49 protein-coding genes, 3 tRNA genes, 1 other RNA gene and 2 pseudogenes (1 of these 55 running past the window's edge) are annotated in these 57,671 nt (G+C 58.7%); 15 read left to right on the top strand and 40 right to left on the bottom strand.

The genetic code is table 11. The features are described 5' to 3' along the window. Nucleotides 1-59 precede the first annotated feature (59 nt). The 18 genes and pseudogenes from MA884_RS17270 to rlmE form a co-directional block, all read right to left on the bottom strand. Nucleotides 60-323, bottom strand: a pseudogene (locus MA884_RS17270) (hypothetical protein); the annotation flags it as partial. Continuing rightward, nucleotides 320-907 (bottom strand): DUF433 domain-containing protein, encoded by a 588-nt coding sequence (locus MA884_RS17275; RefSeq protein ID WP_256231728.1) that lies wholly within the window; start codon nucleotides 905-907, stop codon nucleotides 320-322. The pseudogene MA884_RS17270 and the gene MA884_RS17275, both read right to left, overlap by 4 nt. A gap of 433 nt (nucleotides 908-1,340) precedes the next feature. Then, nucleotides 1,341-1,416: transfer RNA gene (locus MA884_RS17280), tRNA-Thr, on the bottom strand. Between the two features lie 125 nt (nucleotides 1,417-1,541). Beyond that, nucleotides 1,542-3,647, bottom strand: coding sequence for a polyribonucleotide nucleotidyltransferase (gene pnp, locus MA884_RS17285; RefSeq protein ID WP_256231642.1), 2,106 nt, complete (start codon nucleotides 3,645-3,647; stop codon nucleotides 1,542-1,544). Between the two features lie 194 nt (nucleotides 3,648-3,841). Then, entirely contained in the window at nucleotides 3,842-4,111 is a 270-nt protein-coding gene (gene rpsO / locus MA884_RS17290) for a 30S ribosomal protein S15 (protein ID WP_003197723.1), read from the bottom strand. A gap of 143 nt (nucleotides 4,112-4,254) precedes the next feature. Further along, nucleotides 4,255-5,172 carry a tRNA pseudouridine(55) synthase TruB gene (gene truB, locus MA884_RS17295; RefSeq protein ID WP_256231643.1) on the bottom strand — a complete coding sequence of 306 codons (918 nt, stop codon included), beginning with the start codon at nucleotides 5,170-5,172 and terminating at the stop codon, nucleotides 4,255-4,257. Between the two features lie 3 nt (nucleotides 5,173-5,175). After that, complete coding sequence (gene rbfA, locus MA884_RS17300) at nucleotides 5,176-5,577, bottom strand: 30S ribosome-binding factor RbfA (protein WP_003177871.1); 402 nt, start codon at nucleotides 5,575-5,577, stop codon at nucleotides 5,176-5,178. A gap of 159 nt (nucleotides 5,578-5,736) precedes the next feature. Next, on the bottom strand, nucleotides 5,737-8,259 hold the full coding sequence (gene infB, locus MA884_RS17305; protein WP_256231644.1) for a translation initiation factor IF-2: 2,523 nt from the start codon (nucleotides 8,257-8,259) through the stop codon (nucleotides 5,737-5,739). 27 nt (nucleotides 8,260-8,286) lie between these two features. Further along, the gene (nusA, locus tag MA884_RS17310) at nucleotides 8,287-9,768 is read right to left on the bottom strand and encodes a transcription termination factor NusA (protein ID WP_047229054.1); all 1,482 of its coding nucleotides are present in this window, start codon (nucleotides 9,766-9,768) and stop codon (nucleotides 8,287-8,289) included. Nucleotides 9,769-9,827: 59 nt separating this feature from the next. After that, a complete protein-coding gene (gene rimP / locus MA884_RS17315; protein WP_025211790.1) occupies nucleotides 9,828-10,286 on the bottom strand; it encodes a ribosome maturation factor RimP in 459 nt (152 codons plus the stop codon). A gap of 140 nt (nucleotides 10,287-10,426) precedes the next feature. Continuing rightward, nucleotides 10,427-10,503: transfer RNA gene (locus MA884_RS17320), tRNA-Met, on the bottom strand. A 97-nt stretch (nucleotides 10,504-10,600) separates the two neighbouring features. After that, nucleotides 10,601-10,686, bottom strand: a tRNA-Leu gene (locus MA884_RS17325). 21 nt (nucleotides 10,687-10,707) lie between these two features. Further along, nucleotides 10,708-11,091: a preprotein translocase subunit SecG gene (secG, locus tag MA884_RS17330; protein WP_256231729.1), complete on the bottom strand. Its 384-nt coding sequence runs from the start codon at nucleotides 11,089-11,091 to the stop codon at nucleotides 10,708-10,710. 4 nt (nucleotides 11,092-11,095) lie between these two features. Further along, the gene (tpiA, locus tag MA884_RS17335) at nucleotides 11,096-11,851 is read right to left on the bottom strand and encodes a triose-phosphate isomerase (RefSeq protein WP_256231645.1); all 756 of its coding nucleotides are present in this window, start codon (nucleotides 11,849-11,851) and stop codon (nucleotides 11,096-11,098) included. 66 nt (nucleotides 11,852-11,917) lie between these two features. Beyond that, entirely contained in the window at nucleotides 11,918-13,255 is a 1,338-nt protein-coding gene (glmM, locus tag MA884_RS17340; protein ID WP_256231646.1) for a phosphoglucosamine mutase, read from the bottom strand. A 16-nt stretch (nucleotides 13,256-13,271) separates the two neighbouring features. Continuing rightward, on the bottom strand, nucleotides 13,272-14,123 hold the full coding sequence (folP, locus tag MA884_RS17345) for a dihydropteroate synthase (protein ID WP_256231647.1): 852 nt from the start codon (nucleotides 14,121-14,123) through the stop codon (nucleotides 13,272-13,274). 8 nt (nucleotides 14,124-14,131) lie between these two features. Continuing rightward, nucleotides 14,132-16,045 carry an ATP-dependent zinc metalloprotease FtsH gene (gene ftsH, locus MA884_RS17350; RefSeq protein ID WP_256231648.1) on the bottom strand — a complete coding sequence of 638 codons (1,914 nt, stop codon included), beginning with the start codon at nucleotides 16,043-16,045 and terminating at the stop codon, nucleotides 14,132-14,134. A 192-nt stretch (nucleotides 16,046-16,237) separates the two neighbouring features. Continuing rightward, a complete protein-coding gene (gene rlmE / locus MA884_RS17355) occupies nucleotides 16,238-16,888 on the bottom strand; it encodes a 23S rRNA (uridine(2552)-2'-O)-methyltransferase RlmE (protein ID WP_047229060.1) in 651 nt (216 codons plus the stop codon). Nucleotides 16,889-16,995: 107 nt separating this feature from the next. On the opposite strand from rlmE, the gene MA884_RS17360 reads away from it, so the two are divergent. Next, nucleotides 16,996-17,304, top strand: coding sequence for a YhbY family RNA-binding protein (locus MA884_RS17360; protein WP_003177852.1), 309 nt, complete (start codon nucleotides 16,996-16,998; stop codon nucleotides 17,302-17,304). Between the two features lie 10 nt (nucleotides 17,305-17,314). Here the strand turns inward: MA884_RS17360 and MA884_RS17365 are convergent, their stop codons facing one another. The 8 genes from MA884_RS17365 to grpE form a co-directional block, all read right to left on the bottom strand. Next, entirely contained in the window at nucleotides 17,315-17,719 is a 405-nt protein-coding gene (locus MA884_RS17365; protein WP_256231650.1) for an MFS transporter, read from the bottom strand. A 28-nt stretch (nucleotides 17,720-17,747) separates the two neighbouring features. Further along, nucleotides 17,748-18,224, bottom strand: a complete 477-nt coding sequence (gene greA, locus MA884_RS17370; protein ID WP_256231730.1) for a transcription elongation factor GreA — start codon at nucleotides 18,222-18,224, stop codon at nucleotides 17,748-17,750. Between the two features lie 2 nt (nucleotides 18,225-18,226). Continuing rightward, nucleotides 18,227-21,448, bottom strand: coding sequence for a carbamoyl-phosphate synthase large subunit (carB, locus tag MA884_RS17375; RefSeq protein ID WP_256231651.1), 3,222 nt, complete (start codon nucleotides 21,446-21,448; stop codon nucleotides 18,227-18,229). Nucleotides 21,449-21,553: 105 nt separating this feature from the next. Then, nucleotides 21,554-22,690: a glutamine-hydrolyzing carbamoyl-phosphate synthase small subunit gene (carA, locus tag MA884_RS17380; protein ID WP_256231652.1), complete on the bottom strand. Its 1,137-nt coding sequence runs from the start codon at nucleotides 22,688-22,690 to the stop codon at nucleotides 21,554-21,556. A gap of 294 nt (nucleotides 22,691-22,984) precedes the next feature. Further along, nucleotides 22,985-23,791, bottom strand: coding sequence for a 4-hydroxy-tetrahydrodipicolinate reductase (gene dapB / locus MA884_RS17385; RefSeq protein ID WP_256231653.1), 807 nt, complete (start codon nucleotides 23,789-23,791; stop codon nucleotides 22,985-22,987). A 9-nt stretch (nucleotides 23,792-23,800) separates the two neighbouring features. Further along, on the bottom strand, nucleotides 23,801-24,925 hold the full coding sequence (gene dnaJ, locus MA884_RS17390; RefSeq protein ID WP_047229065.1) for a molecular chaperone DnaJ: 1,125 nt from the start codon (nucleotides 24,923-24,925) through the stop codon (nucleotides 23,801-23,803). Nucleotides 24,926-25,285: 360 nt separating this feature from the next. After that, nucleotides 25,286-27,202: a molecular chaperone DnaK gene (gene dnaK, locus MA884_RS17395; RefSeq protein ID WP_256231654.1), complete on the bottom strand. Its 1,917-nt coding sequence runs from the start codon at nucleotides 27,200-27,202 to the stop codon at nucleotides 25,286-25,288. Nucleotides 27,203-27,303: 101 nt separating this feature from the next. Further along, nucleotides 27,304-27,870 carry a nucleotide exchange factor GrpE gene (gene grpE / locus MA884_RS17400; protein WP_092394299.1) on the bottom strand — a complete coding sequence of 189 codons (567 nt, stop codon included), beginning with the start codon at nucleotides 27,868-27,870 and terminating at the stop codon, nucleotides 27,304-27,306. Nucleotides 27,871-28,111: 241 nt separating this feature from the next. On the opposite strand from grpE, the gene recN reads away from it, so the two are divergent. Continuing rightward, nucleotides 28,112-29,785, top strand: a complete 1,674-nt coding sequence (gene recN / locus MA884_RS17405) for a DNA repair protein RecN (RefSeq protein ID WP_256231655.1) — start codon at nucleotides 28,112-28,114, stop codon at nucleotides 29,783-29,785. 55 nt (nucleotides 29,786-29,840) lie between these two features. On the opposite strand, the gene fur is transcribed toward recN, so the two are convergent. Continuing rightward, complete coding sequence (gene fur / locus MA884_RS17410; protein ID WP_256231656.1) at nucleotides 29,841-30,251, bottom strand: ferric iron uptake transcriptional regulator; 411 nt, start codon at nucleotides 30,249-30,251, stop codon at nucleotides 29,841-29,843. Nucleotides 30,252-30,348: 97 nt separating this feature from the next. Between fur and MA884_RS17415 the strand changes: the two genes are divergently transcribed. Beyond that, the gene (locus MA884_RS17415; protein WP_256231657.1) at nucleotides 30,349-30,876 is read left to right on the top strand and encodes an outer membrane protein assembly factor BamE; all 528 of its coding nucleotides are present in this window, start codon (nucleotides 30,349-30,351) and stop codon (nucleotides 30,874-30,876) included. A gap of 58 nt (nucleotides 30,877-30,934) precedes the next feature. Here the strand turns inward: MA884_RS17415 and MA884_RS17420 are convergent, their stop codons facing one another. Genes MA884_RS17420 through MA884_RS17430 form a run of 3 tightly spaced genes read right to left on the bottom strand, consistent with a single transcriptional unit; the run spans nucleotide 30,935 to nucleotide 33,088 of the window. Continuing rightward, entirely contained in the window at nucleotides 30,935-31,237 is a 303-nt protein-coding gene (locus MA884_RS17420; protein WP_256231658.1) for an RnfH family protein, read from the bottom strand. Further along, nucleotides 31,234-31,677, bottom strand: coding sequence for a type II toxin-antitoxin system RatA family toxin (locus tag MA884_RS17425; RefSeq protein WP_256231659.1), 444 nt, complete (start codon nucleotides 31,675-31,677; stop codon nucleotides 31,234-31,236). Before MA884_RS17425 ends, MA884_RS17420 begins: the two co-directional genes overlap by 4 nt. 7 nt (nucleotides 31,678-31,684) lie before the next feature. After that, a complete protein-coding gene (locus tag MA884_RS17430) occupies nucleotides 31,685-33,088 on the bottom strand; it encodes a sodium-dependent transporter (RefSeq protein WP_256231731.1) in 1,404 nt (467 codons plus the stop codon). A gap of 118 nt (nucleotides 33,089-33,206) precedes the next feature. Here MA884_RS17430 and smpB point away from each other — a divergent pair, with 118 nt between their 5' ends. Further along, nucleotides 33,207-33,689 carry an SsrA-binding protein SmpB gene (gene smpB, locus MA884_RS17435; RefSeq protein WP_256231660.1) on the top strand — a complete coding sequence of 161 codons (483 nt, stop codon included), beginning with the start codon at nucleotides 33,207-33,209 and terminating at the stop codon, nucleotides 33,687-33,689. 177 nt (nucleotides 33,690-33,866) lie between these two features. Here smpB and MA884_RS17440 read toward each other — a convergent pair whose 3' ends face one another. Next, nucleotides 33,867-34,634, bottom strand: coding sequence for an FCD domain-containing protein (locus tag MA884_RS17440; protein ID WP_214963813.1), 768 nt, complete (start codon nucleotides 34,632-34,634; stop codon nucleotides 33,867-33,869). A gap of 263 nt (nucleotides 34,635-34,897) precedes the next feature. Between MA884_RS17440 and MA884_RS17445 the strand changes: the two genes are divergently transcribed. From MA884_RS17445 to MA884_RS17480, 8 genes and pseudogenes are all read left to right on the top strand, one after another. After that, entirely contained in the window at nucleotides 34,898-36,592 is a 1,695-nt protein-coding gene (locus MA884_RS17445; RefSeq protein ID WP_256231662.1) for a lactate permease LctP family transporter, read from the top strand. 151 nt (nucleotides 36,593-36,743) lie between these two features. After that, nucleotides 36,744-37,568 carry a (Fe-S)-binding protein gene (locus tag MA884_RS17450; protein WP_256231663.1) on the top strand — a complete coding sequence of 275 codons (825 nt, stop codon included), beginning with the start codon at nucleotides 36,744-36,746 and terminating at the stop codon, nucleotides 37,566-37,568. Continuing rightward, nucleotides 37,565-39,022 (top strand): LutB/LldF family L-lactate oxidation iron-sulfur protein, encoded by a 1,458-nt coding sequence (locus MA884_RS17455; RefSeq protein WP_256231664.1) that lies wholly within the window; start codon nucleotides 37,565-37,567, stop codon nucleotides 39,020-39,022. Before MA884_RS17450 ends, MA884_RS17455 begins: the two co-directional genes overlap by 4 nt. Then, a complete protein-coding gene (locus tag MA884_RS17460; protein ID WP_256231665.1) occupies nucleotides 39,019-39,690 on the top strand; it encodes a lactate utilization protein in 672 nt (223 codons plus the stop codon). Before MA884_RS17455 ends, MA884_RS17460 begins: the two co-directional genes overlap by 4 nt. Further along, complete coding sequence (locus tag MA884_RS17465) at nucleotides 39,687-42,554, top strand: FAD-binding and (Fe-S)-binding domain-containing protein (protein ID WP_256231666.1); 2,868 nt, start codon at nucleotides 39,687-39,689, stop codon at nucleotides 42,552-42,554. The genes MA884_RS17460 and MA884_RS17465 overlap by 4 nt, the downstream gene beginning before the upstream one ends. A 97-nt stretch (nucleotides 42,555-42,651) precedes the next feature. Beyond that, complete coding sequence (locus MA884_RS17470; RefSeq protein WP_256231732.1) at nucleotides 42,652-42,939, top strand: hypothetical protein; 288 nt, start codon at nucleotides 42,652-42,654, stop codon at nucleotides 42,937-42,939. Nucleotides 42,940-43,035: 96 nt separating this feature from the next. Then, nucleotides 43,036-43,429: a transfer-messenger RNA gene (ssrA, locus tag MA884_RS17475) on the top strand. Between the two features lie 183 nt (nucleotides 43,430-43,612). After that, a pseudogene (locus MA884_RS17480) lies at nucleotides 43,613-44,092 on the top strand (integrase arm-type DNA-binding domain-containing protein); the annotation flags it as partial. Nucleotides 44,093-44,160: 68 nt separating this feature from the next. On the opposite strand, the gene MA884_RS17485 reads toward MA884_RS17480, so the two are convergent. The 9 genes from MA884_RS17485 to MA884_RS17525 form a co-directional block, all read right to left on the bottom strand. Continuing rightward, nucleotides 44,161-45,096: a dihydrodipicolinate synthase family protein gene (locus tag MA884_RS17485; protein ID WP_256231667.1), complete on the bottom strand. Its 936-nt coding sequence runs from the start codon at nucleotides 45,094-45,096 to the stop codon at nucleotides 44,161-44,163. A gap of 30 nt (nucleotides 45,097-45,126) precedes the next feature. Beyond that, on the bottom strand, nucleotides 45,127-45,831 hold the full coding sequence (locus MA884_RS17490; protein WP_256231668.1) for a ribonuclease activity regulator RraA: 705 nt from the start codon (nucleotides 45,829-45,831) through the stop codon (nucleotides 45,127-45,129). 13 nt (nucleotides 45,832-45,844) lie between these two features. Next, nucleotides 45,845-46,630, bottom strand: a complete 786-nt coding sequence (locus MA884_RS17495) for an SDR family oxidoreductase (RefSeq protein WP_256231669.1) — start codon at nucleotides 46,628-46,630, stop codon at nucleotides 45,845-45,847. Nucleotides 46,631-46,923: 293 nt separating this feature from the next. Next, the gene (locus MA884_RS17500) at nucleotides 46,924-48,468 is read right to left on the bottom strand and encodes a UxaA family hydrolase (protein ID WP_371134786.1); all 1,545 of its coding nucleotides are present in this window, start codon (nucleotides 48,466-48,468) and stop codon (nucleotides 46,924-46,926) included. A 55-nt stretch (nucleotides 48,469-48,523) separates the two neighbouring features. Beyond that, nucleotides 48,524-49,459: a 2-hydroxyacid dehydrogenase gene (locus MA884_RS17505; RefSeq protein ID WP_256231671.1), complete on the bottom strand. Its 936-nt coding sequence runs from the start codon at nucleotides 49,457-49,459 to the stop codon at nucleotides 48,524-48,526. A 70-nt stretch (nucleotides 49,460-49,529) separates the two neighbouring features. Then, nucleotides 49,530-50,282 carry a GntR family transcriptional regulator gene (locus tag MA884_RS17510; protein WP_256231672.1) on the bottom strand — a complete coding sequence of 251 codons (753 nt, stop codon included), beginning with the start codon at nucleotides 50,280-50,282 and terminating at the stop codon, nucleotides 49,530-49,532. Nucleotides 50,283-50,295: 13 nt separating this feature from the next. After that, nucleotides 50,296-51,792 (bottom strand): tripartite tricarboxylate transporter permease, encoded by a 1,497-nt coding sequence (locus tag MA884_RS17515; RefSeq protein ID WP_256231673.1) that lies wholly within the window; start codon nucleotides 51,790-51,792, stop codon nucleotides 50,296-50,298. Nucleotides 51,793-51,811: 19 nt separating this feature from the next. Continuing rightward, nucleotides 51,812-52,276 carry a tripartite tricarboxylate transporter TctB family protein gene (locus tag MA884_RS17520; RefSeq protein ID WP_256231674.1) on the bottom strand — a complete coding sequence of 155 codons (465 nt, stop codon included), beginning with the start codon at nucleotides 52,274-52,276 and terminating at the stop codon, nucleotides 51,812-51,814. Nucleotides 52,277-52,367: 91 nt separating this feature from the next. Continuing rightward, a complete protein-coding gene (locus tag MA884_RS17525; protein WP_256231675.1) occupies nucleotides 52,368-53,357 on the bottom strand; it encodes a tripartite tricarboxylate transporter substrate binding protein in 990 nt (329 codons plus the stop codon). 299 nt (nucleotides 53,358-53,656) lie between these two features. Here MA884_RS17525 and MA884_RS17530 point away from each other — a divergent pair, with 299 nt between their 5' ends. The 3 genes from MA884_RS17530 to MA884_RS17540 all read left to right on the top strand — a co-directional run. Then, nucleotides 53,657-55,396 carry an IlvD/Edd family dehydratase gene (locus MA884_RS17530; protein WP_256231676.1) on the top strand — a complete coding sequence of 580 codons (1,740 nt, stop codon included), beginning with the start codon at nucleotides 53,657-53,659 and terminating at the stop codon, nucleotides 55,394-55,396. A 123-nt stretch (nucleotides 55,397-55,519) separates the two neighbouring features. Continuing rightward, nucleotides 55,520-56,674, top strand: a complete 1,155-nt coding sequence (locus MA884_RS17535) for a mandelate racemase/muconate lactonizing enzyme family protein (protein WP_256231677.1) — start codon at nucleotides 55,520-55,522, stop codon at nucleotides 56,672-56,674. A gap of 133 nt (nucleotides 56,675-56,807) precedes the next feature. Further along, nucleotides 56,808-57,671, top strand: the 5' portion of a protein-coding gene (locus MA884_RS17540; protein ID WP_256231678.1) for a dihydrodipicolinate synthase family protein. It continues 54 nt past the right edge of the window; 864 of the gene's 918 nt are visible here — the first part of the coding sequence; the start codon lies at nucleotides 56,808-56,810; its stop codon lies off the right edge, out of view.

The following is a 57,671-nucleotide window of genomic DNA, read 5'->3' on the forward strand; positions in this document are numbered from 1 at the left end:
AAGGGCCGAGGTCAGGAAGAATGGACACCCGAAGAAGGTTAAGTAAGTGCCATTCGTGCTTGACCCCATTGTTTTGCAAGACAGAAAACTGGTAACCCGCAATCCCTGAAGGCTTGTCTTTCAGCATTACCTTTTGAAAACTTGTCTTGAGAAACAACTGCCCAGCCGCCCTCAGAACCTAATTCAGTGATCCAATGAATGTCACTGGTATTTGGCGGAAACTTGTCTCGCAATGGAATTACTGCATGCCCCTCCCCTTTGCACAACTCGTGCAAGGCTCTGGCGATAGCCGGAGGGAGGTTGTTGTCAATCAAAAAATTCAAGCAGCCATCCTATGCTCAAATTTTACCGCCGCATCCACTGCCGCAACAGGTATTTCAAAGATCACTGAAACGCGTTTTGCGTCCTGACCCTCAGCCAGAAACGCGTGGTAAATCGACGCAGTATCCACACCAGTAGAAGAAAGAACGGGTTTGCCAAAATTACGGTTAGGGTCGAGCACAATCCTCTTACTTCTTTTGACCGGATACCAGCGCTGCGCCTCCCCTTCTCCAGCGTAATCAATTCCTTCATAAAGAGAGGGGGCGATTACCTGCCGAAAGGCATATTGCCGCTTCGCCAGATCGAGAATAGCTTCATCGCCGGTCTCATCAAAAACGGTTGCGAATATGCTCCGGCCATCAGTTTGAAATCGCTTGCAAGTGAATGGATACTGCTGATCAAAAAGCTCTCTGGCCTGCCTGGACGCAGAACGAATAGCCTGAAGGCTGACGCCATGTTTTCGAAAGGCATGCACGAACCTGATTTCTAACAAGTCATGAAAACCAAGCAGTTTTTCATCGAAAAAATCTAGTTCTGGCCTCCAAAGACCGGGATGCTCGACACCTTCCGATCGATAGCCGAACATCCATCTACGAATGTCTTTTGCTGGGATGCCCGTATACAAGGCCGCTTCAGCAGGCGTGTAAATCCCCACACCAATGAGGCGACTTGTTACTTCTGCTCTTTTCATGTGCCTCCATGTCCATGGGCCGAAAAATCCATTTTGGGGGGGAACGGGTTTTCGTTCAACACGTCCTAGACCGGGTGTTACAAAAAGGTCACCGCTGTGGCCGGCCAATCTCCCCGCACCCCACGCGTGCACCTCTGTAACCAGAGAACGGCATCGGTGAGGACACTAGCGCATCACCTAGTCACTCGAATTGAGATGTACTGGATGATGTACTATTTCTTCTGAGCAGCAATGGGTAAGAGTGAGAAAGCTTGAGAATGAAAAAGCCCGGTTCTACGAGGGTAGTCCAGGCTTTTGAGAAGAGTTGAAAATCGCTGATAACTTGATCTGGTGCCCGAGACAGGAATCGAACCTGCGACCTTCGCGTTACGAGTGCGCTGCTCTACCGGCTGAGCTACACGGGCGGTGGGCTAAACCTAGCACTGAGCTTATGGCCAGGCAACCTGCGACACAGTGATTTCCCGCGCATAGCAAAACGCCCCGAACCAGTCGGGGCGTTTGCTTGTTCAGCGGCTAAGCGAGGGGGTGATTAAACGCCCGATGCCTTGGCTGCTGCTACGTCCTTGATGGACAGCTTGATACGGCCGCGGTTGTCCACGTCCAGTACCAGCACTTCAACTTCCTGGCCTTCTTTCAGGATGTCGGTCACTTTCTCGACGCGAGCATCGCTCAGCATGGAGATGTGAACCAGACCGTCCTTGCCTGGCAGGATGTTGACGAAGGCGCCGAAGTCGACGATGCGCTCAACCTTGCCCACATAGATCTTGCCGATCTCGGCTTCTGCGGTGATGCCCAGGACGCGCTGACGTGCTGCTTCTGCCGCTTCCTTGGTTTCGCCGAAGATCTTGATCGAACCGTCGTCTTCGATGTCGATCGAAGCCTTGGTTTCTTCACAGATCGCACGGATGGTCGCGCCGCCTTTACCGATGACATCACGGATTTTGTCGGTGTCGATTTTCATCGCGATCATGGTCGGAGCGTTTTCCGACAACTCGGTACGCGACTGACCAATGATCTGGTTCATCTGGCCAAGGATGTTCAGGCGCGCTTCCAGGGCTTGGCCCAGGGCGATCTCCATGATTTCTTCGGTGATGCCCTTGATCTTGATGTCCATCTGCAGTGCGGTAACGCCCTTGGCGGTACCGGCCACTTTGAAGTCCATGTCGCCCAGGTGGTCTTCGTCACCCAGGATGTCGGTCAGGACGGCGAACTTCTCGCCTTCTTTCACCAGACCCATGGCGATACCGGCAACCGGAGCCTTCATCGGCACACCGGCGTCCATCAAGGCCAGGGAAGCGCCGCAGACCGAAGCCATGGAGCTCGAACCGTTGGACTCGGTGATTTCCGATACCACACGAATGGTGTACGGGAACACGTCAGCGGCTGGCAGCATGGCCTGGACCGAACGACGGGCCAGACGACCGTGACCGATTTCGCGACGACCGGCGCCACCCATGCGACCACACTCGCCCACCGAGAACGGAGGGAAGTTGTAGTGCAGCATGAACGGGTCTTTTTTCTCGCCTTCCAGGGTGTCCAGCAGTTGCGCGTCACGGGCGGTGCCCAGTGTGGCAACGACCAGGGCCTGGGTTTCGCCACGGGTGAACAGCGCCGAACCGTGGGTCTTTGGCAGAACGCCGACTTCAATGTTCAGAGGACGCACGGTGCGAGTGTCGCGACCGTCGATACGCGGCTTGCCGTTGACGATGTTTTCGCGAACGGTGCGGTATTCGATTTCACCGAAAGCGGCTTTGACGTCGCTGGCAGTCGGCTGGCCTTCTTCACCGGACAGCTTGGCAACCACCTGGTCTTTCAACTCGCCCAGGCGCGCATAACGATCGGCCTTGACGGTGATGGTGTAAGCCTGGGAGATCGCTTCGCCGAACTCGGCACGGATCGCGCCCAGCAGTTCGGTGGCTTCGGCTTGCGGAGCCCAGGTCCAGGTTGGCTTGGCGGCTTCGGCGGCCAGTTCCTTGACGGCGTTGATCACCACCTGGAACTCGTCGTGGGCGAACAGTACAGCGCCCAGCATCTGGTCTTCGGTCAGCTCTTTGGCTTCGGATTCAACCATCAGCACGGCTTCGGACGTACCGGCCACGACCATGTCCAGGCTCGAAGCTTTCAGTTGCTCGTAGGTCGGGTTCAGCAGGTAGCCGGTGCTTTCGTGGAACGCGACGCGGGCAGCGCCGATCGGACCATCGAAAGGAATGCCGGAGATCGCCAGCGCAGCCGAGGTACCGATCATTGCAGCGATGTCCGGATCGGTCTTCTTGCTGGTGGAAACGACGGTGCAGACAACCTGCACTTCGTTCATGAAACCTTCAGGGAAAAGCGGACGGATCGGACGGTCGATCAGTCGGGAAGTCAGGGTTTCTTTCTCGGAAGGACGGCCTTCGCGCTTGAAGAAACCGCCAGGGATCTTACCGGCAGCGTAAGTCTTTTCCTGGTAGTGAACAGACAGAGGGAAGAAGCCCTTGCCTGGATCGGCTTGCTTGGCGCCGACAACGGTCACCAATACGCTGACGTCGTCGTCAACGGTGACCAGCACTGCGCCGGAGGCCTGACGGGCGATACGGCCAGTCTCGAGGGTAACGGTCGACTGACCGAACTGGAATTTTTTGATTACCGGGTTCACGGTGTCCTACCTTCTTTGTGGCTCTTGGGGAACTTGTCTTCTTGCGAAATTCTTGGGCAATGGCGGGAATCGGCCCGACGTCTGTCCAGGGTAAAACGTGTATCCAGATAAAACTTGAGGCTGGGAGCCTGCCATGCGCCAGTGGAAAACCCACTGACGTACGACAGACAACCAACCTCTAGCGCAATCGCTGATTAGCGACGCAGACCCAGGCGAGCGATCAGAGCGCTGTAACGGCTCACGTCCTTGCCTTTCAGGTAGTCCAGCAGCTTACGACGCTGGTTTACCATGCGGATCAGACCACGACGGGAGTGGTGATCCTTTCCGTTGGCCTTGAAGTGACCTTGCAGTTTGTTGATGTTGTGGGTCAGCAGTGCAACTTGCACTTCTGGCGAACCGGTGTCACCAACAGCTTGCTGGTAGTCAGCTACGATTTGAGCTTTTTCTTGAACGTCGAGAGCCATGAGGCAATCCTTTTAGTCAGGAAACTGTTTCAAAGAAACAGCTTCAACAGGCCAGGGACAAATCCCTGTATCTATAAATGAGTAGTGACCGTGCCTGTTAACAGCCACACTCGCCAGCCTGCTGTTACACAGGCTGGTTCCGGTCATTCCGACCGAATCAGTCGACGCGGCGCAATGCGCCCGTCTTCGCTCACTTCACCGATACCGATAAAGCGGCCATTGTGATCCTGCACCCGAACCATGCCGAACTTCGGCGCATCCGGGGCACGTACTGGTTGGCCGTTGAGCCAGTAGAACGCACTGTGTTCCGAGAACTGCAACAGCGGCCAATCGAGCAACCCGCTGTCCGATGGCATCAGGAAACGGTCGACCGCTTCGTTGCCGCCCTCGGCGTGTACCGCTTCGAGCTCTTCCAGCGTGACCGTCTGGGCCAACGTGAAAGGCCCGGCCTGGGTCCGTCGCAATTCTGCCACGTACGCGCCACAGCCGAGCTGTTCACCAATATCCTCCACCAGGGTCCGGATATAGGTGCCTTTGCTGCAATCGACGGCAAGCCGCGCAGTATTACCGCCAAAGGCTAACAATTCCAAGCGCGCAATAGTAACAGAACGCGGTTCACGCTCCACTACCTCGCCTGCACGGGCCAGCTTGTACAACGGCTGGCCATCACGCTTGAGAGCAGAGTACATCGGCGGTATCTGGCTGATTTGCCCACGAAAAGCCGGCAGCACAGCCTCGATATCAGCCTGACCAACGGTCACCGGCCGCTCCAGCAAAACCTCACCTTCGGCGTCCGCCGTGGTGGTGGTCTTGCCCAGTTGCGCCAGGGTTTCGTAACCCTTGTCGGAATCGAGCAAATACTGAGAGAACTTGGTCGCCTCGCCGAAGCACAGCGGCAATACGCCAGTGGCCAGCGGATCGAGACTGCCGGTGTGCCCGGCTTTCTCGGCATTGAGCAGCCAGCGCACCTTCTGCAACGCCGCATTGGAGGTGAACCCGAGCGGTTTGTCGAGCAGGATGATGCCGCTGACGTTACGGCGGATACGTTTGACCTGAGCCACCGATTACTCCTTGGTGTCTTCGGGTTCAGCCGCAACCGGGTGCTGGCTGTCTTCAGCCACGGCGCGTTCGATCAGTGCCGACAGATGCGCACCCCGCACGACGCTTTCGTCGTAATGGAAGTGCAACTGTGGAACGCTGCGCAACTTCATCTCCCGGGCCAGCTGCATACGCAGGAAACCGGCAGCCGAGTTGAGCACCTTGATGCTTTGGGCGATTTCTTCGGCGCTGTCCTGGCCCATCACGGTGATGAAAATCTTCGCATGACCGACGTCACGGCTGACTTCCACTGCGGTAATGGTGACCAGGCCGACGCGCGGGTCTTTGACTTCGCGACGAATCAGTTGGGCCAGCTCGCGCTGCATCTGATCGCCGATTCGTTGGGTACGGCTATATTCTTTTGCCATGTCTTGTTACCTGTTACTGCCCCACGGTCAAACCCGTGAGGTCTGAAAGCGGCAAACGCCCGGCCTGACAAAAGCCAGACCGGGCGTTGCGTTTAGAGTCCGCCTGAGAGGCAGCGCATGTTCATGCGACTGCCCGGTGCGGCTCTTGAAGTACGCGAGTCAGAGGCTGCGAGCAACCTGGACCTTCTCGAAGACTTCGATCTTGTCGCCGACCTTGACGTCGTTGTAGCTCTTGACGCCAATACCGCATTCCATGCCGGCACGGACTTCCGAAGCGTCATCCTTGAAGCGGCGCAGGGATTCCAGCTCGCCTTCGAAGATAACGATGTCTTCGCGCAGTACACGGATTGGACGGTTACGGTGAACAACACCCTCGATCACCATGCAACCGGCGATCGCGCCAAACTTCGGCGAACGGAACACGTCACGCACTTCAGCGGTACCCAGGATGTTCTCGCGAACATCGCTGCCCAACATACCAGTGAGGGCTTTCTTGACGTCTTCGATGATGTCGTAGATCACGTTGTAGTAACGCATATCCAGGCCTTCCTGCTCGACGATCTTGCGAGCGCCGGCATCGGCACGCACGTTGAAGCCAAACAGTACAGCGTTGGAGGCCAGGGCCAGGTTGGCATCGGATTCGGTGATACCACCGACACCGCCACCGACCACACGCACTTGCACTTCGTCGTTACCCAGGCCATTCAAGGCGCCGTTCAACGCTTCGAGCGAGCCACGGACGTCGGATTTGAGGACGATGTTGAGCGTCTTCTTCTCTTCCTGGCCCATGTTCTCGAAGATGTTTTCCAGCTTGCCAGCGTGAGCGCGAGCCAGTTTGACTTCGCGGAACTTGCCCTGACGGAACAGAGCCACTTCACGGGCCTTCTTCTCGTCAGCCACAACGCTCATCTCGTCGCCAGCATCCGGGGTGCCGTCCAGGCCGAGGATCTCGACCGGGATAGCAGGACCGGCTTCCTTGATGGGCTTGCCGTTCTCGTCGAGCATGGCGCGCACGCGGCCATAGTTCGAACCGACCAGCACCATGTCGCCCTGGCGCAGGGTACCGTCTTGAACCAGAACGGTCGCAACCGGGCCACGGCCCTTGTCGAGGCGGGACTCAACAACCACACCACGGCCAGGAGCCGAAGGCGTCGCGGTCAGTTCCAGAACCTCGGCTTGCAACAGAACCGCTTCGAGCAGTTCGTCAACGCCGGTACCCATTTTCGCGGAGACCGGTACGAATGGAGTGTCGCCACCCCACTCTTCGGAAGTCACGCCGTGAACCGACAGTTCGCTACGGATGCGATCGAGATCAGCGCCCGGCTTGTCGATTTTGTTCACCGCAACCACCAGAGGTACGCCAGCTGCCTTGGCATGCTGAACGGCTTCGATGGTTTGAGGCATCACGCCGTCGTCCGCCGCGACCACCAGGATCACGATGTCAGTCGCTTTGGCACCACGGGCACGCATTGCGGTAAACGCAGCGTGACCCGGGGTGTCGAGGAACGTCACCATGCCGCGGTCGGTTTCAACGTGGTAGGCGCCGATGTGCTGGGTGATACCACCCGCCTCGCCTGCCGCAACCTTCGCACGACGGATATAGTCGAGCAGCGAGGTTTTACCGTGGTCAACGTGGCCCATTACGGTCACGACCGGTGCACGGGAAACCGCCTCACCTTCAAACTTCAGGGACTCGGCCAGGGAATCTTCCAGGGCCGTGTCGCTGACCAGGGTCACTTTGTGGCCCAGCTCTTCGGCAACCAGTTGGGCAGTTTCCTGATCCAGTACCTGGTTGATGGTGGCCGGCGTACCCAGCTTGAACATGAACTTGATGATTTCAGCAGCCTTGACCGACATCTGTTGGGCCAGATCGCCCACAGTGATGGTCTCGCCGATCTTCACTTCACGCACGACAGGGCCGGTAGGGCTCTGGAAACCGTGGGCGTTGCGTTTCTTCAGCTTGGCCTTGCCGCGACCGCCACGACGGAAGCCATCGCTTTCTTCGTCGGTGGTACGTGGCGCAACACGTGGTGCTGGCGCCTTTTCCTTGACCGAAGCACGATGAGGAGCGTTTTTGCGCTCGCCATCGCCGCTGCCCCGACGGTTATCGTCGGCACGTGGTTTGTCCGGACGGCGCTGTTCGTCGCGCTTGCGAGTATCGGCCGCAGGAGCTGGAGCAGGCGCCTGGACCGGCGCGCTTTCACGCACTGATTCGGCTGCCGGGGCTGGAGCCGCAACGGCTTCGGCCGGAGCGGATTGCGCAGCAGCAGGCTGGCGACGCGCTTCTTCTTCGGCGCGACGCTTGGCTTCTTCTTCAGCCTTCTGACGTGCAGCATTTTCTACTGCGCGACGTTCTTCCAGTTCGCGTTTGCGCTCGGCTTCGATTTCTTCCGGGCTGCGCTGTACGAAGACTTTCTTCTTGCGTACTTCAACGCTGATGCTTTTGCTACCGGCAACACGCAGGGTGCTGGTGGTTTTACGCTGCAGAGTGATCTTGCGCGGTTCTTCCACTTTCGCCTTGTGACTGCTCTTCAAGTGAGTCAGCAGGGACTGCTTCTCACTGTCGGTCACATGTTCCTCGGCGGCGGTGTGCGGCAGACCTGCCTCACGCATCTGCTGCAACAGGCGCTCTACCGGTGTTTTGACCTCATCGGCCAGTTGTTTCACCGTGACTTGCGTCATGCACTTCTCTCCTCAGGCCGCGCCTAATTACTCGAACCAGTGGGCTCGGGCGGCCATGATCAACTTGCCGGCACGATCATCGTCAATGCCGTCGATGTCGAGCAGATCGTCAATAGACTGCTCGGCCAGGTCTTCGCGGGTAATTACGCCGCGCACCGCCAGTTCCATCGCCAAATCCTTGTCCATGCCCTCAAGCGAGAGCAGGTCTTCGGCCGGATGGGCGTCTGCCAGCTTTTCCTCAGTAGCGATGGCCTTGGTCAACAAACGATCCTTGGCCCGAGCACGGAGCTCGTTGACGATGTCCTCGTCAAAGCCGTCGATGTTGAGCATTTCCTCCACCGGTACGTAGGCAATCTCTTCCAGGCTGGTAAAGCCTTCATCCACCAGCACCTGCGCCAGCTCCTCATCGACTTCAAGCTCTTCGATGAAGTTGCGCAGGATATCGCCGGTTTCAGCTTGCTGCTTAGCCTGGATGTCCGATTCGGTCATCACGTTCAGTGTCCAGCCAGTCAATTGGCTAGCCAGACGCACGTTCTGACCACCGCGACCGATGGCCTGAGCGAGATTGTCTGCGCCAACGGCGATGTCCATGGCATGGGCATCCTCGTCGACGATAATTGCCGCCACTTCAGCTGGCGACATGGCGTTGATCACGAACTGAGCCGGGTTGTCGTCCCACAGGACGATGTCCACACGCTCACCGCCCAACTCGCCGGATACGGCCTGGACACGCGAACCACGCATGCCAATGCAGGCACCTTGCGGGTCGATACGCTTGTCCTTGGAGCGGACCGCGATCTTGGCACGCGAACCCGGATCACGGGAGGCGGCCATTACTTCGATCAGGCCTTCAGCAATTTCCGGCACTTCGATGCGGAACAACTCGATCAGCATTTCCGGCGCGGTACGCGACAGGATCAGCTGCGGGCCCCGGTTCTCGGTGCGGATTTCCTTGAGCAGCGCACGCAGTCGCACGCCAACCCGGAAAGTTTCGCGAGAAATGATGTCTTCACGAGCCAGCAACGCTTCGGCGTTGTTGCCCAAGTCGACGATCACGTTGTCGCGGGTGACTTTTTTCACGGTGCCGGAGATGATTTCCCCCAGGCGCTCGCGATAAGCATCGACGACTTGCGCACGCTCGGCTTCGCGAACTTTCTGCACGATGACCTGCTTGGCAGTTTGTGCAGCAATGCGACCGAACTCGATGGACTCGATCTTTTCCTCGACGACATCACCTACCTTGGCGCCAGGATGCGTTTCTGCAACCTTGCTTGGCCAGGTTTCAATAGCCGGGTCGTCCAGGTCGGCTTCTTCGACGACCGTCCAACGACGGAAAGTCTCATAGGCCCCGGTGTGGCGATTGATTTCCACACGCAAATCAACTTCGTCTTCAAACCGCTTCTTGGTAGCAGTGGCCAGAGCCAGCTCCAGCGCTTCAAAAATAACGTTAGCCGGTACGCCCTTTTCATTGGATACCGACTCAACAACCAGCAGTACTTCTTTGCTCATCGTACGCCTCGCCTTTCGCAAGCCATTGGATCCGCGGGATCCGCAGTATCTGGCACGTATCAGTCAAAACTGGGAATAATGTTGGCCTTGTCGATCATATCGATCGGCAACAGGAACTCATGGTCTTCTACCTGCACCACGACGTCCTGCTCTTCTACACCGCGCAGAAGGCCTTGAAAGTTGCGTCGACCTTCGAAAGGCGAGCGCAGCTTGATCTTCACTTGTTCACCGGCAAACGAAGCGAACTGTTCAAGGGTGAACAGAGGGCGTTCCATGCCAGGCGAGGAAACTTCAAGGGTGTATTCGGAGGTGATTGGATCTTCGACATCCAATACACCGCTGATCTGACGGCTGACGATGGCGCAGTCATCCACCAATACGCCGCCTTCCTTATCAATATAAACGCGCAACAGTGAGTGGCGACCTTGAGCCGAAAACTCAATACCCCAGCATTCATAGCCAAGGGCCACGACCACCGGGGCCAACAAGGCCTGCAACTGTTCTAGCTTGCTCGACACCTGAACCCCCTCGTGCATGTTTGTGCATGCTGTGCAAATAAAAAAAAATGGGCGAATAGCCCATCCCTGAAACGCCGTTGAACAGCGGCGTTATAAAGTGTCCAGCTAACAAAAAGCCCCTTGGAAGGGGCCCCTGAAACTGGTTGCGGGAGCCGGATTTGAACCGACGACCTTCGGGTTATGAGCCCGACGAGCTACCAGACTGCTCCATCCCGCGACAAAGCTGGGGCGGAAGTATACGACCGATCCCTTACAGGGTCAATGTAACCCTTCCACCTACAAGAAAGCCCGCAATCGCGGGCTCTCCTGATAATTGGTACCGAGAAGGGGACTCGAACCCCTACACCCTATGGGCACAACCACCTCAAGGTTGCGTGTCTACCAATTCCACCACCTCGGCAATACAGCGTTTGAAACCTTCTTACTTCTGCTCTTGAGCTGGAGGCACGTCAGTCGCCGGATTGGCCGACTGTTGCTCTTGAAGCACCGGGACATCATCAGAAGCCGGTTGTTGCTTTGGCACTTCCAACACTGCCGGGTTTGGCAAACCTACTTGAGTCAGCTCTTGAGCCTTCTCTTTAGCAAAGTAACCTAACCCCAAGCTGGTTATGAAGAAACCGGCGGCGAGTATAGCAGTAAGTTTACTAAGAAAGGTAGAGGAACCTTGGCTTCCGAACACAGTATTTGAAGCACCTGCACCGAAAGACGCACCAGCATCCGCACCTTTACCCTGCTGCAGCAATACCAGGGCAACTACACCCAATGCACCCAGCAGATGAAAAACGACTACGACTGTTTCCAGCATTTTTTCAGTTTCCCGCGGCGCGACAGATCGCACCGAACTCATCTGCATTCAGGGACGCTCCACCAATGAGCCCCCCATCGATATCCGGCATGCCGAACAGTTCGACCGCATTGGCCGCCTTCACGCTGCCGCCGTATAGAAGCCGCACACCTCGTGCCACTTCAGAATTCTCTGCCGCCAACTGCGCACGGATGGCGGCGTGCACATCCTGCGCCTGTTGCGGCGAAGCAGTCAGCCCGGTGCCAATGGCCCAGACCGGCTCGTAAGCTATGACCGCCTTTACAAAAGCACCGACACCCAGATCCTCAATGATACTGCCCAGCTGACGCCCGACAACCTCAAGGGTCTTCCCGGCCTCACGCTGCTCAAGGGTTTCCCCTACGCACAACACCGGAATCAGTCCACAGGCCTGAGCCGCAGCAAACTTGCGAATCAGAGCCTTGTCCTGTTCACCCATGATCATGCGACGCTCAGAGTGCCCGACCAAGACCAGGGAACAGCCTGCATCCACCAGCTGACTCGGCGCGATTTCACCGGTCAACGCACCCTGCATGGATTCCACCGCAGAATTCTGCGCGCCGATCGAAATCGACTTGCCTTTCAAGCCATCAACCACTTGGTTGATATACAAACAAGGCGGGAATACCGCGACGTCAACACCGCTTGACAAGGCCAGATGACGAAGGCCTTTGATCAGCTCAGCGACGCTGGCGCGGGTACCGTGCATCTTCCAGTTACCAGCTACCATAGGGCGACGCATGCTGTACCTCGTCGGTCAAAGTGGGCGCAGATGTTACCCAACCGATTCATGACTGGCAAGCCGAATTCAGGCAGAAACTTCAGTAACAAGCTTCGCCAGCTCTTCAGCATAACCGCGGACCTGTGCTTCATCCTCGCCTTCGACCATGACCCGCACCAACGGCTCGGTACCCGACTTGCGCAGTAGCACGCGCCCACGCCCGGCCATAGCCTGCGTTACACGCTCGCTGGCCTGCTTGACCGTCGCATGCTCCAGAGGGTTCGCACCACCGCCGAAACGCACATTGATCAGCACCTGCGGACATTTGCGCAATGCCTGACGCGACTGTGCAAGCCCTTCATTGCGCGCCTTGAGCGCCATCAGCACTTGCAGGGCAGCAATAATCGCATCGCCAGTCGTTGTGTGGTCAAAACAAACGATATGCCCGGAGTTCTCACCGCCGACCACCCAATTGCGCTCCAGCAGCTCCGAGATCACATAGCGATCACCGACGTTGGCCCGCACAAAGGGAATATCCAGGTCCGCCAGGGCCAGCTCGAGCCCGAGATTGCTCATCAACGTCCCCACCACGCCGCCCTGCAGCTTGCCGCGCCCGTGCAGATCGCGAGCAATGATGAACAGCAGCTCATCACCATCGACGACAGCGCCAGTGTGATCAACCATCAGGACCCGATCACCATCACCATCAAAGGCAATCCCGAGATCCGCCTGCTCGGCCAGCACAGCCGCTTGCAGTGCCTCGGTATGGGTGGAACCGCAGTTGTGGTTGATGTTCAGCCCGTTAGGCTGGGCGGAGAGCACGACAACCTCAGCCCCCAACTCGCGAAATACGCTTGGCGCGACTTTATAGGTCGCACCATGAGCGCAATCGACGACGATTTTCAGGCCCGAAAAGCTCGTGCCGGTTGGCACGCTGCCCTTGCAGAACTCAATGTAACGACCTGACGCATCGTTGATCCGCGACACTTTACCGATCTTGCTCGACTCAACCACAGTCATCGGCGTGTCCAGCAGCTCCTCGATCATCAGCTCGATATCATCCGGCAGCTTGGTGCCCTGGCCGGAGAAGAACTTGATGCCATTGTCATCATGCGGGTTGTGCGAAGCACTGATCACGATGCCTGCCTGGGCCTGGAACGTACGCGTCAGGTAGGCAATGGCCGGCGTCGGCATCGGCCCCAGCAGCATCACATCGGCGCCCGCCGACGTCAGGCCGGCCTCAAGGGCCGATTCGAACATGTAGCCGGAAATTCGCGTGTCCTTGCCAACCAGTACTTTGCAGGCACCCATCTTGCGGAACGCCATACCGGCAGCCCAGCCGAGCTTGAGCATGAAATCAGGGGTAATGGGGTATTCGCCGACCCGACCACGAATACCGTCGGTGCCAAAGTATTTCTTGCTCATAAGTGCTCCGTCATTCTTATTCGGCTGAATCCACTGCTGCGATCATCCGCACGACATCCATCGTTTCGGCTACATCATGCACCCGCAATATGCGCGCGCCTTTTGTAATGGCCAGGGCCGCCAGCGCAAGACCGCCGTACAGGCGCTCCCCCACGGGGCGACCCAGGGCATTGCCTATCATGCTCTTTCGCGAAACCCCGACCAACAGGGGCCGCCCCAGGGCATGCAAGGCTTCCATATGTTTGAACAGACTCAGGTTGTGAGCCAGTGTCTTGGCAAAGCCGAACCCGGGATCAAGAATGATCCGCTGCGCAGGAATGCCTGCGGCGGCACACTGATCCAGGCGCTCCACCAGAAACTCACCAACTTCCCTGGTCACATCATGATAGTACGGGTCGTTCTGCATGGTTCCGGGTTCGCCCAGCATATGCATCAGGCATACCGGCAATTCCGTAGCCGCTGCGGCATCCAGGGCGCCATCGCGCTGCAAGGAGCGAACGTCGTTGATCAGCCCCGCTCCAAGCCGCGCAGTTTCACGCATGACCGCTGGCGTGGATGTATCCACCGAGATTATGACATCAAGCTCGCGATGGATGCGCTCGACAATCGGTGCCACGCGCTCCAGCTCTTCGGTAGGCGAAACTGCCCGCGCGCCCGGCCGGGTCGACTCACCGCCGACATCGATCAGTGTCGCGCCGGCGGCGACCATGGCTTCGGCATGCCGCAACGCAGCATCAAGCTGACTGAATCGACCGCCGTCGGAAAAGGAATCGGGAGTGACATTGAGAATGCCCATGACATGGACATGGGACAAATCAAGAACCCGGTTGCCGCAAGGCAACCGGGTTGAGGACTGAACAGAAGTCATTTCAAGCCTTAAACGTCAGCAGCCGGACCGCCAATCGGTGTCTCCGGACGCTCACCCTGTACTGCCGGAGGCGTACCGGACGTACCGGTGCCGCCGCCCGACCAGTCACGAGGCTCGCGAGGCTCACGACCCGCCATGATGTCGTCAATTTGCTCGGCATCGATGGTTTCATACTTCATCAGGGCATCAGCCATGGCGTCGAGCTTGTCACGGTTGTCCGTGAGGATCTGCTTGGCGGTGCCATAGCACTGATCGATGATGCTACGCACCTCGGAGTCGATCAGTTTTGCCGTCTCACCGGAGAAGCTTGCGTGCTGTCCGCCACCACCGCGACCAAGGAACACTTCACCCTCTTCTTCGGCATACATCAGTGGACCCAACTTCTCGGACAGGCCCCACTTGGTGACCATGTTCCGGGCAATCTGGCTGGCACGCATGATGTCGTTGGACGCGCCCGTGGTTACACCGTCAAAGCCCAGCGTCATTTCTTCAGCGATACGGCCGCCGTAGAGCGAACATATCTGGCTGATCAGCGCACGCTTGGACAGGCTGTAACGATCTTCTTCCGGCAGGAACATGGTCACGCCCAAGGCACGACCACGCGGAATGATCGAGACCTTGTAGACAGGATCATGCTCAGGCACCACACGACCCACGATCGCGTGACCCGCCTCGTGGTACGCCGTGTTCTGCTTTTCTTTCTCGGACATGACCATGGATTTGCGCTCGGCGCCCATCATGATCTTGTCTTTGGCCAGCTCGAACTCTTTCATTTCAACGACACGCTTGCCGGTACGAGCGGCAAACAGCGACGCCTCGTTGACCAGGTTCGCAAGGTCGGCACCGGAAAAACCCGGTGTACCACGAGCAATCACTGCCGGAGCGACGTCGTCACCCATCGGCACCTTGCGCATATGAACCTTGAGGATCTGCTCACGACCGCGAATGTCCGGCAGCCCTACCACAACCTGGCGGTCGAAACGGCCTGGACGCAACAGCGCAGGATCGAGCACGTCCGGACGGTTGGTGGCGGCAATCACGATGATGCCGTCATTCATTTCGAAACCGTCCATCTCGACCAGCAACTGGTTGAGGGTCTGCTCGCGCTCGTCGTGACCACCACCCATGCCAGCGCCACGATGGCGACCGACAGCATCGATTTCGTCAATGAAGATGATGCATGGCGCGTGCTTCTTGGCCTGTTCGAACATGTCACGAACACGACTGGCGCCCACACCGACGAACATTTCAACGAAGTCGGAACCGGAAATCGTGAAGAACGGCACTTTGGCTTCGCCGGCAATCGCTTTGGCCAGCAAGGTTTTACCGGTACCCGGAGGACCCACCATCAGCACACCGCGTGGGATACGGCCGCCCAGGCGCTGAAACTTGCCCGGGTCACGCAGGAATTCAACCAGCTCACCGACCTCTTCCTTGGCCTCATCGCAACCGGCGACATCGGCCAGGGTGGTTTTCACCTGGTCTTCGGAGAGCAGCCGGGCCTTGCTTTTGCCGAAACTCATCGGCCCGCCCTTGCCACCGGCACCGCCCTGCATCTGGCGCATGAAGAACATGAACACCGCGATGATCACCAGGATCGGGAAGCTGGCCACCAAAAGCTGGGTCCAGATGCTTTGCTGCTCAGGCTGCTTGCCTTCGACCACGACATTATTGTTCACCAGGTCGCCGATCAGGCCGTTGTCCTGAATCGCCGGACGAATGGTCTTGAAGCTGTCACCATCGGTGCGCTTGCCGGTAATCACATAGCCATCGACGGCAACGCGCTCGACCTTGCCATCCTTGACTTGCTGGATGAAGTCGGAATAGTTGAGGGTCTGTGGCTCGTTAGGGCTGGAGAAGTTGTTCATCACGGTCACCAGGACAGCGGCGATGATCAACCACAGGATCAGATTCTTTGCCATATCGTTCAATTAACTACCCTCTGAAGCAAGCTCCGCTACTGGCGCGCGCTTCGCATGATATTCACCGGCCTAACTTACTACATTACCTGCAACTCTGGCAGGCGCCGTCTGTAACCCTTTGTGAAACTTTGACCGGGTAATTTTCGTTACACGGCCTTTGCAAGGCGAGACAAAAAAAACTATCGGCCTTTATCAAAGACGCTCATCGCTGGCTGCGCCTTCAATTCCCCGGAACCCCCGCGCCAGCAGATACTGCTCACGAGAGCGATCACGCGACGACAATGGCTTGCGCATCTGCACCTTGTCGAACAACTTGCGCATCCCTTTGTGGTATTCGTCAAAACCTTCACCCTGGAAGACCTTGATCAGAAAATCACCACCGGGGCGCAAAACCCGCCCGGCAAGATCCAGGGCCAGCTCGCTGAGGAACATTGCCCGGGGCATGTCAACAGCTGCCAATCCACTCATATTGGGGGCCATATCGGAAATCACAAGGTCAACCTGCGTATTTCCGACAGCCTCGAGAATCTGCGCCAGCACAGCGTCTTCCGTGAAATCGCCCTGGATAAAGGTCACGTCGGGGATGCTGTCCATTTCCAGGATGTCGGAAGCAATCAATCGCCCCTGACCGCCGATCAGACGACTGGTCACCTGAGACCAGCCCCCCGGCGCGGCGCCGAGGTCGATCACGGTCATGCCAGGGCGGATCAGACGATCCTTTTCCTGGATTTCCAGCAATTTATAGCTGGCACGAGAACGATAGCCGTCTTTTTGCGCCATTTTGACGTACGGATCGTTGAAATGCTCTCTGAGCCAGTTCTGGCTAGTCTTGGAACGGGCCACGGGCCACCTCTAAAAAATAAAACGGGTCGTGATTAACTGGGCGGTCCCGGACTCGCTCGGGTAAACTGGCCGCCGCTTTTTACAAGATCAGACGCAGGGGTCAGATTATGCCGCTCACTCAAGAGCAGAAGAAACAATACAAATCCATTGGCCACCATCTGAAACCGGTTTTGACTGTGGCTGACAACGGTTTGACTGAAGGTGTTCTAGCTGAACTGGAACGCGCCTTGGGCGATCATGAGCTTATCAAGATCAAGCTCAACATTCTCGATCGTGAAGCCCGCCTGGCTGCCGTTGCTGAACTGTGCAAGACCGGCAAGGCAGACCTGGTGCAGGTCATCGGCAAGATGGCACTGATTTATCGCAAGAATTTCAGCGTCAACAAACAACTGTCGAACGTTCACCGCTTCAAGTAATGCCAAAGGGTCAAGGGTGCGCTTCGCGCGCCCTGCTGCTCCATCCGGGTACCGGTTGCAACACCAGCACCAGCCCGGAAAAGCCCAGCACCAGGTAACTGAATACCTGCCACAGGTTCGCATCCGGCCAGCCGAGACGCACAGCAAGAAACATCCCGCACGCATACAGCGACATGAGCAGCAACTGCCCACGAATGTCGCGCCATAGACTATCCAGGCCCTCGGCCTGAACCAGCACCAAAGCCTGAAACACTACGCACGCTGAGGAAAACCCCACCAGAAGCGACGTCAGCATAGCCGCGATTTCATCGATGAGCAGCGGCGCCAGGCCGATTCGACCCAGCACCGGCAGCAAACCGACATGCAACAACCAGACGCCGCCCACCCACAACATCTGGGTGAGCTGCCAGATCATGGCGCCGGCTCGCAGCGGACGCCTTCGCTCAGATGTGACGGACTTCGACAATCTCATACTCGATGACACCACCCGGTGTCTTCACAGCCACCACGTCACCCTCTTCCTTGGCAATCAAGGCGCGAGCAATGGGAGAGCCTACGGAAATCTTGCCGAGCTTGATGTCCGCCTCGTCCTCACCAACGATCTGGTAGGTGACGCTCTCATCGGTCTCAACGTTAGCGATTTCTACCGTGGTGCCAAAAATGACCTTGCCGGTGTGCGGGATCGTCGTGACATCAATGATCACAGCATTCTGCATGCGACCTTCGATATCACGGACACGCGCCTCGACCATACCCTGCTCCTCGCGGGCAGCATGGTACTCGGCGTTTTCCTTGAGATCGCCCAGCTCACGCGCTTCGCCAATCGCCTGGCTCAAGCGCGGGCGCTCGACCTTGGTCAGGTGAGCGTGTTCTTCTTCCAGGGCGCGAGCGCCCTGAACAGTCATCGGGTATTTGGTTATGCTCATGCCTTCAATCCTGCATGTAGATCCTGCAAGCGACGTACGGTCTTCTCGGGACCGAACTTGAGCGCTTCACAGATGGCTTCGCCCGCAGCAATGGTGGTGGTGCAGTAAATCTTGTGCTGCAGCGCGTTGCGACGAATGGAATACGAATCGGCGATCGACTGGCGACCTTCAGTGGTGTTGATGATCAGCGTGACTTCGTCATTCTTGATCATGTCGACCACGTGCGGACGCCCCTCGGTCACCTTGTTCACGCGGCGCACCTTCAAGCCAGCCGCCTCGATCAGCTTGGCGGTACCGGCAGTGGCGACCACGTCGAAGCCCAAGTTGATCAGATCACGGGCCACGCCTGCAACCAGCGGCTTGTCGTCGTCACGCACACTGATGAACGCCGTGCCGCCAGTCGGCAGCACTTCGCTGGCGCCCATCTGGGCCTTGGCAAAAGCTTCGCCGAAGGTATCGCCCACGCCCATGACTTCGCCGGTGGACTTCATTTCAGGGCCGAGGATCGGGTCCACGCCTGGGAACTTGGCGAACGGGAACACCGCTTCTTTGACGCTGTAGAAGTTCGGAATGATTTCCTTGGTGAAGTTCAGCTCTTTCAGGGTCTTACCGGCCATGACCCGTGCAGCGATCATTGCCAGGGAAACACCGATGCACTTGGAGACGAACGGTACGGTACGGGAAGCGCGCGGGTTGACCTCGATGACGTAGATGTCCTCGCCCTGCAGGGCCAGTTGCACGTTCATCAGGCCGACCACACCCAGCTCCAGGGCCATTTTCTTGACCTGCTCGCGCATTTCGTCCTGGATGTGGGCCGGCAACGAATATGGCGGCAGCGAACAGGCGGAGTCACCGGAGTGAACACCGGCCTGCTCGATGTGTTGCATGATCGCGCCGATCACCACGTCCTTGCCGTCACAGACCGCATCCACGTCCATTTCGATGGCGCAGTTGAGGAAGTGATCCAGCAGCACCGGGCTGTCGTTGGACACCTGAACCGCTTCGCGCAGGTAGCGCTTGAGTTCGTCTTCCTGGTAAACGATTTCCATTGCCCGACCGCCCAGTACATAGGACGGACGCACCACCAGCGGGTAACCGATCTTGGCGGCGGCGCGAATCGCTTCGTCTTCACTGCGCACGGTAGCGTTAGGCGGCTGACGCAGGTTCAGACGCTCGACCATCTGCTGGAAGCGCTCACGGTCTTCGGCACGGTCGATGGCATCCGGACTGGTCCCGATGATCGGCACGCCGGCCGCTTCAAGGGCACGCGCCAGTTTCAGAGGGGTCTGGCCACCGTACTGGACGATCACGCCTTTTGGCTTCTCGACGCGGACGATTTCCAGCACATCTTCCAGGGTCACTGGTTCGAAATACAGGCGATCAGAGGTGTCGTAGTCAGTGGACACGGTTTCCGGGTTGCAGTTGACCATGATGGTCTCGTACCCGTCGTCGCGCAGGGCCAGTGCCGCGTGCACGCAGCAGTAGTCGAACTCGATGCCCTGGCCGATCCGGTTAGGACCGCCGCCCAGGATCATGATCTTGTCACGGGTCGACGGCGCGGCTTCACACTCTTCTTCGTACGTGGAGTACAGGTAAGCGGTGTCGGTGGCGAATTCGGCGGCGCAGGTGTCCACGCGCTTGTAGACCGGGAACACGTCAAGCTTGTGACGATGAGCCCGCAGGCTCTTCTCGGTCACTCCCAGCAATTTTGCCAGGCGCATGTCGGAGAAGCCCTTGCGCTTGAGGCGGAACATCGTGTCGTGGTCGATGCTGGACATGCCCAGGGTCTTGACCTTCTCTTCTTCCTTGATCAGGTCTTCGATCTGTACCAGGAACCAAGGGTCGATCATGTTCATGCCGAAGATCTGCTCGACGGTCATGCCGGCACGGAAGGCGTCCGCCACGTACCAGATCCGCTCGGCGCCCGGCACGGTCAGCTCGCGCTTGAGCTCACTCATGGCGTCCGGGTGGCTCAGATCCAGCTTCGGATCGAGGCCGCAAACACCCACTTCCAGACCGCGAAGGGCTTTCTGCAGGGATTCCTGGAAGGTTCGGCCGATGGCCATGACTTCACCGACCGACTTCATCTGAGTGGTCAGGCGGGCGTCGGCCTTGGCGAACTTCTCGAAGGCGAAACGTGGCAGCTTGGTGACGACGTAGTCGATGGACGGTTCGAAAGACGCCGGGGTCTTGCCACCGGTGATGTCGTTCGACAACTCATCCAGGGTGTAACCCACAGCCAGCTTGGCCGCGACCTTGGCGATCGGGAAGCCGGTGGCTTTCGAGGCCAGGGCCGAGGAGCGGGATACCCGCGGGTTCATCTCGATGACCACCATGCGACCGGTGTTCGGGCAGATGCCGAACTGGACGTTGGAGCCGCCGGTTTCCACGCCGATCTCGCGCAGTACCGCCAGGGAGGCGTTACGCAGGATCTGGTATTCCTTGTCAGTCAGGGTCTGGGCTGGTGCGACGGTGATGGAGTCACCGGTGTGCACGCCCATCGGATCGAAGTTTTCGATGGAGCAGACGATGATGCAGTTGTCCTTTTTATCGCGGACAACTTCCATTTCATATTCTTTCCAGCCGATCAGGGATTCGTCGATCAGCAGCTCTTTGGTTGGCGACAGGTCCAGGCCACGGGCGCAGATTTCTTCGAATTCTTCACGGTTGTAAGCGATGCCGCCACCGGTGCCGCCCATGGTGAAGGACGGACGGATGATGCATGGAAAGCCCAGGCGTTCCAGGACGGCGTTGGCTTCTTCCATGCTGTGGGCGATGCCCGAGCGCGGGCAGTCCAGGCCGATGGATTTCATCGCCTTGTCGAAGCGCGAACGGTCTTCGGCCTTGTCGATGGTGTCGGCGTTGGCGCCGATCATTTCCACACCGAATTTTTCCAGGACGCCTTCACGCTCCAGGTCCAGGGCGCAGTTCAATGCAGTCTGGCCACCCATGGTCGGCAGCAGTGCGTCCGGGCGCTCCTTTTCGATGATCTTGGCAACGGTCTGCCACTTGATCGGCTCGATGTAGGTGGCGTCGGCCATGGCCGGGTCGGTCATGATGGTGGCCGGGTTAGAGTTCACCAGGATGACGCGATAACCCTCTTCGCGCAGGGCTTTACAGGCCTGGGCGCCGGAGTAGTCGAATTCGCAGGCCTGGCCGATCACGATCGGGCCAGCGCCGAGAATCAGGATGCTTTTTATGTCTGTACGTTTTGGCATGGGTTTGTCACTCAAATCCGCAGGTCAGTCGGCTAGGCCGTCGAACAATCTTTGCAGCGCCCAAGGGGACCACCGGTTTCGGGGCCACCCTCGGGCTTCACGCGGTCAGCGTCGCTTGGCCATCTCGGTGATGAAGCGATCGAACAGCGGCGCTACATCGTTCGGGCCCGGGCTCGCTTCAGGGTGGCCCTGGAAGCTGAATGCGCTCTTGTCGGTACGCTCGATGCCTTGCAGCGTGCCGTCGAACAGCGACTTATGGATCGCCCGCACGTTTGCCGGCAGGGTCGCTTCATCCACCGCAAAACCGTGGTTCTGGCTGGTGATCATCACCACACCAGTGTCCAGGTCCTGGACCGGGTGGTTGGCACCGTGGTGGCCATGACCCATTTTCAAGGTCTTGGCGCCCGAAGCGAGGGCCAGCAACTGATGACCGAGGCAGATGCCGAACACCGGGATCTCGGTTTCCAGCACGTCTTTGATCGCCTGGATAGCGTAGTCGCAAGGCTCGGGGTCACCCGGGCCGTTGGACAGGAACACGCCATCCGGGTTGAGGGCCAGGACATCTGCCGCCGGGGTTTGCGCTGGCACCACGGTCACGCGGCAACCACGCTCAACGAGCATGCGCAGGATGTTGAGCTTGACGCCGTAGTCGTAAGCGACCACGTGGTATGGCAGTTCGGAGGCTTCGATCGTCGCGTGGCTGTCGGTTTTCAGGTCCCAGACCGTGGAGCGCCACTCGTACTGCTTCTTGGTGCTGACGACTTTCGCCAGATCCATGCCTTTTAGGCCAGGGAAGCCCTGGGCAGCGGCGATGGCGGCCTCTTCAGTGATGTGGTCACCGGCCATGATGCAGCCGTTCTGCGCGCCTTTCTCGCGAAGGATGCGGGTCAGGCGACGGGTGTCGATACCGGCGATTGCCACAACGTTGTTGGCTTTCAGGTAGTCGGACAGGGACATGGTGTTACGCCAGTTGCTCGCTACCAGCGGCAGGTCACGGATGACCAGGCCGGCGGACCAGACACGATCGGACTCGGCATCTTGCGGCGTGGTGCCGGTGTTGCCGATGTGCGGGTAAGTCAAAGTAACGATTTGCTGGGCGTAGGAAGGATCGGTAAGAATTTCCTGATAGCCGGTCATTGCGGTGTTAAACACCACCTCACCAACGGTCTGGCCGTCGGCTCCAATGGCTTCGCCGCGAAAGATGCTGCCATCAGCAAGGGCGAGTATGGCTGGCTTAGTCAAGAAGACCTCCCGTAAATAAAGCCTGAAAGGGCGATCGCAGGTTGTAAAAAAGCGGAGTGACGTATGGACACGTCACCCCGCTTGTTCACTGAATTATTCTGCGCGCTTTTAGTGGACACACTAAAGCTGTAGCTTACAGAAAAAGGCTTTTTTGGTCCACCGCTAATGAGCCTTAAAGGCAGGGGAATGCGACAGGTCGTCGCGAGGCGGTGTAAAACGGGGCTCAGTATAACCTGAACCCCGCTTTCTGGCGCTGCGCCTGGCAAAAGGTTTGCAGGACAGCACACCAAAACATCAACGCAGGTCGAGAACATCCTGCATGTCGTACAGGCCAGCCTCGCGACCATCCAGCCACAGCGCGGCACGCACCGCACCCTTGGCGAAGGTCATTCGGCTCGACGCCTTGTGAGTGATCTCCAGACGCTCACCCTCAGTGGCGAACAGCACAGTGTGATCCCCCACCACATCACCACCACGAACCGTGGCGAAACCGATGGTATCTCGCTCACGGGCACCGGTATGCCCTTCGCGCCCGTAAACGGCCACTTTCTGCAGATCGCGACCCAAGGCATCGGCAATCACTTCGCCCATGCGCAGGGCCGTGCCCGAAGGCGCGTCGATTTTATGCCGGTGATGCGCTTCGATGATTTCGATGTCCGCATCGTCACCCAGGACCCGAGCAGCCAGATCCAGCAGCTTGAGCGACAGATTCACACCTACGCTGAAGTTCGCCGCAAACACGATCGGAATATCTTTACCAGCTTCGGCCAGCACTTGCTTTTGCGCAGCATCCAGCCCGGTCGTGCCAATGACCATGGCCTTGCCATGCTTGCGGCAAATGGCGAGGTTTTTCAGCATCACTTGCGGCAGGGTGAAGTCGATCAGGACATCAAACTCATCCAAGACCTTTTCCAGGCCACCGGACATCGGCACCCCGATACGCCCCAACGATGCCAGCTCACCCGCATCAGCACCGACCAGCGTACTGTCGGGCCGAACGATAGCGGCTGTCAGGCCCGAGAGCGGCGAGCGCTGCTGCACCGCCTCGACCAGCGCCTTGCCCATGCGCCCGGCAGCGCCCATCACAGCTATACGTCGCATGCGAGTTCCTTACAGATCGCCGAAGAAGCGCTTCACGCCTTCGAACCACCCCGTGGTTTTCGGGGAGTGGCTATTGTCATCCGCCAGGGAACTGCGGAACTCCTCCAGCAGTTCACGCTGACGCCGGCTCAGATTGACCGGAGTTTCCACCGCAACACGGCACATCAGGTCACCCGCACCGCCGCCACGCACCGGCGCGACACCCTTGCCGCGAATCCGGAACTGCTTGCCGGTTTGCGTGCCCTCGGGAATTTTCAGCTTCACGCGCCCGTCGAGGGTCGGAATCTCAAGCTCACCACCCAAGGCCGCATCGACGAAACTGATCGGCACTTCGCAGAACAGATGCTTGCCGTCGCGCTGGAAAATAGCGTGCTCACGCACGTTGATGACCACATAAAGGTCGCCAGTCGGGCCGCCCTGGGCACCCGCCTCGCCTTCGCCTGACAAACGAATGCGGTCACCGGTATCGACACCGGCCGGCACTTTCACCGACAGCGTCTTGTACTCTTCGACTCGCCCTTCGCCGTGGCAGGAATCGCACGGATCGGAAATGATCTTGCCTTGGCCATGGCAACGCGGGCAGGTCTGCTGTACAGAGAAGAAGCCCTGTTGCATGCGAACCTGACCGATGCCGCCGCAAGTGGGGCAAGTGACGGGCGAGGAGCCCTTCTTGGCGCCCGAACCGTCACACGGCTTGCAGTTGACCAGCGTGGGAACGCGGATGTTGACGGTGGTACCGCGCACCGCCTCTTCCAGGTTCAACTCCAGCGTGTAGCGCAAATCGCTGCCACGCTGGGCGCCGCCACGAGCACCACCGCGACCGCCACCGAAGAAGTCGCTGAACACGTCGCCGAAAATATCGGAGAAGTTCTGCCCGCCAAAACCGGCACCGCCGCCGCCCATGCTAGGGTCGACGCCGGCATGACCGTATTGGTCGTAAGCTGCACGCTTGCTGGAATCGGACAGTACTTCGTAAGCCTCGTTGGCTTCCTTGAACAACTCTTCCGACGCTTTGTCGTCGGGATTACGATCCGGGTGGTGCTTCATTGCCAGACGACGATAGGCCTTTTTCAGGTCCGCGTCGCTTGAACCACGCTCGACACCCAATACTTCGTAATAGTCACGCTTTGCCATTAGTCTTTGCACTCTTATAGGACGTCCGGCAAACCTCTCCTGAACCTTGCCAAACTCGTTGAGCCCCAATACAGGCCCGGACCCAACTCACGTCGATTCAACGATCCTGGTCTTAGGCCTTGAACGAAAAGTGCGACTTTCCGTACAAACCCACATCTTTTAGCCAGGGAACCGGCCAAAACGCAGTGCCTCTCGCTCGGAAAGCAGGAGCATTCCCGATCACACCGCCAGCATCCGAACGCTGTCGCATGCTGTAAAAATTCACTGACTCCAGACACGCCAACGCGGGAGCAAGCTCCCGCGCGGCGACATCCTACCAGTCACCGCACAAGTGCAGTCAACCGGCCGACCAACAAGCGATTACTTGTGGTCTTTCACTTCTTCAAACTCGGCATCGACGACGTCATCGGCTTTTTCGGCCGACTCGCCTTGCTGCGCCGCGCCTTCAGCCGGCTGAGCCTGCTCGGCGTACATCTTCTGAGCCACTGGAGCGGAGACCTTGGACAGCTCTTCGATCTTCGCCTCGATGGCCGCCTTGTCGTCGCCTTTGACAGCCGCTTCAAGGGCAACCACGGCTGCTTCGATGGCGGTTTTCTCTTCAGCGGTCACTTTGTCGCCAGCATCAGCGATCATCTTGCGAGTCGAGTGCACCAGGGCATCACCCTGGTTGCGGGCACTGGCCAGCTCTTCAAACTTGCGGTCTTCTTCGGCGTTGACTTCAGCATCGCGGACCATCTGCTGAATTTCTTCCTCGGACAGACCGGAGTTGGCCTTGATCACGATCGACTGGGTCTTGCCGGTGGCCTTGTCTTTGGCGCCGACGTGCAGGATGCCGTTGGCGTCGATGTCGAAGGTCACTTCGATTTGTGGCACGCCACGTGGAGCCGGTGGAATCTCGGCCAGGTCGAACTTGCCCAGGGATTTGTTCTGGGTAGCTTGCTTGCGCTCACCCTGCAGCACGTGAATGGTCACAGCATTCTGGTTGTCATCGGCAGTCGAGAACACTTGGGATTTCTTGGTAGGAATCGTAGTGTTTTTCTCGATCAGCGCGGTCATCACGCCACCCATGGTTTCGATACCCAGGGTCAGCGGGCTGACGTCGAGCAGCAGAACGTCTTTCACGTCACCGGCCAGAACAGCACCCTGGATGGCGGCACCCATGGCGACGGCTTCGTCAGGGTTCACGTCTTTACGCGCTTCTTTACCGAAGAAATCGGTCACCAGCTTCTGAACCAGCGGCATACGAGTCTGGCCGCCGACCAGGATCACGTCGTTGATCGAGCCAACGTCGATACCGGCGTCCTTCATTGCAATGCGGCAAGGTTCGATGGTGCGCTGAACCAGGTCTTCCACCAGCGCTTCGAGCTTGGCGCGGGAAATTTTCACGTTCAGGTGCTTCGGACCTGTGGCATCTGCAGTGATGTACGGCAGGTTGACGTCGGTCGACTGGCTCGAAGACAGTTCGATCTTGGCTTTTTCAGCGGCTTCTTTCAGACGCTGCATGGCCAGCGGGTCACCCTTGAGGTTCATGCCGCTTTCTTTCTTGAATTCGTCGACGAGGTAGTCGATCAGACGAATGTCGAAGTCTTCACCACCGAGGAAGGTGTCACCGTTGGTGGCCAGTACTTCGAACTGGTGCTCACCATCGACTTCAGCGATCTCGATCACGGAGACGTCAAAGGTACCGCCACCCAGGTCATAAACGATCACGGTGTGATCGCCCTTGGCCTTGTCCATACCGTAAGCCAGAGCGGCTGCGGTTGGTTCGTTGATGATACGCTTGACGTCCAGGCCCGCGATGCGGCCGGCGTCCTTGGTAGCCTGACGCTGGCTGTCGTTGAAGTAGGCCGGAACAGTGATGACCGCTTCGGTCACCGCTTCGCCGAGGTAATCTTCGGCGGTTTTCTTCATTTTCTTCAGGATTTCAGCCGAGATCTGTGGCGGTGCCATTTTCTGGCCGTTCACTTCAACCCAGGCGTCGCCGTTGTCGGCCTTGGCGATTTTGTAAGGCACCATCTTGATGTCTTTCTGAACGACTTCTTCGTCGAACTTGCGACCGATCAGACGCTTCACCGCGTAGAGGGTGTTATGCGGATTGGTCACTGCCTGACGCTTGGCCGACTGGCCAACCAGAATTTCGCCATCGTTGGCGTACGCGATGATCGACGGCGTAGTACGCGCGCCTTCAGCGTTTTCAATCACTTTGGCCTTGCCGTTTTCCAGCACGGAGACGCACGAGTTGGTGGTCCCCAGGTCGATACCGATAATCTTGCCCATGTTAACTCTCCCGGAACTTGGATTTTGTTGCCGCAGCAGTGGTGGCTAACTGCGGTAGCACTTAAACGCTTGACTTCTAAATGGGGCCGCTACGCTCGATTTCAAGCCTGCTCATCAATAGAAGGCGAAACCGGAGCCGGCGCCTTGCTGACCACAACCATGGCCGGACGCAGCAAGCGACCATTGAGCAGATAGCCCTTCTGGAAAACCTTCAATACGCTGTTGGGCTCGACGTCTGCACTTTCCTGCATCGCCATGGCCTGGTGATGCTCGGCGTTGAAGGGTTCGCCATGCGGATCAATGGCTTCAAGCTGATAGCGCTTGAGCGTGTCCTGGAACATCTTCAGGGTCAGCTCGATGCCTTCACGCATCGGACGAATGTTTTCGTCGTCCGGATTGGACAGCTCCAGGCCGCGCTCCAGGCTGTCGATGATCGGCAACAGGTCGCCTGCGAAACGCTCCAGGGCGAATTTGTGAGCCTTTTCCACATCTTGCTCGGCGCGACGGCGGACATTCTGCAGGTCGGCTGCTACACGCAATGCCTGATCCTGCGCACCGGCCAGTTGCTCTTCGAGCACTTGTACACGTGCCGCCAGGTCGTCACCCGAATCCTGGGGAGCCTGATTGGCGTCTAGATTTTGCGTGTCCTGCGTCTGTTCGTCAGCCATAGATTTCTCCTTTCAACTTCGTCCGCGAGCTCAACTCGCGCTTCTGCCCCGGTATATGGGGCCGTGTTTTTCAGCTTCAAGGGCGGTCCGACGAATTAACCTTACAAAAAACACCTGCATAGTCATTCCTCCCGGCGCTAAGAAAGTCACTCACCCAAGCAAATCGAGCTAAGCGAAGGCATTGTCAGCCCGAAACAAAACACTGTATAAATAACCAGACCTAAGCCTGGGAGCGGCCCTTATGCTGGTGCACCTGTCCGTACACAACTACGCCATCGTCGAACACCTCGACCTCGAACTTGATCGGGGCATGAGCGTGATCACCGGTGAAACCGGTGCCGGCAAATCGATCATGCTCGACGCCCTGGGCCTGACGCTGGGTGATCGCGCCGACAGCGGCGTAGTACGTCCCGGCGCAGACAAGGCCGACATCCTGGCCACCTTCGACCTGATCGACATCCCGGAGGCCAGCACCTGGCTGGCCGAGCGCGACCTGGATACCGACGGCCTGTGCATATTGCGCCGGGTCATCACCGCCGAAGGTCGCTCCCGGGGTTACATCAACGGTACGCCCTGCCCCCTCGGCGACCTCAAGGCTCTGGGCGAGCTGCTGATCGACATTCACAGCCAGCATGAACACCAGTCCCTGCTCAAGACCGACACCCACCGCCGCCTGCTCGACGAATACGCCGGTGCCACCGACCTGGCCCGCCAGGTCCAACTGGCCGCCCAACGCTGGCGCCAGACCCGACAGGAACTGGATCGGCTTTCCAACTCCGGTGACGAACAACGTGCTCGCCACCAGTTGTTGAGTTATCAGCTCGAAGAGTTGGAGAACCTGGCCTTGGGTGAAAACGAGCTGGCGGAACTGGAACAGGAACACAAGAACCTGACCAATGCCGAAACCCTGCTGGGTATTTGCCGGCAAGTGGTCGAGCAATGCAGCGAAAGCGACTCGGGTAACGTGCTCAATGCACTGACCGCCAGCCTGAACCGGCTGTCCAGCGTCAACAATTCGGTAGGCGCCCTGAGCGAAGCGACCAATCTGCTGACGAGTGCACAGATCCAGGTCGAGGAGGCCGTCGGGGAACTGAACCGGTTTCTGGATCACTTCGACGCCGACCCGGCGCGCCTGCAATATCTGGAAGAGCGCCTGGACACCATCTATACGCTGGCGCGCAAGCACCGCGTCCAGCCGACCGACGTTGCCGAACTCCAGCAACGCCTGCTTGAAGAACTGGAAACGCTGAACGCCAACGACGAATCCATCGAGCGCCTGAGGGACGAACTGGCCTCCTATGCCCGTCATTATCAGGAAAAGGCCTCAATGCTTAGCGAGCTGCGCGGACAAGCGGCCACAGGACTGGCCAGCGCCGTTGAGCAGGAGATCCAGCGCCTGGGCATGCCGGGCGGACGCTTCACCATCGAATTGCGCCCCAACGCCGGCGATGAGCTCCAACCCAATGGGCTGGAACAGGTGGAATTGCTGGTCAGCGCCAACCCCGGACAACCGCTCAAGGCCCTGGCGAAAGTCGCCTCCGGCGGTGAACTGTCGCGAATCAGCTTGGCCATCCAGGTCATCACCGCACAAACCTCTCGCGTACCGACGCTGGTATTCGACGAAGTGGACGTGGGTATCGGTGGCCCGACAGCGGAAATTGTCGGCCAGTTGCTGCGTCGACTCGGGGACCGCGGCCAGGTGCTGACGGTGACTCACCTGCCTCAGGTTGCAGCCCAAGGACACCAGCATTTATTTGTGCACAAGTTGCGCGGTGAAGACGCGACTCGCACCGCCGTATCCAAGCTGAACAAGAACGAGCGCGTGGAAGAAGTGGCACGGATGCTCGGAGGGATTGATCTCACCAAAGAGTCCCTGGCTCACGCGAAAAAAATGGTCGTCACGGCAAAAACCTGAAAAGCCAGAACGCAAAAAGGCGACCAGAAGGTCGCCTTTTTGCGTTTCAACAGCTTTAAACCGGCTTTCTCCTGCGCACATGCAAGACGAGATGGTGATCGATCAGCTCGAAGCCATGCTCTTCAGCAATTTCCTTTTGTCGTTTTTCGATTGCAGGGCAGGTGAATTCGATGACCTCACGGGTTTCCACGTCCACCATGTGGTCGTGATGTTCCCCATCGGCCAATTCAAAGACCGCATGACCGCCATCGAAATTGTGACGAGCCACTAGCCCCGCCGCTTCGAACTGAGTCAGGACACGGTAAACCGTGGCCAGACCGACGTCCTCGCCAGCTTCCATAAGCGCCTTGTAGACATCTTCGGCACTCATGTGGCGTTGCTCGGCGGAATCGAGCATCTGCAGAATTTTGACCCGTGGCAGGGTCACTTTGAGGCCGGCTTTGCGTAGTTCGCTATTTTCAACCATGGTCAGCTTTCTCGCGATGCTGCTTCGCAGCTTCTCTTAATGCGGGTATGATCGGCGTTTACGTTGTCCCAGCCAAGATAGTGGAAGTCGCCCACCGATGCAAAACACCAAGCTCTTGCTAACCAGTTTCACCTTTGTGGGACTGCTCGCACTCGCCGGTTGTTCATTCCCCGGGGTTTACAAAATCGACATCCAGCAGGGCAATGTCGTCACGCAGGACATGATAGACCAGTTACGCCCGGGAATGACCCGTCGGCAAGTACGGTTTATCATGGGTAACCCTCTGCTGACCGACACGTTCCATGCCGATCGCTGGGATTATTTGTACAGCCTGCAACCAGGTGGTGGTGAACGCCAACAGGAACGCATCAGCGTTATCTTCAACGCCGATGACCAGCTTGTCAGCCTGTCGGGCGATTTCATGCCCGGTGTGAGCCGCGACGAAGCCATTATGGGCCAGGATAGCGACACTACGGTGACTGACCCAACCCAGAACGCCGAGCAGCCGAAACCGGAAAAACCGGTCAAGCCAGGCTCGTTGCTCGATCAGATCCAGAAGGACGTGGACAACGTCGAGACCGTACCGGTCCCGACGCCAGAACCACTGGATACTTCGCCGCAATAAATTGCTCAATAAAAAACCCGGCGTGCCGGTTTTTTTATTGCCTGCGATTCAGACCTGGCTATTGATCAGGCTGACGCGCCTGAGCCGCCTTCGCGGCGCGCAATCGACGAATTTCTTTTGGGTCAGCCAACAACGGTCGATAGATTTCAAGTCGATCAGCCGCCCGCACCACTTGGTGGTCCGGATCGGCAACCACCTTGCCAAAAATCCCCACCGGGCAAGTGGCCAGATCCAGCTCCGGAAACTCAGCAGCAATGCCGGACGCCTCTAACGCCGCCCGAACACTGGTGCCTTCCGGCACGGAAAATACACGTAAGACCTGACGGTTGACGCTGGCATACACCACTTCCAGCTCAATCAACGCGCAAGCTCTGCATTTTGCTTGGCGCGCTGGCAGAACGCGTCGACCAGGGTATTGGCCGCCTGATTGAACAGCGGGCCCAGTGTGGCTCGCACCAAAGGACCTGCGTAGTCGAACGACAGATCCAGGCTGATCTTGCAGGCCTTTTCTCCCAGCGCCTTGAACACCCAGACGCCATGGAGCTGATTGAAAGGCCCCTCTTCCAGGTTCATCTCAATGGACTGTCCCGGCACCAGGGTATTGCGCGTGACAAAGTGCTGGCTCAGCCCGCCCTTGGCGACGTTAAGGCTGGCGCGCATATGGGTGTCGGAACTCTCAAGCACCTCAGCGGACGAGCACCAAGGCAAAAACTCGGGGTAACTGGCCACATCGTTGACCAGGTCGTACAACGCCTGCGCCGGATACGGCAGCAAGGCCGAGCGTTGAATATGTGTCGTCATGTAAGCGTCACTTCCACAGCTGGGCGGCAAACACTACAAGAATGCCGATGGGCGCCACATAGCGCATCAAGAACAGGCTCAAGGTAAACAATACAGAGCTGCGCAGCGACAATTCATCACGCACCGCCTCACGCCCCATGACCCATCCTGCAAACACCACGAAACACAAACCACCCAGCGGCAGCATGATCCGTGATGTGAAGAAATCAATCACGCCGAAGAAATCCAGCCCTCCGGTTGCTCCCCACTGGTAGAGATGGAACAGCCCGCCTTCGTTCACGAAAAACTTCGCTTGTTTCCATATATTGAAGGAAAACACCGTCCCCAGGCCAACGAACCAGCAGGTAAAGGCCAGCCAGAACGTCACCCAGGCGCGACTGAGTCGGGTTCGCTCCACCAGATAAGCGACCATGGGCTCCAGCAAGGAAATGGCCGAACTCCAGGCGGCAATGGCCACTAGGAGAAAAAACACCACCCCCATGAATTGACCAAATGCCATGTTGCCGAAAGCGAATGGCAGGCTGACGAACATCAGCCCCGGCCCTTCGCTGGGATTCAGGCCGGCGGCGAAGACAATCGGAAACAACGCCAACCCGGCCAGCAACGATACAAAGGTATCCAGCAGCGCAACGCCCACCACGGTCTTGGTCAGGGAAGCGTTCTTGGGCATGTAGGCCCCATAGATCATGATCGAACCAACCCCTACGCTCAGGGAGAAAAACGCATGCCCCATGGCCGGCAGCAGGCCGTCCATGACTTTCTCCGGCTGGAAATCAAACATGAAATGAACACCTTCCATGAAGTGTCCGGTGGTCATGCTGTAGCCCAGCAATACCAGGATCATCACGAACAGCAGCGGCATCATGATTCGCAGGCTGCGCTCAAGTCCCGCCACTACCCCACGGGCAATCACGACCGCGGAAAGCAGCATGAAAATCGTATGCCAAAGTGTCAGCCGCCAGGGGTCGGAGATCACATCGCCAAAGTAGGCGCCGACCTGATCGGGTGTCACACCCTGAAAGTCCCCACGCCCCATGTCGATGATGTAATCCAGCGACCAGCCGCCGACCACACTGTAAAAAGACAGGATCAGCAGCGCCGTGATCATTCCGGCAAACGCTCCCCACGACCACTTGGCCGAGTGCCCGGCCTCCACTGCCAGCACTTTCAGGGCATTGGCCGGGCTCTGCCGGGCGCGACGACCGATGAGGGTTTCGGCCAGCATCACCGGCGCGCCGATGAGCGCAATGCACGCCAGAAACATCAATACGAAGGCACCGCCACCGTAGACGCCGACCATGTAGGGAAATTTCCAGATACTGCCCAGCCCCACGGCAGAACCGGTCGCCGCGAATATGAAGACCCAGCGGCTAGCCCAACTGCCGTGGACAGAAACCTTGTCTGTCGACATCGTGATCACGCCCAAGCGTTCGAAAAAGAGGCCGCATTGTCCGGGATTCATTCAACCTGCTCAAGCACGCAGCTTCACCGTAGCCGACACGCCCGCAACTGCCTATAATGCCGCCCCTATGGCTAAACAGAAGAAACACCCCACAGGGACCATCGCGCAAAATAAAAAGGCGCGACACGACTACTTCATCGAACAGCGTTTCGAGGCTGGCATGGTCCTGGCCGGCTGGGAAGTAAAGAGCTTGCGTGCCGGCAAGGCGCAACTGGTCGACAGTTATGTCCTGCTCAAGGACGGCGAGGCCTGGCTGCTGGGCAGCCATATCACGCCGCTGACCACCGCCAGCACCCACGTGATTGCCGATCCGACGCGCTCGCGCAAGTTGCTGCTCAACAAGCGCGAGCTGGAAAAGCTCTTCGCGGCCGTGCAGCAAAAAGGCTACGCCTGCGTCTGCACTTCGCTGTACTGGAGCAAGCATTTGATCAAATGCGAAATTGCGCTGGGCAAAGGCAAGAAGGAATACGACAAGCGTGATACCGAGCGCGAACGCGATGCCGGTCGCGAACTGCAACGCGCGGTGCGCAACAAGGGCAAGGAAGACTGATTCTTTTCGCCTGGGGACCGCTTTTGCGAACACACATTCTGTGTTCGCTGAAGATCCAATGTGGGAGCGAGCCTGCTCGCGATGACGGAGGCACATCCAACCTTGATGTGTCAGACAGACCGCTTTCGCGAGCAGGCTCGCTCCCACAGGGTCCGCAATCACTATAGAACCAGCTGACTACATCCCCTTACGCCGCTCCGCCCGCGCCACCCGCTGCACTTCCTGACGCACCTCTTCCAACACTTCCTGCACATACAGAATATGCCGGCTGGAGACTTCCCGCGCCTGCTCGGCGTGCCCGCCCATAATGGCCTGGTACAACTCCCGATGCTGACTGATCAGCATGTCTCGGGTTTCGCTGCGCTGTTTGTACATGCCGCCAATGTTGGTGACGACGTTGCGCTTGAGCAAATCGAACAGACCCCGAATCGTATGCAGCAATACCGCATTGTGACTGGCCTCGGCGATGGCCAGGTGAAACCGGGCATCCGCCGCGCCCTCCTCGGCCCGACTCACATTTTCATGGCGTGAATAGCAATCCTGAAGCTCCTCGAACGCCGCCGTCAGCCGCTCGCGATCCACGTCCGTGGCCCGCTGTGCCGCGTAGTAAGCGCAGGAAGCTTCCAGGGTATGGCGAAACTCCAGCAAATCACGTTGCGCTTCAGGATTGCTTTCCAACAACTGCAACAGTGGGTCACTGAAGGTTGAGCCCAGCGACTCCACCACATAGTTGCCACCGCCCTGGCGGCTGACCAGCAAACCCTTGGCCGCCAGTTTCTGGATCGCCTCGCGCAATGAAGGGCGTGACACGCCGAACTGCTCGGCCAAGGTACGCTCGGCGGGCAGGCGCTCGCCGGATTTCAGCGTGCCTTCAAGGATCATTCCTTCAAGCCGCTCGACAATATCGTCAGACAAACGGCGCTGACGAATCTGATCAAACCCCATAACTCGACTCTCCACGATCCCGACGGTTCGCCGGGCTCCCTATTCTGGCCTATCCGCGCCCCGCCGACACCCTCCAGAAGCCACTTATACCTACGGATCAGATGCCATCGGCCGCACTCATTCGACGAAAGTTTGAGAGCGGCAAATTGACATGCGACAACCAAGGCTTTTACCCTAGCCGACAGCGCTTGTAAATTGGTCTTACCAATTATCCAAAATCGCTGACCAGTGCCTGACCAACAACAATTAGGGGCCCACCCACTATGCAAACCTGGCAACAGCTCTACAGCCCGCTCGGCAGCCTCGGCTTGTCCGCACTTGCGGCCGTTATCCCCATCGTATTTTTCTTCCTGGCCCTGGCGGTGTTTCGCCTCAAGGGACATGTGGCCGGCAGCATCACCCTGGCCTTGGCGATTGCCGTGGCGATCTTCGCGTTTCAAATGCCGGCGGACATGGCCTTTGCCGCTGCCGGTTATGGTTTTGCCTATGGCCTGTGGCCAATCGCCTGGATCATCGTCGCGGCGGTGTTTCTCTACAAACTGACCGTCAAGAGTGGCCAGTTCGAGGTGATCCGCAGCTCGGTGCTGTCGATTACCGATGACCAGCGCCTTCAGGTGCTGTTGATCGGCTTTTGCTTCGGTGCATTTCTGGAAGGTGCCGCCGGCTTCGGCGCGCCGGTAGCGATTACTGCTGCGCTGTTGGTCGGCCTGGGCTTCAACCCCCTGTACGCCGCCGGCCTGTGCTTGATCGCCAACACCGCCCCCGTGGCCTTCGGCGCCTTGGGCATTCCGATCATCGTGGCGGGCCAGGTCACCGGGATCGACGCGTTCAAGATCGGCGCCATGACGGGCCGTCAATTGCCATTGTTGTCGCTGTTTGTACCGTTCTGGCTGGTGTTCATGATGGATGGCCTGCGCGGCGTTCGGGAAACCTGGCCGGCTGCGCTGGTGGCAGGCTTGAGCTTCGCCATCACTCAATACTTCACCTCCAACTTCATCGGCCCGGAACTGCCGGACATCACCTCGGCGCTGGCCAGCCTGGTTTCCCTGACCCTGTTCCTGAAAATCTGGCAGCCGAAACGTACCGCAGGCGCCCAGATTGCCGGCGCCACCTCCAGCGCAGCCATTACCGCCAGCGTCGGCGGTTTCGGCCAGCCGCGCAGCACCGTGGCTTCCCCTTATAGCCTGGGGGAAATCATCAAGGCCTGGTCACCGTTCCTGATCCTCACCGTGCTGGTGACGATCTGGACGCTCAAACCGTTCAAGGCGATGTTCGCCCCGGGTGGATCGATGTACGGCTGGGTGTTCAATTTTGCCATCCCACACCTGGATCAACTGGTGATCAAGGTCGCACCGATCGTGACCAATCCGACGGCCATCCCGGCGATCTTCAAACTCGATCCGATTTCCGCCACCGGCACGGCGATCTTCTTTTCGGCTTTGATCTCGATGCTGGTGCTGAAGATCAACCTCAGAACTGGTCTTACCACTTTAAAAGAAACCTTCTACGAGCTACGCTGGCCTATCCTGTCCATTGGCATGGTGTTGGCGTTCGCCTTCGTCACCAATTTTTCGGGCATGTCGTCGACCATGGCCTTGGTGTTGGCCGGCACGGGCTCGGCGTTCCCGTTCTTCTCGCCGTTCCTGGGATGGCTGGGGGTGTTCCTGACCGGTTCTGACACGTCGTCCAACGCACTGTTCGGCTCGCTGCAAGCCACCACCGCGCACCAGATCGGCGTCAACGACACCTTGCTGGTAGCCGCCAATACCAGCGGCGGCGTGACCGGCAAGATGATTTCGCCACAGTCCATTGCCGTGGCCTGCGCTGCGACCGGCCTGGTGGGCAAAGAATCGGATCTATTCCGTTTCACCCTGAAACACAGCCTATTCTTTGCAACGATCGTGGGCTTGATCACCTTGGCCCAAGCCTACTGGTTAACCGGCATGCTGGTGCACTAAGCACGACAGCTAACGCCGAAAAAGAACGACGCCGAACCACGATTCGGCGTCTGCTATTGATAACCGGGTCTGCAAGGCTGCTGAAAGATTCCTTATCTATATTCAGCAGCCTCAGCGGACGGATAACCGGGACCACCCGGAGACACGCCTGATGAGCGAGCTTTTTTACAACGCCGTGCCGAATGCGACCCGTGTCGCCCCGCCATTGCCCGAGCCTCGGCAGTACCCCAGCAATAAACCCGAACGGGTGTACCTGTTCGGAACCTGCGTGGTGGACCTGTTCTATCCCGAAGCCGGGATGGACGCGATTCATCTTCTGGAGCGCGAAGGGATCCGGGTGGACTACCCGCAAGGGCAAACCTGTTGCGGACAACCGGCGTACACCTCGGGTTACACCGAGCAGGCCCGGACGGTAGCGCGGGCGCAATTGGCGTTGTTTGCCGGGGATTATCCGGTGGTGGTGCCGTCGGGCTCCTGTGCCGGCATGGTGCGCGAGCATTACGCCGACCTGTTCAAGGACGAGCCCGATACGCTCAAACAGGTCCAGGCCCTGGCGGCGCGGACCTATGAGCTGGCCGAGTTCTTGTTATTTGTCTGCAAAGTGCAATTGAACGACGGTGGCGAACCAGTGAAGGTCGCGCTGCACACGTCCTGCTCGGCACGACGGGAAATGAACACCCACCTGCATGGCCGCGCCTTGCTGGCGCAGCTGAATAACGTGGAGCGCGTCGAACACAGCCATGAAAGTGAATGCTGTGGGTTTGGTGGGACGTTCAGCGTGCGCATGCCGGATATTTCCGGCGCGATGGTGGCCGACAAGACCCGCGCGCTGAAGGAGTCCGGCGCGCACCAGGTCGTCAGTGCCGACTGCGGTTGCCTGATGAATATCAACGGCGCCCTGGAGAAACAGCAGCAAGCGCTGCGCGGGCAGCACCTTGCGAGCTTCCTCTGGCAGCGTACCGGGGGTGTCGTATGAGCACGCCGACGCTGATTCCGACCGTTGAGGTGCAGGAAGATTTTCGCGCCCGGGCCCACAAGGCCCTGGACGACACGCAACTGCGAAACAACTTTCGCACGGCGATGGATTCATTGATGACCAAGCGGGCAGCGTCCTTCAGCGATGCCCACGAAAGAGAACATCTGCGAGTGCTGGGCAATGCCGTCCGGGCTCGTGCGTTATCGAAGTTGCCCGACCTGCTCGAGCAGCTTGAAACCAACCTGACCCGCAACGGTGTGAAAGTACATTGGGCGGAAACGGTGGACGAAGCCAATGGCATCGTCCTCTCGATCATCCGCGCTCACGAGGCGCGGCAAGTGATCAAGGGCAAATCGATGGTCAGCGAAGAAATGGAGATGAACCATTTCCTCGAGGGTCGGGACATTGAATGTCTCGAGTCTGACATGGGGGAATACATCGTCCAGCTCGATCACGAGAAGCCTTCACACATCATTATGCCGGCGATCCACAAGAACGCCGGTCAGGTCGCGTCCTTGTTCCACGACAAACTTGGCGTGGAGTACACCAAGGACGTTGACCAACTCATTCAGATCGGTCGCAAGATCTTGCGGCAGAAATTCTTCGAGGCTGACATCGGCGTCTCCGGCGTCAACTTCGCCGTGGCTGAAACCGGCACGCTGCTGCTGGTGGAAAACGAAGGCAATGGGCGGATGTCCACCACCGTGCCACCGGTTCACATTGCCGTGACCGGCATCGAAAAAGTCGTGGAGAACCTGCGAGACGTAGTGCCGCTGCTCTCGCTGCTGACCCGCTCAGCCCTTGGCCAGCCAATCACCACCTACGTCAACATGATCTCCGGCCCGCGCAAGGCCGAGGAACTGGACGGCCCCGAGGAAGTGCACCTGGTCCTGCTGGACAATGGGCGCAGCCAGGCATTTGCCGACAGCGAACTGCGCCAGACCCTGAACTGCATTCGTTGCGGCGCCTGTATGAATCATTGCCCGGTCTACACCCGAATCGGTGGTCATGCCTACGGTGAGGTTTACCCGGGACCTATCGGAAAAATCATCACGCCGCACATGGTGGGCCTGGCCAAAGTACCGGACCACCCAAGCGCCTCTTCACTATGCGGTGCCTGCGGCGAAGTGTGCCCGGTGAAGATTCCAATTCCAGCGCTGCTGCGGCGCCTGCGCGAAGAAAACGTCAAGGCACCGGACAGCCCGAACCCAGTGATGCGCGGCCAGGGCAGCAAATATTCGCCCAAGGAACGCTTCATCTGGAATGCCTGGGCCCGGCTCAACAGCTCGCCGCGCCTGTATCGGCTGTTCGCTTTCCTCGCCACGCGCCTGCGCGCCCTGACGCCCGACAACGTCGGCCCATGGACGCAGAACCACAGCGCCCCCAAACCCGCCGCCCGCTCATTGCATGACCTGGCCCGCGAACACCTGAACCAGCCGGGAGACCGTCGATGAGCGCCAAGGACAATATCCTCGCCAAGCTGCGTAAAAGCCTGACCGGCACCACGCCAGTGGCTGACAACTTCGATGTCGACCTGGTGACGAAAACCTATCGCTACGCCCCCGAGGAGCGCATCGCTCAACTGCGCACACTGATGGAAGCGGTGCACACTGAAATCCACCTGACGTCCGGCGAAGGTTGGCCGGCGCTGCTGGCGCAGTTGCTGCGCGACCGTCAATTGCCCAGCCTGCTCATCGCCCCGACCACGCCGCACGGGCAAAAAATCATACAGTTCTGGGCGAACAATCCCGAGCTGCCCACCCTCAAGGCCTACGACCGGCCTGTCGAGCAATGGAAGGCCGAGCTGTTCAACGACACCCCCGCCAGCCTGACCGGGACCCTGGGCGCCATTGCGGCGACCGGAAGCCTGATTCTCTGGCCGACGCGGGAAGAACCGCGGCTGATGAGCCTGGTTCCGCCGGTGCATTTTGCTGTGCTCAAGGCCAGCGAAATCCGCGATAACTTTTATGAAGTGCAACAGGAATTCGCCTGGGCCCAGGGCATGCCCACCAACGCGCTGCTGGTCTCGGGCCCCTCCAAGACGGCCGACATCGAACAGGTGCTGGCCTATGGCGCCCATGGTCCGAAGGATCTGGTGGTTCTGATTCTGGAGGACCAATGACGCTTCCGGCCCCCTTCCTGCGCGATGTACAACAGCTAATCCCGCAAAAGCGCCGTTTCGACGACCCGCTGTCGACATTGGCCTTCGGTACCGATGCCAGTTTCTATCGGCTGGTTCCGAAACTGGTGATACGCGTCGAATCCGAAAACGAAGTGGTAGCCCTGCTGCAACTGGCCCAGCGCGACCAGGTGCCGGTCACATTCCGCGCGGCCGGCACCAGCCTGTCGGGGCAAGCCATCAGCGACTCGGTGCTGATTGTGCTGGGAGATAACTGGAACGCTCGCGAAATTCGCCAAGAAGGCATGCAGATCCGCTTGCAGCCCGGCGTGATCGGCGCTCAGGCCAATGCCTGGCTAGCCCCATTCGGCCGCAAGATCGGTCCCGATCCGGCATCGATCAACGCCTGCAAGATCGGCGGCATCGTCGCCAACAATGCCAGCGGCATGTGCTGCGGCACGGCGCAAAACACCTACCACACCCTCGCCGGCATCCGCCTGGTACTGGCCGATGGCACCCGCCTGGACACTGAAGATGAAGCCAGCGTGGCGGCCTTTCGCACAAGCCATGGCGAACTGCTGGAACGTCTGGCAACCCTTGGCCGTGAGACCCGCGCCAACACCGAACTGGCGACTCGAATTCGCCACAAATACCGTCTGAAAAATACCACCGGCCTGTCGCTCAATGCCTTGGTGGATTACGACGAGCCTGTGGATATCTTGAGCCACCTGCTGGTGGGTTCCGAAGGCACGCTCGGCTTCATCAGCGCGGTGACCTACAACACGGTTATCGATCACCCCAACAAAGCCTCGGCGCTGATCGTCTTCCCGGACGTGGAAACCTGCTGCAATGCAGTCACGGTGTTGAAAAGCCAACCGGTATCGGCGGTGGAGTTGCTGGACCGTCGCAGCTTGCGTTCGGTGCAGGACAAACCGGGCATGCCGGATTTCGTACAACATCTGTCGACAAATGCCTGCGCCCTGCTGATTGAATCCCGCGCGGCTTCGTCCTCTTTGCTGCAAGAGCAACTGACCCGGATCATGGCCTCACTGGTCGGTTTCCCTGTGGAAAAACAGGTCGACTTCACCGAAGACCCGCAAGAAAACGCGCGACTCTGGGCCATCCGCAAAGACACTTTTCCAGCAGTGGGCGCGGTACGCAAAACCGGGACCACGGTGATCATCGAAGACGTGACCTTTCCGGTCGAGCAACTGGCCATGGGCGTGAACCGCCTGATCGAGCTGTTCGACAAACATCACTACGACGAAGCGATTCTTTTCGGACACGCGCTGGAAGGCAATCTGCATTTTGTCTTCACCCAAGGTTTCAATAACGCCGAAGAAGTCGCGCGCTATCAGGCGTTCATGGATGACGTGGCGCAGTTGGTGGCGGTGGAGTTCGGCGGTTCGTTGAAGGCCGAACACGGCACCGGACGCAACATGGCGCCATTCGTCGAGCTGGAGTGGGGCAGCGACGCCTACCAGTTGATGTGGCAACTCAAACGCCTGCTCGACCCTAACGGCATCCTCAACCCGGACGTGGTGCTCAGCGAAGATCCACAAATCCACCTCAAGCACCTCAAGCCGCTGCCGGCGGCCGACGAAATAGTGGACAAGTGCATCGAGTGCGGCTTCTGCGAGCCGGTCTGCCCGTCCAAAGACCTGACCCTGAGCCCGCGCCAGCGCATCGTGATCTGGCGGGACATCCAGGCGAAAAAGCGCGCAGGCATCGACACTTCCGCGCTGGAAACGGCCTATCAATATCACGGCATCGACACCTGCGCCGCCACCGGGTTATGCGCACAACGTTGCCCAGTCGGCATCAACACCGGCGAGTTGGTGAAAAAACTCCGTAGCCGCAGCGCAACGCGTACGAAAACCGCCGATTGGCTTGCAAGCAATTTCGCCATCGCCCTGCAAGGCGCACGCTTTACCCTGCACGTCGCCAACGGCGCCCGAATGCTGCTGGGCGCACCGCGACTCGCGCGCCTGTCAGCCGGCCTGACCCGGCTGTCGAAGGGGCAGGTCCCCCAGTGGGATAACGCCATGCCGCAGCCGGAAAAAGCCATCCGCTTCAGCCCGGCCGTCCGCGACGAACGCCCGCGCGTGGTCTATCTGGCCGCCTGTGTGTCGCGCGCCATGGCGCCGGCGGCGGGTGATAAAGAACAGATGTCGCTGTACGAAAAAACCCAACGCCTGCTGGAAAAAGCCGGCTATCAGGTAGTCTTTCCAGACAACGTGGACAGCCTTTGTTGCGGCCAGCCTTTCGCATCCAAAGGCTACGCAGAACAGGCCGAGCACAAGCGCCAGGAGTTGATCGGCGCCCTGCTCCACGCCAGCCGCGGCGGAATTGACCCGATCTACTGCGACACCAGCCCTTGCACGTTGCGCCTGGTCCAGGACCTGGGGAATGTTCGACTGGACCTGTACGACCCGGTGCGCTTCATTCGTACACACTTGATGGACCGTCTCGAATTCACCCCGCAGGATGCACCGATAGCCGTACACGTCACTTGCAGCACCCAGCACCTGGGCGAGAGCCAGGCGCTGATCGACCTGGCGCGCAAATGCAGCAAGCAAGTCGTGATCCCCGAAGGCATCCATTGCTGTGGTTTTGCTGGAGACAAAGGCTTCACCACACCCGAGCTCAACGCCCACTCACTGCGAACCCTCAAGGACGCGGTGCAACAGTGCAGCGAAGGCATCTCCACCAGCCGCACCTGCGAGATCGGTCTGACGCGCCATGGTGAAATCGACTACCACGGCCTGGTGTATCTGGTGGACCGCGTCACCCGGCCCAAATCCACTGACGCTGAAGGGCTCCCCATCGCACCCGAAGAAAAATCGAATTCCTGCGTTTCGCTGTAGTCACTTGAATAGGCCCGACGCCGTCGGGCCCTTTATTGACTCGGGCCTGGCCACGACCATCCGCCAGCACCGAGACCAAACGTTCAAGGAGATACACATGAAGCACACTGCATTTGCTGGCTTGTTCATTTCCGCGGCACTGTTGGCCTCTCCGGTGTTTGCAGCGGAAACAACCCTTTGCGATACCAATCTGCAAAAAATTGACAACAATATGACCACCGCTCAACAAATGAGCGAAGGCTTGAAGACCGACGTTACCGCGACAGTGAGCCAAGCCAAGGCCGAGCAGGCCAAAGGCACCAAGGAAGGCGTCGAAAACTGCATCTCGCTGACCACCCAGGCTCTCCAGAAACTGCAGAACAACAACAAGGGCGATCAGCAGTAACCTTGCGTGAGGCCAACCTTCGGGTTGGCCTCAGCTGCGTATTGGCGTACACTGCACAGGCTTGTCGCTCCAGCTGATTCACGGAGCTACAGGCTCGGGGCCGTTTAGGATTCGACGCCGGTTGCGAAACTTTAGGTGCATGCCGAGTTGGTAACAGAACTCGTAAATCCACTGTTGCAACTTCCTATAGTTGCCAATGACGAAACCTACGGGGAATACGCTCTCGCTGCGTAAGCAGCCTTAGCCCTTCCCTTCTGGTACCTTCGGGTCCAGCAATCACCAGGGGATGTCCGTAAACCCAAAGTGATTGTCATATAGAACGGAATCGCCGTGCAGTACGTTGTGGACGAATCGGCTAAAACTTACACAACTCGCCCAATGCACCCTGCCCGTCGGGTCGCTGAGGGTTAACTTAATAGACACGGCTAAGCATGTAGTACCGACAGCGGAGTACTGGCGGACGGGGGTTCAAATCCCCCCGGCTCCACCACTTCAACATCTAAAGACGTCCACGGACGTCTTTTTTTGTGCCTGAAATCCAGTGAATACGGGGGTTTCAGGGCCATTGAGCTCCACAGCGCTTCAGGCAGATCCATTTTGAAATGTATTCCAAGGCGTATTCCAAGCCCGTGACTGGTAAATTTTGGAATACACAAACAGCGTTGGAGTACCCCTGGGAGCCCGAGCCACAAGCCTTTCAGACCTGAAAATCAAAGCCGCCAAGCCCAAGGACAAGGACTACACATTGACCGACGGCGACGGCCTTCAGCTACGAGTCCGAACCAACGGTTCGAGGCTTTGGAATTTCAACTACATCCATCCCGTGACGAAGAAACGGATCAACATGGGACTGGGGACGTTCCCGGAACTCTGCCTGGCTCATGCGCGAAAACGCACGGTTGAAGCCAGGGAGCTGGTTGCCCAAGGACTGGACCCGAAAGAGCAACGCGATGCAGATCGCCAAGCGAAAAAAGCTGCGACAGAGCACACCTTTCAAAACGTGGCGACGATATGGTTTGAACTGAAGAAAGATTCAGTGACAACCGCCTACGCTGAAGATATTTGGCGATCGCTCACGCTTCACGTCTTCCCCGATTTGCACGCGACTCCAATTTCTGAAATCAGCGCTCCTCAGGTCATCAAATTGCTTAAGTTGATGACATTGGGGCGCAGGGTAGTCTGGCAGGGCCGGGCAGCAAGCCCGTCCCTGATGGGTATCAACTACAAAGTGACTTGAGCACGGGAGTCATGACGGGCCAAGCGTCGTAGCAAATTATCAACTTCCTTACGGGCGATCTCTGACATTGGGCTGGCCGGGCGCCTTTGGGCGGCGCTGGTAAGGATGCCGCGTTTCATCATGACGTACTTACGCACAGCCAACCCAGCTCCCGGTTGCTGTTCATAGCGCAGCAAAGGCAGGTGGGCGTCGAACAGATTATGAGCCTCATCGCTCTTACCTTCGCTGGTCAGCCGCACTACATCACAGAGCATGTCCGGGAACGCATAGCCAGTGTTTGCACCGTCGGCCCCACGTTCCAGTTCATATTCGAGGAACAGTCCGTTGTTGCCACACATGATAGAAATATGGCGCATCAAGCCTTCGTTTTCGAAGCGGCGCAGCGTCGTGATTTTTTCGAGCCCTGGCCAATCTTCGTGCTTAAGCATGACGCACGAAGGTAACTCAGTAACGATGCGCCTTATCACCGAGGGCGACATTTGCACCGAGAACGTCAGTGGATAGTCCTGGAGTACGAATGGAACATCGGCCCCAATCGCCTCTACGGCCTGGGTGTAATAGCCCACGATCTGGTCGTCTGTTCGCAATGTGTTTGGTGGCGCGATCATCACGCCAGCGGCGCCGCGATCCATTACCTCCCGCGTCAGTGACCGCATGGAAGCAAATCCGGGAGCTGATACGCCCACGATGACTGGCATAGAACCCGCGCGCGCGATTACTCGACTGGCGATATCCAGCGACTCAGTGAAGTCCAGTTTAGGTGCTTCACCTAACTGGCCGAGTACCGTCAGACCGGTGCAGCCAATCTCATTGTAGAAGTCGATCATTCGATCAATTGAAAGATGGTCAATGCTGCCATCATCCAGAAAAGGGGTTGGAGCAATCGGGTAAACACCATGTGCATCTGCGCTGAACGTCATGGAGTGATCCTCTGCCTGCCGGCACGTTAATTAGAATTTTTCGTTTAACCAGGACTGGTAGCGCTGGGTGGTGTTTTCGTCGGGAGGGTAAAGGCCAGGTAACGATGCCCCGGCTTTAACTTGAGTGATGACCCACCCTTCAAATCGTTCCATTTCTTCTGCAAGGTCGATGACCGAACACATCAGATTTCTGGGGATGACCACAGCGCCGTCTGTGTCGCATACGAGAATGTCTTCAGGGCAAAGCGTCACCCCGCCGCATCGGACTATCTCTTGAACACCAACCAACACCAACCCGTCGGTGGGTAGTGGTGCCGCAACCGCTGTTGACCAGACCGGGAGTCCACAGGCCTTGATGCTATCTGCATCGCGAACGGCGCCATCAGTGACCAGGGCTTGAACCCCCCGATACTGCATGCGCAGGCTTAGCACATCCCCCATCACCCCGACATCAACAACGTTACCCGTATCGGCAACGGCTATGCAGCCTTGCGGCATTTGCTCAATAGCTGTTCGCGTGTTTACGGGCAGGGACAAGCCTGCGCGAGCTGGCGCGAAACGTAGGGTAAAGGCCGTGCCTGCTACCCGTTGGCGAGCTTGGCCTGAAAGAGGTAATGCCTTCCGTACCCATACGTTGGTGACTCCCATTTTCGACAATACCGAGGAGAGCGTTGCAGTAGGTAGTGCAACCAACTGGGCATGCTGCTGGGAAGTAATGCCGAGGCTCTGGTTCATGGCCGGTTACCCATTAAATGCTGGTAATGAGGCCGCCATCGATGCGGATGGTGGAACCAGTGATGTAGCTGGCTTTCGTGCTGGCGAGGAAAGCCACGACGTCACCATATTCCTCCGGATCGCCATAGCGGCCCACAGCAATAGCAGCGGTACTTTCTTTGCTGACTTCTTCGACTGAACGACCCTCTCGTTTTGCTTTGGCTTCGTCCAAGAAGGTGATACGCCCAGTGGCGATACGGCCAGGCAGCACAATGTTTACTGTGATGCCGTCGTTGCCTACTTCGCGGGCGAGGGTCTTGGACCACCCCACCAATGACAAACGAAGAGCGTTGGAAATCCCAAGATTAGGGATAGGAGACACCACCCCAGAAGAGGTGCTGGTGATAATTCGTCCCCATTTGCGCTCACGCATTCCAGGCAGGACACGGTCTGTAATCTTGATGACAGAGAGCACCATACTTTCGAAGTGTTTGCTCCACAGGCTCGAGTCTTGGCTATGAGCGGTCGTCGGTGGCGGACCGCCAGTATTGTTGACCAATATATCGACTTGACCGTATTTCGCTTCGACCTCGCTGACTTTCGAGTCAATGGTGTCAAGTTGTGCAAGATCCCATTCCAGCGCTGAGGCTTTCAGGCCTGCTTCTACTAGCTTGGTGACGGTCGACTGAGCCGCATCCAGACTGATGTCGGCGACCACGACATTCGCTCCTTCATTTGCGAGTGACCAAGCAATAGCGCCACCAAGACCACCACCACCACCGAGTACCAGAGCTGTTTTTTGTTTTAGTTCGAGATCCATTGTTATCTCCCTTCTTTGCGCCCCGAAATGAGGGCTGCATGAATGTTAGGTATGAAGTTGTGAGGGACAAACGTCTAAAACTCATCAACTTCATGTGTTTTATGAACGAATTCTGTAGGGGCTTAACTATCTAATCGCATCTTTCAGGACTATTTGCGGATCGTGCAACCTCGATGCACGCGATGTTGGTATGACGGTTTGTGGCTTGGTCGAATGTCTTCATGCGGTTTATACATGGCGGCGGCATAGGTTCAGGAACCAAGCGTCGAGCGTGCGGCACACAGACTCGGCCATCAACTCATGATGCCAATCTGCCACGGCACGAATTCGTTGTCGCCGAGCCCAAGCAGTTCGCTCTTCGACGCCTCACCGGATGCAGTCTTCAGCATCAGTTCGAAAATGCGTTGCCCCATTTGCTGCAGCGAGCAGGTGCCGTCGAGGATTTCACCGCAGTTGATGTCCATGTCTTCTTCCAGACGGCGATACATCGGCGTGTTGGTTGCGAGCTTGATGCAGGGCACCGGCTTGGCGCCAAACATCGAACCGCGGCCGGTGGTGAAAGCGATTAGGTTGGCACCACCTGCGATCTGACCGGTTGCCGATACCGGGTCATAGCCCGGTGTGTCCATGAACACAAAACCCTTGGTCTTGACCGGTTCGGCGTATCTGTAGACATTCATCAACGGCCCGGTGCCGCCCTTCATCGACGAGCCGAGCGACTTTTCAAAGATGTTGGCCAGTCCGCCCATCTGGTTGCCTGGGCTGACGTTGCCGTTGATCTGAACGTCGCGGTTGCCCGAGTACTCGTCCTTCCACCAACGAATGCGCTCAACCAGCTTCTCGCCGACTTCGCTGCTGACTGCACGTCGCGTCAGCGTATGCTCGACACCGTAAATTTCCGGTGTTTCCGAGAGGATTGCGGTGCCGCCATGGCGCACCAGGATATCCACTGCGGCGCCGAGCGCCGGGTTGGCGGTGATCGACGAGAAGCCGTCCGAGCCGCCGCATTGCAGGCCGACGACGAGGTGGCTGGCGGACACAGTGGTGCGAGTGACCTGGTTGGCGATCGGCAGCAGTTCCTGGATCGCCGCGACTCCGGCTTCAATCGTCTTGCGCGTACCGCCGGTGTCTTGCATGACGAAGGTTCGCAGCAGCGGCCCAGATGCCAGTTTCTGTTCTTCCTGCAAACCACTGAGCTGATTGCGTTCGCAACCGAGGGAGACCACCAGCGCGGCAGCCAGATTGGGGTGGCGTGCATAGCCTGCCATCGTGCGGCGCAGCAGCGACATCGGTTCACCGGTCATTTCCATTCCGCAACCGAGCGAGTGATTGAAGGCAACCACGCCATCGACGTTGGGATAATCGGCGAGTCGTTCCGCGGTGAACCATTCGGCGATCTTGCGTACGACGGTGGCAGAGCAATTGACGGTGGACAGGATGCCAACATAGTTGCGCGTGGCGACGCGACCGTCCGCCCGGACAATGCCCTGAAAAGTCGCCTGCTGCGACTCATCTACCGGCACCACCGGCTGGTACTCGCTGGCGTGCGCGTAGTCGCGGTCGAATTCGCGAAAGTCCATGTTGTGGTTGTGGACCATGGTGCCCGGCTCGATGTCGCTGCCAGCGAAACCGATCACGACGTTGTACTTGCGGATCGGATCGCCTTGGCGAATCAGTGTGGTGGCGATCTTGTAGCCGGCCGGTACCTGGCTGCGACTGACGATGCCCTCGCCTTCGATGGCGGCGCCAATGCCAACCTCGACGCGGGCGACAACGATGTTGTCGTTGGAATGCAGCCGGATGATCGGGCCGGTCATGCGCTTTTCGGAAATTTCAATCATTGTGCAAGCGTCCTGGATGTATGGATCAAGGGTGACTAGGCTCCGCCAACGGTCAGGTGCGCGGCGCGGCCATGACAGGCGTTAGCGCGGTGCCGTTGGCGAAGAAACTATGCAGGTTGTCGAGCGTCAGGCGCGCCATCGCCATCCGCGTCTCGTTGGTCGCACTGCCGACGTGCGGCGTCAGTACGACGTTGTCGAGGTCGAAGAAGCGCGTATCGATGTCGGGCTCATTGTCGAAAACATCGAGCGCCGCGCCGGCGATCGTGCGACGCGACAGCGCCTCGAGCAATCCAGACTCATCGACCACCGAGCCGCGCGCGATGTTGATCAGGTAACCGTTCGGCCCCAGCTCGGCTAGGACCGCCGCGTCGATCATGCCCGTTGTCGCAGCGCCACCGGGTGATGTAAGGATCAACACATCCGATGTGCGCGCCAGTGCCTGCAGGTCCGACTCGAATCGCCACTGCAACTGCTGGTCGCTGCGCCCGAAATACGCAAGCGTGACGCCGAACGGTTCAAGCCGGTGTGCGATTTCCTTGCCGATACGGCCCAAACCGACGATACCGACGTGCTTGCCAGCGAGGTTGCTCGCCAGCGGAAAAGCGCCGCGCAACCACTCGCCGGAGCGCACGAAGCTATCGGCCGCTGGCAAAGCCCGCAGCAGCGCGAGCAGCATGCCGATGCACAATTCGGCTACCGCGCTGTTCAGCACCTCTGGCGTATTGGTGACGATCACCTCGCGTTCTGCCGCTGCGTCCAGTGCGATCAGGTCATAACCGACGCCACAGGTGGCGATGATCCCGAGGTTCGGCAGGCGGGCGATCACTTCATAGGGCACCGCGAAGTTGCTGCGCGTGATGATGCCGCGCACTGAGTTTCTGAGCGCGTCGTCTTGCTCCAACTGCGCCAGGGTGTGACAGCGGAATTCGCTATCGATGAGGTTCTGGGCACGCGTAGGGAACGTGCCGATCTGCAGCAGGTCGCGCATGATGGTGTCCTAGAAGGGTCAGGGCTTGCGCCGACAGTCAGGCTCGTGGCAATTGGAGAGCGGAGCCCGCCTATTCCAACTTTCCGGCTCGGCGGCGGTACTGTTCGATGTAGGCGTCGCGCGACGGGATCAGATGGTCGCGGCAGAGCGCCACCAGACGTTCCCGGTCGCCGTCGCGCAAGGCGTCAACCATCCCCCGGTGATCCTGCCGCGCCTTTTCGAGAAAGTGCGGGAAGATCATCGACAACGAACGGATCGTGTGGGCACGCTGCGCGGCGAGCCCGATCATTTCGGTGAGCACCGGGTTGTCGGACAGCGCGAACACCGCCTTGTGAAAGGCAATGTTGGCGCGAAACGCTGCGCGCAGGTTCGATGAGGTTACAGCCTCATCATGCCTCCGCTGGATGGCGTCGAGTTCCTCCAGCTTTTCCAGGGCGATCGGCAGCGGGATCTGAAGCGCACAGTTGGTTTCAAGAATATCCCTCACGCTATACAGGTCGATCACCTCCTTGGCCGTGTAGGACTTGACCAGTGCGCCGACATTCTTCTTGCGCTCGATCAGGCCCATCTGCTCCAGCTCCTGCAGAACCTGACGCACTACGTGCCGTTTCAGGTTGAAGCGGGCCCGAAGGTCGTCTTCGACCAGCCGCTCGCGCGGATGCAGATAGCCGAAAACGATATCCTCTTCGAGTGCCTCGACCACCTGGCGTACCGACGGCTCGATGTCGCGCTCGCGCATCGGTTGCACTGCGTCGCTAAGGGCAGTCTCGGCCAGGGCGATTTCACTGGGCTCGCTCAAAGAATGCATCTCTGCTGCGTTCATGGTTCTTGCCTCGTTAGCAGACGGCCTGCTTGCGCACGAACATGCGGAAGAACGGCGTGGCTTGCAGGATCGACAGCAAAGCGATCAGCAGCAGCACTGCCGCAATGGGGCTTTTCAGAAACACATCCCAGCTGCCATAGCCGATCAGCAGGGACTGCGCGAGACTCGAATCGAGCAATGCGCCGAGAACGAGGCCGATCACCAACGGTGCCGTCGGGATTTTGGCACGGTCGAAGACGTAGCCGAGCGCACCGAAACCAAGCATCAACCAAACGTCGAACATGTTGTTGTTGATGGCAAGCGCGCCGATGATGCTGAGAACCACGATGGCCAGGGCCACCACCATCTTAGGCACGAGGGTGACGTAGATGCACAGACGAGTCATGCCCAGACCGATGATAAACAGCGGGATGTTGGCCAGGATCACCGCCCAGATCAGCGTGTAGGTAATCGCGCCGTGTTCGGTGAGCAAGGTCGGCCCCGGCAGGATGCCGTGCACCATCAGGCCACCTAGCAACACCGCAGTGGTGGAGCTGCCGGGTATGCCAAGCGCAATAGTCGGGATCAATGCGCCACCGACCACCGCGTTGTTGGCCGCTTCCGGCGCCGCGATGCCGGCCGGCTCGCCCTTGCCGAAACCCGATTTATCCTTCGCGAAGCGCTTGGCTTCGTTATAGGCAAACCAGCTCGCGGTATCGCCACCGGTACCGGGGATGACGCCGGTGACGATGCCGATTGCTGAAGAACGAATGATGTTGGGCAGCAGCTTGAGAAACTCGCTCATGTGCGGCAATACCCGGTCGCGAATCTGATTCGCCACCTGCTGCACGCCACGCGACTGTTCGGCGAGGGCAATCGCCTGCGGGATGGAAAACAGGCCGATCAATGCCACCGTGAAGGGTATGCCCGAATACAGGTTGATGTTGTCGAAGGTGAAGCGTGCGGTTCCGCTGGTGGAGTCCATGCCGACCGTCGACAGCAGCAGTCCGATGGCGCCGGATAACAGCCCCTTGATCGATGAGCCCTTGGACAGGGTCCCGATCATGGTTATGCCGAGCACAGCAATCGCGAACAGTTCGACCGGCCCAAACAGCAGTACCAGCCGGCCGAGGAATGGTGCAGCAGTCAGCAACGCGATGCCGCTGAATACTCCGCCGACCAGCGACGCTGTGAGAGAGATGCCGAGCGCACGCCCGGCTTCGCCGCGGGCACCCATGGGAAAACCATCCATCACGGTGGCGGCCGCCGCCGGCGTCCCCGGTGTGCGCAGAATGATGGCGGCGATCGAACCGCCGTACATGGCCGCCAGATACAACGCTGCCATCATGCACAGCCCGGTCTCGGGCGGTAGCTGGAAGGTCAGCGGCAGCAGCAGCGCGAGTGCCATGGTTGCAGACAGGCCCGGCAGCGCGCCCACCACCAGCCCGAGTGTCGTGCCGAGCACGATGAACAGGATGTTGTAGGGGCTGATCGCGTTTAGCAGTCCGGTAACAATAAAGGAACTTTCCATAATCAATCGTCCTCGCCCGTCACTTCAGGAATGGCAGAATTGGCACCGGAAGATTCAGTGCCCAGATAAAGACGAGCCACACCAAAGCGGTGGCGATCACGCCGATCATGACCGCCTTCAATAGGGATACGGTGCGACTGACTAACAGCGTGCCGGTAATGAACAACGGGGTCATGACCAGGTAGCCGACAATCGAGATCAGCGCGACATAGGTAACGATCGCAGCACCGAACAAACTCAGTACGAACCAGTTGATCGCTGGCAGGACGTCGACGTCGATCTGCGTATCGCCCTTGGCTTCGGCACGTCGCGCACTGCGGCGCTTGAGGACTTCTTCAATGATCATCATCACGGCCAGGACGACAACTAGCCAAATCAGCAGTACCGGCAGGCGTTGCGCGACAGCAGGAAAGATGTCGGTTTGCGCACGGAATACCAGTGCAAAAAGAATCGCTGCAATACCGAGAATAATGGTGCTATTCACGTTATTTCCTCCGGGAATCCATCTTGATGGAAGCAACGCCCCCTGAGTAACCACCTTGGCGACTCAGGGAGGCGCATACGCCGTAGGCGAATTACTTCGCCGCGCTCTGCTGCCCCTTGATTTCCGCCCAGATCGCCTTGAACACCACCTCCTGATCCTTCAGAAACTTGGCGTAATCGGCGCCGGACTTGTAGTCGATCATAAAGGCCCGTGCCGCAGCGTCACGCTTGAAGTCCGGATTGCTGATCACGCGGTCCATGGCCGCGATGAACTCTTTCTTCGCTGCTTCTGGAATGCCTTTCGGTGCGCTATAGCCGCGCGACGACCCGGCAACGACGTTTACGCCCAGTTCTTTCATGGTCGGCACATCCGGCAATTCCGGCACCCGGCTCTCCGCAAAGACCGCTAGCACGCGCAGGTTGCCGGCCTCGATTTGCGGGAAGGTGATACCCAGGTTGTTGAAGCTGGCATCGATCTTGTTGGACATCGCGGCAGCCCACGACGGCCCATCACCGGCAAACGGCACTTGCTGGAAGCGCAGACCGGATGCTTTTTCGATCATGATCACCGAGAAAAAATCATCTCCGCCGACGCCGGAATTTCCGACCGTAATGCGGCCTGGATTCGCACGCGCGGCATCAAGCAGATCCTTCGCGGTTTTGTACGGGCTGTCTTTGGACACCACGATAACGCCCGGATCGGTCACGACGTTTGCCAGCGGGTCCAGGTCTTCGATCGCATACTGCATCGTCGGGTTCATGATGTAGTTGGTCATGAGCATCGGCGTATTGGTGATCGAAATCGTCTTGCCATCGGCAGCCGTTTGCTTGGAGAGAAGGGTCCAGGCGATCGCCCCGGTTGCGCCCGGTTGGTAGCGGTTGATGAAATTGACGCCGAGTTCCTTAGACAGATACGGCTGAACCAGTTGCGCCAGCGCGTCGCTACCGCCACCGGCCGCGAAGCCTTGCAGAACCGTCACCTCGTCGCCTGCGCTGTACTTTTGCGCTTGCGCGGCCAGTGGCAGCGCGAAACTTGCGGCTACGGTCAGTAAGAGAGCGGATTTCGTTATTTTTTTTAGCATTATTTTCGTCTCCAAAATCTACTTAATCGCGACGGGGAGAACCCCCCACCTGGTCAGCTGGGCAGTGCACCACTGCCTGGGCATCCTAGTTCAGCCCTATTTTTAATGTCAACAAATTTGCAGATAAAATTATTGATAATCTAATCGAGATGATTATATGCTCCGGACAAGGCTTCCGAACTGTTCTAACAACGAGGAGGTTTTGCCCTGTTCCAGCGAACTCGCAGGCCGAGAACACAGGTTTGCACGGCCACGGAACAGCGCACGGCACTCTCCATTGATCCACCATGGGCGGGCACATGACTGACAGAGACGACCCCAAAGGTTTGAAAAAAGGGCTGACGAACTACGGCGATATCGACTTTTCGCTGTTTCTGCGTAAGGCCTTCATCAAGGGCGCCGGGTACTCGGACGACGCGCTTTCGCGCCCCATAGTCGGCATTGTCAATACCGGCAGCGGCTTCAACCCATGCCACGGCAATGCCCCGCAACTGATCGAGGCGGTCAAGCGCGGCGTGATGCTGTCCGGCGGTATTCCGCTCGACTTCCCAACGATTTCGGTGCACGAGAGCTTCGCCTTCCCGACCAGCATGTATTTGCGCAATCTGATGTCGATGGACACCGAAGAAATGATCCGCGCCCAGCCAATGGATGCGGTCGTGCTGATCGGCGGTTGCGACAAGACCGTGCCGGCCCAATTGATGGGTGCTATCTCGGCCGGTGTGCCGGCGATCCAACTGGTCACCGGTTCGATGCTGACCGGCTCGAACCGCGGCGAACGGGTCGGCGCCTGTACCGACTGCCGGCGCTTCTGGGGCAATTTTCGCGGAGGGGAAATCGACGAGCAGGAAATTTCCGCGGTGAACAACCAACTGGTGGCCAGCGTCGGCACCTGCTCGGTAATGGGCACCGCCAGCACCATGGCCTGCATCGCTGAAGCACTGGGCATCATGCTGCCGGGCGGCGCATCGCCGCCGGCAGTGACGGCCGACCGCATCCGCATTGCGGAACGCACCGGCGCACAAGCTATCGCAATGATCGAGCAAGGCCTGACGCCGGACAAGATTCTGACCGCGAATGCCTTTGAAAACGCCCTGCGCGTGCAACTGGCTATCGGCGGCTCGACCAACGCCATCATCCACCTGACCGCGATTGCCGGCCGCATGGGTATCGCGATCGACCTCGCCCAACTGGACAAGATGAGTGAAGAAACCCCGGTACTGGTGAACCTGAAACCTTCCGGCGAGCATTACATGGAAGACTTCCACAAGGCCGGCGGCCTGCTGACCGTGCTGCGCGAGCTGCGCCCGCTGCTGCATCTGGACGCACTGACAGTTACAGGGCGCACCTTGGGCGAGGAAATCGACGCCGCCGGCCCGGGCTTCCCGCAACAAGTGGTGCGCAGTTTCGACAAGCCTATATACGCCCAGGGCGGCATCGCTGTATTACGCGGCAATATCGCGCCGGGCGGTGCGATCATCAAGCAGTCGGCGGCGTCCGCACAGCTTATGGAGCACGAAGGCCGCGCAGTGGTGTTTGACAACATGGCCGACCTGGCTGCCCGCATCGATGACGAAGCGCTCGACGTCGCTGCCGACGATATTCTCGTCCTCAAGCAAATCGGCCCAGTCGGCGCACCCGGCATGCCGGAAGCCGGCTACATCCCTATCCCGAAAAAAATCGCCCGTCAGGGCGTCAAGGACATGGTGCGCATCTCGGACGGGAGAATCAGTGGCACTGCTGGCGGCACCATCATCGTGCACGTGACACCGGAAACGGCCAAGGGCGGCCCTCTCGGCCTGGTCCGTAATGGCGACCGCATTCGCCTGAGTGTTGCCAAGCGCGAGTTGTCAGTACTGCTAAGCGACGCCGAACTCGCCGCGCGCGCAGCCGAAGTGCAACCGGTCGCCACCAACCCGCAGGAGCGCGGTTATCGCAAGCTGTTCTTGACCTCGGTTACCCAGGCCGATCAGGGATGCGATTTCGACTTCCTGCGACCGGTGGATACCACCGACACGGTACCAAAATCACGTCCGTGAACCAGCCCCCATGCATGGGGAGGGAGCGCTGCCGCAAATTTTCCGCTGCAGTAGCGCTTATTCAACCCTCCCCTAGTTGCGCACGCTCCATGCACCTCCTGCAACCCACTGAAAGGACAGACCATGCACAATAACAACGTCAGTGATTATGCCAACGATTCCCGCATTGTTGCCGTTGAAGCGCGCACCATCAGTATCCCCCTCGACAACGTCACTTCATTCTCGACCCGCAAGGTGTCGGCACGCGATTACGTGCTGGTGAAAATCCGCACGGCCGATGGTCATCAAGGCATCGGTTTCTGCTATGGCGGCAGCCGCGGTGGCGTGATGGTCACGCACGCAGTGCGCGAGCTATTCAAGCCGCTGCTGATCGGTCAAAGCGCGCTGCGCGTCGAAGGCCTGTGGCAAGAGATGTATCAGGATTCGCTGCTGCACGGCCGCGCCGGTTCCGTCATGCGCGCGCTGTCCATCATCGATGTCGCCCTGTGGGACCGCAACGCCCGTGCCGCCGCGCTGCCGCTATCGCAGCACCTCGGCGGTTACGCGAAAGAAACGGTGCCGGCATACGCCAGTGGCGGCTACTACGTCGACGGCAAGACCCCCGAAAAGCTAGGCGAAGAACTGGCCGGTTACGTCGAACTCGGCTTCAAGGCGGTCAAAATCAAGGTCGGCCGTTTCGGCCCAAAGGAAGAAGAAACGCGCATCAAGGCTGCCCGTGCCGCCATCGGCGACGATGTGCTGCTGATGCTGGATGCCAATAATGCCTGGAGCGACCTGCCGACTGCGCTCGAATACATGAAGCGCTACGAGCCGTATGACCCGTACTGGATCGAAGAGCCCTTCAGCCCGGACGACATCGAAAACCACGCACAGCTTGCCAAGCGCACTTCGGTTGCGGTGGCGACAGGTGAAATCGAAGCCGGTCGCTGGCGGCATCAGGAGCTGCTGGAAAAGCGCGCGGCGATGATCCTGCAAACGGATGCGGCGGTCTGCGGCGGCATCAGCGAATGGCGGCGCATCGCGGCCATGGCCGCCGGCTTCGGCGTGACGATGTGCCCGCACTGGTTCCATGACCTGCATGTGCATCTGGTGGCGACCACCCCGAATGCCGCTTTCGTCGAGTATTTCTCGGATGATCAGGTGTTGAATTTCCGCCGGCTGGTCGACACCCAGTTGAGCTTCGACAATGGCAACCTGGTCGTGCCCAAGGGTGCGGGGCTTGGCTTCGGCTTTGACGATAAGGCCCTCGACCAGTACGCCGTGGACAAGTGGGCGTAAGCAGCTCCCGCAAACACGTGCAAACGGCATCGCCGACTGCTGGCGATGCCGGCCGAACGATGCAGGATCCCCTTGCGCGGGGAGGACGGAAGCTGGAGCCCCGTCATCCCCAAGCAATAACCCGGAGAGCACCATGGTCACATCCACTCGACTGCGCGGCGTCTTATCGCCGGTAATCACCCCTTTCGCGGCGGACCTGAGCCCCGATACCGACAAACTGATTCGGCACTGCCGCTGGCTGCTGAGCCAGGACGTCGGCCTCGCGGTATTCGGTACCAATTCCGAAGCCAACTCGCTGTCGGTTCCGGAGAAAATGGCGGTGCTCGACGCACTGGCCGATGCCGACATACCGGGAGCGCGCATGATGCCAGGTACCGGCTGCTGCGCCTTGGCCGACAGTGTCGAGCTGACCCGCCACGCGCTGCACCATGGCGCGACCCGCGTTCTGATGCTGCCCCCGTTTTACTACAAGGGCGTATCCGACGACGGCTTGTTCGCCAGCTACGCAGAAGTGATCGAGCGTGTCGCCGACGACCGCTTGCGGCTGTACCTGTACCACATCCCGCAAGTGTCCCAGGTGCCGATCAGCCTGGCGCTGATCGAGCGTTTGCTGAAAGCCTATCCGGACATTATCGCCGGGATCAAGGACAGCTCCGGCAACTGGGACAACACCCAGGCGATGCTGGAACGCTTCCAGCCACAGGGCTTCGACGTGTTTGCCGGCAGCGAAACCTTCCTCCTGGCGAACATGCGCGGCGGCGGCGCCGGCTGCATTACCGCGACCGGTAACGTCAATCCCGGCGCGATCGCCCGGCTGTACCGCAGCTGGCAGCAGCCGGATGCCGACGAACAGCAGAAAGCGCTCGACGCCCTCCGCAGCACCTTCGCGAAATTCCCGATGATCCCGGCGCTGAAGGCAGCAGTCGCTCATTTCGCCGACGATCCCGGGTTCGCTGCAGTGCGTCCGCCCCTGGTCAGTCTGAACCCGCAGCAGACC

Source organism: Pseudomonas sp. Q11, assembly GCF_024494355.1.
In the GTDB taxonomy this organism is placed as follows: domain Bacteria; phylum Pseudomonadota; class Gammaproteobacteria; order Pseudomonadales; family Pseudomonadaceae; genus Aquipseudomonas; species Aquipseudomonas hefeiensis.

Excerpts from the sequence above, each read along its gene's own strand:
- MA884_RS17530 (WP_256231676.1), top strand. The coding sequence starts at position 53,657 with ATGACTGACAGAGACGACCCCAAAGGTTTGAAAAAAGGGCTGACGAAC.
- fur (WP_256231656.1), bottom strand. The coding sequence starts at position 30,251 with ATGGTTGAAAATAGCGAACTACGCAAAGCCGGCCTCAAAGTGACCCTG.
- secG (WP_256231729.1), bottom strand. The coding sequence starts at position 11,091 with ATGCTGGAAACAGTCGTAGTCGTTTTTCATCTGCTGGGTGCATTGGGT.
- MA884_RS17445 (WP_256231662.1), top strand. The coding sequence starts at position 34,898 with ATGCAAACCTGGCAACAGCTCTACAGCCCGCTCGGCAGCCTCGGCTTG.
- folP (WP_256231647.1), bottom strand. The coding sequence starts at position 14,123 with ATGACTTCTGTTCAGTCCTCAACCCGGTTGCCTTGCGGCAACCGGGTT.
- MA884_RS17425 (WP_256231659.1), bottom strand. The coding sequence starts at position 31,677 with ATGACGACACATATTCAACGCTCGGCCTTGCTGCCGTATCCGGCGCAG.
- MA884_RS17440 (WP_214963813.1), bottom strand. The coding sequence starts at position 34,634 with ATGGGGTTTGATCAGATTCGTCAGCGCCGTTTGTCTGACGATATTGTC.
- MA884_RS17275 (WP_256231728.1), bottom strand. The coding sequence starts at position 907 with ATGTTCGGCTATCGATCGGAAGGTGTCGAGCATCCCGGTCTTTGGAGG.
- MA884_RS17415 (WP_256231657.1), top strand. The coding sequence starts at position 30,349 with ATGCAAAACACCAAGCTCTTGCTAACCAGTTTCACCTTTGTGGGACTG.
- dnaK (WP_256231654.1), bottom strand. The coding sequence starts at position 27,202 with ATGGGCAAGATTATCGGTATCGACCTGGGGACCACCAACTCGTGCGTC.
- rpsO (WP_003197723.1), bottom strand. The coding sequence starts at position 4,111 with ATGGCTCTCGACGTTCAAGAAAAAGCTCAAATCGTAGCTGACTACCAG.
- MA884_RS17360 (WP_003177852.1), top strand. The coding sequence starts at position 16,996 with ATGCCGCTCACTCAAGAGCAGAAGAAACAATACAAATCCATTGGCCAC.
- MA884_RS17515 (WP_256231673.1), bottom strand. The coding sequence starts at position 51,792 with ATGGAAAGTTCCTTTATTGTTACCGGACTGCTAAACGCGATCAGCCCC.
- MA884_RS17525 (WP_256231675.1), bottom strand. The coding sequence starts at position 53,357 with ATGCTAAAAAAAATAACGAAATCCGCTCTCTTACTGACCGTAGCCGCA.
- MA884_RS17470 (WP_256231732.1), top strand. The coding sequence starts at position 42,652 with ATGAAGCACACTGCATTTGCTGGCTTGTTCATTTCCGCGGCACTGTTG.
- MA884_RS17465 (WP_256231666.1), top strand. The coding sequence starts at position 39,687 with ATGACGCTTCCGGCCCCCTTCCTGCGCGATGTACAACAGCTAATCCCG.
- dapB (WP_256231653.1), bottom strand. The coding sequence starts at position 23,791 with ATGCGACGTATAGCTGTGATGGGCGCTGCCGGGCGCATGGGCAAGGCG.
- MA884_RS17535 (WP_256231677.1), top strand. The coding sequence starts at position 55,520 with ATGCACAATAACAACGTCAGTGATTATGCCAACGATTCCCGCATTGTT.
- MA884_RS17455 (WP_256231664.1), top strand. The coding sequence starts at position 37,565 with ATGAGCACGCCGACGCTGATTCCGACCGTTGAGGTGCAGGAAGATTTT.
- carB (WP_256231651.1), bottom strand. The coding sequence starts at position 21,448 with ATGCCAAAACGTACAGACATAAAAAGCATCCTGATTCTCGGCGCTGGC.
- infB (WP_256231644.1), bottom strand. The coding sequence starts at position 8,259 with ATGACGCAAGTCACGGTGAAACAACTGGCCGATGAGGTCAAAACACCG.
- MA884_RS17485 (WP_256231667.1), bottom strand. The coding sequence starts at position 45,096 with ATGACGTTCAGCGCAGATGCACATGGTGTTTACCCGATTGCTCCAACC.
- ftsH (WP_256231648.1), bottom strand. The coding sequence starts at position 16,045 with ATGGCAAAGAATCTGATCCTGTGGTTGATCATCGCCGCTGTCCTGGTG.
- grpE (WP_092394299.1), bottom strand. The coding sequence starts at position 27,870 with ATGGCTGACGAACAGACGCAGGACACGCAAAATCTAGACGCCAATCAG.
- MA884_RS17490 (WP_256231668.1), bottom strand. The coding sequence starts at position 45,831 with ATGAACCAGAGCCTCGGCATTACTTCCCAGCAGCATGCCCAGTTGGTT.
- MA884_RS17365 (WP_256231650.1), bottom strand. The coding sequence starts at position 17,719 with ATGATCTGGCAGCTCACCCAGATGTTGTGGGTGGGCGGCGTCTGGTTG.
- MA884_RS17510 (WP_256231672.1), bottom strand. The coding sequence starts at position 50,282 with ATGAACGCAGCAGAGATGCATTCTTTGAGCGAGCCCAGTGAAATCGCC.
- tpiA (WP_256231645.1), bottom strand. The coding sequence starts at position 11,851 with ATGCGTCGCCCTATGGTAGCTGGTAACTGGAAGATGCACGGTACCCGC.
- MA884_RS17495 (WP_256231669.1), bottom strand. The coding sequence starts at position 46,630 with ATGGATCTCGAACTAAAACAAAAAACAGCTCTGGTACTCGGTGGTGGT.
- MA884_RS17430 (WP_256231731.1), bottom strand. The coding sequence starts at position 33,088 with ATGTCGACAGACAAGGTTTCTGTCCACGGCAGTTGGGCTAGCCGCTGG.
- rbfA (WP_003177871.1), bottom strand. The coding sequence starts at position 5,577 with ATGGCAAAAGAATATAGCCGTACCCAACGAATCGGCGATCAGATGCAG.
- MA884_RS17450 (WP_256231663.1), top strand. The coding sequence starts at position 36,744 with ATGAGCGAGCTTTTTTACAACGCCGTGCCGAATGCGACCCGTGTCGCC.
- nusA (WP_047229054.1), bottom strand. The coding sequence starts at position 9,768 with ATGAGCAAAGAAGTACTGCTGGTTGTTGAGTCGGTATCCAATGAAAAG.
- MA884_RS17505 (WP_256231671.1), bottom strand. The coding sequence starts at position 49,459 with ATGCGCGACCTGCTGCAGATCGGCACGTTCCCTACGCGTGCCCAGAAC.
- recN (WP_256231655.1), top strand. The coding sequence starts at position 28,112 with ATGCTGGTGCACCTGTCCGTACACAACTACGCCATCGTCGAACACCTC.
- smpB (WP_256231660.1), top strand. The coding sequence starts at position 33,207 with ATGGCTAAACAGAAGAAACACCCCACAGGGACCATCGCGCAAAATAAA.
- glmM (WP_256231646.1), bottom strand. The coding sequence starts at position 13,255 with ATGAGCAAGAAATACTTTGGCACCGACGGTATTCGTGGTCGGGTCGGC.
- dnaJ (WP_047229065.1), bottom strand. The coding sequence starts at position 24,925 with ATGGCAAAGCGTGACTATTACGAAGTATTGGGTGTCGAGCGTGGTTCA.
- MA884_RS17460 (WP_256231665.1), top strand. The coding sequence starts at position 39,019 with ATGAGCGCCAAGGACAATATCCTCGCCAAGCTGCGTAAAAGCCTGACC.